The organism is Streptomyces sp. WZ.A104 (assembly GCF_002382885.1).
Taxonomy (GTDB): domain Bacteria; phylum Actinomycetota; class Actinomycetes; order Streptomycetales; family Streptomycetaceae; genus Streptomyces.
The window spans coordinates 1-54,586 of the sequence record NZ_NWVL01000055.1 but is presented as its reverse complement, the minus strand read 5'-3'; the positions used below and the strand labels follow the sequence as shown (position 1 = coordinate 54,586).

Annotated in this window: 49 protein-coding genes and 1 pseudogene; 21 read left to right on the top strand and 29 right to left on the bottom strand. The window is 70.9% G+C overall.

What is annotated here, in order from left to right; genetic code table 11:
• Positions 1–790: pseudogene (locus tag CIB93_RS26085) on the bottom strand (glycosyltransferase); the annotation flags it as partial.
• Positions 791–1,098: 308 nt separating this feature from the next.
• Between CIB93_RS26085 and CIB93_RS38105 the strand changes: the two are divergent.
• The 4 genes from CIB93_RS38105 to CIB93_RS26070 all read left to right on the top strand — a co-directional run bounded on the left by CIB93_RS38105 (position 1,099) and on the right by CIB93_RS26070 (position 3,949).
• Positions 1,099–1,236, top strand: coding sequence for a hypothetical protein (locus CIB93_RS38105; protein WP_179500251.1), 138 nt, complete (start codon positions 1,099–1,101; stop codon positions 1,234–1,236).
• Between the two features lie 94 nt (positions 1,237–1,330).
• Positions 1,331–1,972: a flavoprotein gene (locus CIB93_RS26080; RefSeq protein WP_257002364.1), complete on the top strand. Its 642-nt coding sequence runs from the start codon at positions 1,331–1,333 to the stop codon at positions 1,970–1,972.
• 40 nt (positions 1,973–2,012) lie between these two features.
• Complete coding sequence (locus CIB93_RS26075) at positions 2,013–3,170, top strand: macrolide family glycosyltransferase (protein ID WP_179500250.1); 1,158 nt, start codon at positions 2,013–2,015, stop codon at positions 3,168–3,170.
• The gene (locus CIB93_RS26070) at positions 3,167–3,949 is read left to right on the top strand and encodes an NAD(P)-dependent oxidoreductase (RefSeq protein ID WP_096630302.1); all 783 of its coding nucleotides are present in this window, start codon (positions 3,167–3,169) and stop codon (positions 3,947–3,949) included. Before CIB93_RS26075 ends, CIB93_RS26070 begins: the two co-directional genes overlap by 4 nt.
• Before the next feature lie 560 nt (positions 3,950–4,509).
• On the opposite strand, the gene CIB93_RS26065 is transcribed toward CIB93_RS26070, so the two are convergent.
• From CIB93_RS26065 to CIB93_RS26015, 11 genes are all read right to left on the bottom strand, one after another.
• Positions 4,510–5,928, bottom strand: a complete 1,419-nt coding sequence (locus tag CIB93_RS26065; protein ID WP_096630318.1) for an NADH-quinone oxidoreductase subunit N — start codon at positions 5,926–5,928, stop codon at positions 4,510–4,512.
• A 5-nt stretch (positions 5,929–5,933) separates the two neighbouring features.
• Positions 5,934–7,439, bottom strand: a complete 1,506-nt coding sequence (locus tag CIB93_RS26060; RefSeq protein WP_096630301.1) for a NuoM family protein — start codon at positions 7,437–7,439, stop codon at positions 5,934–5,936.
• A 4-nt stretch (positions 7,440–7,443) separates the two neighbouring features.
• The gene (locus tag CIB93_RS26055; RefSeq protein WP_096630299.1) at positions 7,444–9,303 is read right to left on the bottom strand and encodes an NADH-quinone oxidoreductase subunit L; all 1,860 of its coding nucleotides are present in this window, start codon (positions 9,301–9,303) and stop codon (positions 7,444–7,446) included.
• Entirely contained in the window at positions 9,300–9,605 is a 306-nt protein-coding gene (locus CIB93_RS26050) for an NADH-quinone oxidoreductase subunit K (protein ID WP_096630298.1), read from the bottom strand. Before CIB93_RS26050 ends, CIB93_RS26055 begins: the two co-directional genes overlap by 4 nt.
• On the bottom strand, positions 9,602–10,162 hold the full coding sequence (locus tag CIB93_RS26045; protein WP_096630296.1) for an NADH-quinone oxidoreductase subunit J: 561 nt from the start codon (positions 10,160–10,162) through the stop codon (positions 9,602–9,604). The genes CIB93_RS26050 and CIB93_RS26045 overlap by 4 nt, the downstream gene beginning before the upstream one ends.
• A 7-nt stretch (positions 10,163–10,169) precedes the next feature.
• Positions 10,170–11,057, bottom strand: coding sequence for an NADH-quinone oxidoreductase subunit H (locus tag CIB93_RS26040; protein WP_096630295.1), 888 nt, complete (start codon positions 11,055–11,057; stop codon positions 10,170–10,172).
• Positions 11,050–12,396: a hypothetical protein gene (locus tag CIB93_RS26035; protein WP_096630293.1), complete on the bottom strand. Its 1,347-nt coding sequence runs from the start codon at positions 12,394–12,396 to the stop codon at positions 11,050–11,052. Before CIB93_RS26035 ends, CIB93_RS26040 begins: the two co-directional genes overlap by 8 nt.
• Complete coding sequence (locus tag CIB93_RS26030; RefSeq protein ID WP_096630316.1) at positions 12,387–12,785, bottom strand: NADH-quinone oxidoreductase subunit A; 399 nt, start codon at positions 12,783–12,785, stop codon at positions 12,387–12,389. The genes CIB93_RS26035 and CIB93_RS26030 overlap by 10 nt, the downstream gene beginning before the upstream one ends.
• 606 nt (positions 12,786–13,391) lie before the next feature.
• Complete coding sequence (locus tag CIB93_RS26025; protein WP_096630292.1) at positions 13,392–13,778, bottom strand: hypothetical protein; 387 nt, start codon at positions 13,776–13,778, stop codon at positions 13,392–13,394.
• A 77-nt stretch (positions 13,779–13,855) separates the two neighbouring features.
• Positions 13,856–14,764 carry a M56 family metallopeptidase gene (locus tag CIB93_RS26020; RefSeq protein ID WP_096630290.1) on the bottom strand — a complete coding sequence of 303 codons (909 nt, stop codon included), beginning with the start codon at positions 14,762–14,764 and terminating at the stop codon, positions 13,856–13,858.
• Positions 14,761–15,129 (bottom strand): BlaI/MecI/CopY family transcriptional regulator, encoded by a 369-nt coding sequence (locus CIB93_RS26015; RefSeq protein ID WP_096630288.1) that lies wholly within the window; start codon positions 15,127–15,129, stop codon positions 14,761–14,763. The genes CIB93_RS26020 and CIB93_RS26015 overlap by 4 nt, the downstream gene beginning before the upstream one ends.
• A gap of 250 nt (positions 15,130–15,379) precedes the next feature.
• Here CIB93_RS26015 and CIB93_RS26010 point away from each other — a divergent pair, with 250 nt between their 5' ends.
• Both CIB93_RS26010 and CIB93_RS26005 read left to right on the top strand, forming a co-directional pair.
• Entirely contained in the window at positions 15,380–16,465 is a 1,086-nt protein-coding gene (locus CIB93_RS26010) for an aminotransferase class V-fold PLP-dependent enzyme (RefSeq protein ID WP_373558806.1), read from the top strand.
• Between the two features lie 148 nt (positions 16,466–16,613).
• Positions 16,614–17,582, top strand: a complete 969-nt coding sequence (locus CIB93_RS26005; RefSeq protein WP_096630314.1) for an alpha/beta hydrolase — start codon at positions 16,614–16,616, stop codon at positions 17,580–17,582.
• On the opposite strand, the gene CIB93_RS26000 is transcribed toward CIB93_RS26005, so the two are convergent.
• The 10 genes from CIB93_RS26000 to CIB93_RS25960 all read right to left on the bottom strand — a co-directional run bounded on the left by CIB93_RS26000 (position 17,566) and on the right by CIB93_RS25960 (position 28,886).
• Complete coding sequence (locus CIB93_RS26000) at positions 17,566–17,874, bottom strand: hypothetical protein (protein WP_096630287.1); 309 nt, start codon at positions 17,872–17,874, stop codon at positions 17,566–17,568. The two genes, CIB93_RS26005 and CIB93_RS26000, sit on opposite strands and share 17 nt — an antisense overlap.
• Positions 17,875–17,952: 78 nt before the next feature.
• Complete coding sequence (locus CIB93_RS25995) at positions 17,953–19,248, bottom strand: MFS transporter (protein WP_096630285.1); 1,296 nt, start codon at positions 19,246–19,248, stop codon at positions 17,953–17,955.
• Entirely contained in the window at positions 19,248–20,393 is a 1,146-nt protein-coding gene (locus CIB93_RS25990; protein ID WP_096630283.1) for a PLP-dependent cysteine synthase family protein, read from the bottom strand. Before CIB93_RS25990 ends, CIB93_RS25995 begins: the two co-directional genes overlap by 1 nt.
• 82 nt (positions 20,394–20,475) lie before the next feature.
• Positions 20,476–20,874 carry a hypothetical protein gene (locus CIB93_RS37515; RefSeq protein ID WP_143660085.1) on the bottom strand — a complete coding sequence of 133 codons (399 nt, stop codon included), beginning with the start codon at positions 20,872–20,874 and terminating at the stop codon, positions 20,476–20,478.
• Positions 20,875–21,773: 899 nt separating this feature from the next.
• A complete protein-coding gene (locus tag CIB93_RS25985; RefSeq protein WP_096630282.1) occupies positions 21,774–22,814 on the bottom strand; it encodes an NlpC/P60 family protein in 1,041 nt (346 codons plus the stop codon).
• A 421-nt stretch (positions 22,815–23,235) separates the two neighbouring features.
• Positions 23,236–24,216 carry an ABC transporter ATP-binding protein gene (locus tag CIB93_RS25980; RefSeq protein WP_096630280.1) on the bottom strand — a complete coding sequence of 327 codons (981 nt, stop codon included), beginning with the start codon at positions 24,214–24,216 and terminating at the stop codon, positions 23,236–23,238.
• The gene (locus tag CIB93_RS25975) at positions 24,213–25,217 is read right to left on the bottom strand and encodes an ABC transporter ATP-binding protein (RefSeq protein WP_096630279.1); all 1,005 of its coding nucleotides are present in this window, start codon (positions 25,215–25,217) and stop codon (positions 24,213–24,215) included. Before CIB93_RS25975 ends, CIB93_RS25980 begins: the two co-directional genes overlap by 4 nt.
• Positions 25,217–26,203 carry an ABC transporter permease gene (locus CIB93_RS25970; protein WP_096630278.1) on the bottom strand — a complete coding sequence of 329 codons (987 nt, stop codon included), beginning with the start codon at positions 26,201–26,203 and terminating at the stop codon, positions 25,217–25,219. The genes CIB93_RS25975 and CIB93_RS25970 overlap by 1 nt, the downstream gene beginning before the upstream one ends.
• Positions 26,200–27,126, bottom strand: coding sequence for an ABC transporter permease (locus tag CIB93_RS25965; RefSeq protein WP_096630276.1), 927 nt, complete (start codon positions 27,124–27,126; stop codon positions 26,200–26,202). Before CIB93_RS25965 ends, CIB93_RS25970 begins: the two co-directional genes overlap by 4 nt.
• Before the next feature lie 11 nt (positions 27,127–27,137).
• A complete protein-coding gene (locus CIB93_RS25960; RefSeq protein WP_179500249.1) occupies positions 27,138–28,886 on the bottom strand; it encodes an ABC transporter substrate-binding protein in 1,749 nt (582 codons plus the stop codon).
• Positions 28,887–29,089: 203 nt separating this feature from the next.
• Between CIB93_RS25960 and CIB93_RS25955 the strand changes: the two genes are divergently transcribed.
• The 8 genes from CIB93_RS25955 (at position 29,090) to CIB93_RS25920 (ending at position 37,689) form a co-directional block, all read left to right on the top strand.
• On the top strand, positions 29,090–30,247 hold the full coding sequence (locus CIB93_RS25955) for an FAD-binding oxidoreductase (RefSeq protein WP_096630275.1): 1,158 nt from the start codon (positions 29,090–29,092) through the stop codon (positions 30,245–30,247).
• A gap of 47 nt (positions 30,248–30,294) precedes the next feature.
• Positions 30,295–30,609: a (2Fe-2S)-binding protein gene (locus CIB93_RS25950; protein ID WP_096630273.1), complete on the top strand. Its 315-nt coding sequence runs from the start codon at positions 30,295–30,297 to the stop codon at positions 30,607–30,609.
• A complete protein-coding gene (locus CIB93_RS25945; protein ID WP_096630272.1) occupies positions 30,590–32,059 on the top strand; it encodes an NAD(P)/FAD-dependent oxidoreductase in 1,470 nt (489 codons plus the stop codon). The genes CIB93_RS25950 and CIB93_RS25945 overlap by 20 nt, the downstream gene beginning before the upstream one ends.
• Before the next feature lie 138 nt (positions 32,060–32,197).
• Positions 32,198–33,106 carry a dihydrodipicolinate synthase family protein gene (locus CIB93_RS25940; RefSeq protein WP_096630270.1) on the top strand — a complete coding sequence of 303 codons (909 nt, stop codon included), beginning with the start codon at positions 32,198–32,200 and terminating at the stop codon, positions 33,104–33,106.
• 99 nt (positions 33,107–33,205) lie between these two features.
• On the top strand, positions 33,206–34,210 hold the full coding sequence (locus tag CIB93_RS25935; RefSeq protein WP_096630269.1) for a proline racemase family protein: 1,005 nt from the start codon (positions 33,206–33,208) through the stop codon (positions 34,208–34,210).
• Positions 34,207–35,580, top strand: a complete 1,374-nt coding sequence (locus CIB93_RS25930) for an aldehyde dehydrogenase (protein ID WP_096630267.1) — start codon at positions 34,207–34,209, stop codon at positions 35,578–35,580. Before CIB93_RS25935 ends, CIB93_RS25930 begins: the two co-directional genes overlap by 4 nt.
• Before the next feature lie 55 nt (positions 35,581–35,635).
• Entirely contained in the window at positions 35,636–36,316 is a 681-nt protein-coding gene (locus tag CIB93_RS25925) for a GntR family transcriptional regulator (protein ID WP_096630266.1), read from the top strand.
• Positions 36,317–36,423: 107 nt separating this feature from the next.
• Entirely contained in the window at positions 36,424–37,689 is a 1,266-nt protein-coding gene (locus tag CIB93_RS25920; RefSeq protein ID WP_096630264.1) for an alpha/beta fold hydrolase, read from the top strand.
• A gap of 254 nt (positions 37,690–37,943) precedes the next feature.
• On the opposite strand, the gene CIB93_RS25910 is transcribed toward CIB93_RS25920, so the two are convergent.
• From CIB93_RS25910 to CIB93_RS25895, 4 genes are all read right to left on the bottom strand, one after another.
• Entirely contained in the window at positions 37,944–39,134 is a 1,191-nt protein-coding gene (locus CIB93_RS25910; protein WP_096630262.1) for a cytochrome P450, read from the bottom strand.
• On the bottom strand, positions 39,131–40,327 hold the full coding sequence (locus CIB93_RS25905) for an MAB_1171c family putative transporter (protein WP_096630261.1): 1,197 nt from the start codon (positions 40,325–40,327) through the stop codon (positions 39,131–39,133). The genes CIB93_RS25910 and CIB93_RS25905 overlap by 4 nt, the downstream gene beginning before the upstream one ends.
• On the bottom strand, positions 40,324–40,851 hold the full coding sequence (locus tag CIB93_RS25900) for a regulator component (RefSeq protein ID WP_096630259.1): 528 nt from the start codon (positions 40,849–40,851) through the stop codon (positions 40,324–40,326). The genes CIB93_RS25905 and CIB93_RS25900 overlap by 4 nt, the downstream gene beginning before the upstream one ends.
• Positions 40,852–41,103: 252 nt before the next feature.
• Complete coding sequence (locus CIB93_RS25895) at positions 41,104–41,559, bottom strand: helix-turn-helix domain-containing protein (RefSeq protein WP_096630257.1); 456 nt, start codon at positions 41,557–41,559, stop codon at positions 41,104–41,106.
• A gap of 901 nt (positions 41,560–42,460) precedes the next feature.
• On the opposite strand from CIB93_RS25895, the gene CIB93_RS25890 reads away from it, so the two are divergent.
• Positions 42,461–43,807 carry a lipase family protein gene (locus CIB93_RS25890; RefSeq protein ID WP_096630255.1) on the top strand — a complete coding sequence of 449 codons (1,347 nt, stop codon included), beginning with the start codon at positions 42,461–42,463 and terminating at the stop codon, positions 43,805–43,807.
• 155 nt (positions 43,808–43,962) lie between these two features.
• Here the strand turns inward: CIB93_RS25890 and rocD are convergent, their stop codons facing one another.
• The 3 genes from rocD to CIB93_RS25875 form a co-directional block, all read right to left on the bottom strand.
• On the bottom strand, positions 43,963–45,222 hold the full coding sequence (rocD, locus tag CIB93_RS25885; protein ID WP_096630254.1) for an ornithine--oxo-acid transaminase: 1,260 nt from the start codon (positions 45,220–45,222) through the stop codon (positions 43,963–43,965).
• Positions 45,222–46,058: a dimethylargininase gene (gene ddaH / locus CIB93_RS25880; protein WP_096630310.1), complete on the bottom strand. Its 837-nt coding sequence runs from the start codon at positions 46,056–46,058 to the stop codon at positions 45,222–45,224. The genes rocD and ddaH overlap by 1 nt, the downstream gene beginning before the upstream one ends.
• A gap of 193 nt (positions 46,059–46,251) precedes the next feature.
• Positions 46,252–46,782 carry an Lrp/AsnC family transcriptional regulator gene (locus tag CIB93_RS25875; RefSeq protein WP_096630308.1) on the bottom strand — a complete coding sequence of 177 codons (531 nt, stop codon included), beginning with the start codon at positions 46,780–46,782 and terminating at the stop codon, positions 46,252–46,254.
• Between the two features lie 202 nt (positions 46,783–46,984).
• Here CIB93_RS25875 and CIB93_RS25870 point away from each other — a divergent pair, with 202 nt between their 5' ends.
• The 6 genes from CIB93_RS25870 to CIB93_RS39100 form a co-directional block, all read left to right on the top strand.
• Entirely contained in the window at positions 46,985–47,641 is a 657-nt protein-coding gene (locus CIB93_RS25870) for a Crp/Fnr family transcriptional regulator (protein ID WP_096630245.1), read from the top strand.
• Between the two features lie 157 nt (positions 47,642–47,798).
• Positions 47,799–48,752, top strand: coding sequence for a hypothetical protein (locus CIB93_RS25865; RefSeq protein ID WP_096630244.1), 954 nt, complete (start codon positions 47,799–47,801; stop codon positions 48,750–48,752).
• Positions 48,749–50,905, top strand: a complete 2,157-nt coding sequence (locus CIB93_RS25860; RefSeq protein WP_257002358.1) for a hypothetical protein — start codon at positions 48,749–48,751, stop codon at positions 50,903–50,905. Before CIB93_RS25865 ends, CIB93_RS25860 begins: the two co-directional genes overlap by 4 nt.
• Positions 50,902–51,786, top strand: a complete 885-nt coding sequence (locus CIB93_RS25855) for a hypothetical protein (protein WP_096630242.1) — start codon at positions 50,902–50,904, stop codon at positions 51,784–51,786. Before CIB93_RS25860 ends, CIB93_RS25855 begins: the two co-directional genes overlap by 4 nt.
• Positions 51,787–52,028: 242 nt before the next feature.
• On the top strand, positions 52,029–52,322 hold the full coding sequence (locus tag CIB93_RS25850; RefSeq protein ID WP_096630241.1) for a hypothetical protein: 294 nt from the start codon (positions 52,029–52,031) through the stop codon (positions 52,320–52,322).
• Positions 52,312–54,586: hypothetical protein (locus CIB93_RS39100; protein ID WP_257002357.1), on the top strand; the 2,275-nt coding region annotated here is incomplete at its 3' end. The genes CIB93_RS25850 and CIB93_RS39100, both read left to right, overlap by 11 nt.

Genomic DNA, 54,586 nt, shown 5'->3' with positions numbered 1-54,586 from the left:
CGAAGGCGTCGATGCAGGTCTGGAAGAAGGCGGCGTTGTCGTTGTGGATGGTGCCGAGTGAGACGAGGACCAGGGGGCGGTCGCTCGCGCCGTCGCCCCCGCGGGCCCACTCGCCGTCGAACCGGCGCTCCGACCAGCACGGCCCGACGAAGTGGAAGTCCTCTCCGAACGTCTCGCCCTTGAACTGGAACTCGCGCGGTATGTAGACGATGGCCGGCCCCGACTCGCTGCTCCCGAAGAACTCCTGGGCAGAGCACTCCACTCCGATGTCCGCCAGCATCGCGCCGATCTCCTCGTATACGGCGTTGAGCCCCGGGTGGTCGGGCTCGAACTCCGCGTACTCGCCGTCCGAGCCGAGTGACCAGTGCTCGTTCGCCGCCAGTGTCGGGATGCTGCGTACGGCGGGTATGCCCCAGTTCTCCGCGAGGAGTCGGCCCGTCCAGCCGGAGAGCCCGTCGTAGATCAGGACGTCGGGACGGTCGTCGGCGAAGGCCCGTTGCAGCTGGGGGTAAAGCGCCACGGTCTCCTGGACCAGTCCGCGGAGGACCTGGACGAAGTCGCCCGTCGTGAAACGGTCGTTGTTCTCCAAGTCCGTCATGGTGGACCGGAACCTCCCCATCACGGACTCGTAGGGAACCAGCGTGGCACCGGCCTTCTCGACCTCGGCGCCCTGGCTCGCGGTCACCGCGTAGCTGACGCGGTGACCGCGAGCCACGAGTTCCGCGACGATCCCCGCCGTCGGATTGACGTGGCCGGTGCCAGGAATATTGAAGAAGGCGATATGGGACATCGAACCACCGCTTTTCCGGACGGGCAGAAATGTGATCGGAAGCGCACCGTAGCAAATGACCCGGCCTGTTCGGTACGTGAAAGTGGGCGCAAGTGCAGGGAGGGGGCGATGGTTGAGGCCCCGTCTCGAACCCGGGTGTGAGGTGAGGTGGTCGACTCATACCGGCAGGGTGGCTGGGAAACCAGTTAGGGGGCTGAAGAATTCGAGGGCGTGCCTCGGACACGATGGCGTCGGCTGTCCGGTTCCACGGCAGTCCTGCTGGTTCTTCGGATCCGGCAGAATTAATTCACTATTCAAGGAGGCACCCCATGCCCGTCGCCGAGCTGCTCGCCGATGACCTTCTCGAGCTGGACGCGCTGACCGAGGACGACCTCCTCGTCGAGGCCGACGACAAGGAAGCCCAGGCTGTCCTGTGTGCTTGCTGCTGCTCCTGGTGCGGTTGCTGAGCATCGGTCTGATGGACGTCTCCCGGGAGGCTTCGGCCTCCCGGGAGGTGCAACGAGGTCGGAGTGCGACATGCCAAATGAAGAAAATTGGGGAATGCCTTCGATGAAGGTTCCCCCTGTCGGGATGAAGCGACTTCTCCTGATCGGAACCGGATCATCCAATGTCGCGTTCCTTCCTCTCTGGGTCAACTGGTTCCAGGTAAGTTACCCGGATGTGGAAATGCGCATTGTTCTCACCCGGTCCGCGCAGCGGTTCGTGACGCGTGAAGGGCTTTCCGTCCTCACGAATCGCCTCGTGTTCGAGGATTCCTGGTCCGAGGAGCCGCAATCACGCAAACTCCACGTGGAGCTGGCCGGCTGGCCGGACGCGATCGCCGTTTATCCGGCCGGAATGCATTTCATCGCGCGACTGGCACAAGGCCTCGCGGACACCCCCGCGACCATGGCTCTCCAGTGCACGCAGGCCCCCATCGCGCTCGCCGCGGCGCTGCCGCCCGGGGGCTGGGAGAGCGCCGCGATGCGGGATCACCGGGCCCGCCTGGCGGACCGCGAGAACGTCGTGCTTCAGCCGCCGGTCATAGGGCTCAGCATGACGACGGGCCGCAACGACGGGAACCAGCCCGAAACGCTACCCAACCTCCTGCGGAGCCTCGAAGAACTGCGCGCACGGCGTGCCGCCGGGCACGAGCGGCCGCGAGAGGACTCCGGGGCGATGCGTGGTGGCGATGTCGCCTGACGAACGCGCGGCAGGACACCGGCAGGGTGATGGCCGCCACGTGGCGATCGTCACCGCCGCTGCCCACAGCCACATCAGCCCGCTGCTGGGCACGGTCTCCGAGCTGGTGAGCCGGGGCGTTCGGGTCAGCTACGCCACCACGGAGCGGTTCGCACCGCTCGTGGAGGCGGCGGGGGCCACGGCCGTGGTCTTCCGGTCGTCCCTGCCCGCGGACCCGGCCCATTGGCCGACCGACGTCCGGCGGTTGCCGCTCCTCTACCTCGCCGACGCCCGAGCGGTACTGCCCCTTCTGGAGGCGCACTTCGGCGGCGACCGCCCAGATCTCGTCCTCACCGAGGATCCGGCGGGCGCCGGGAGCGTGCTTGCCGCGAAGTGGGGCATCCCGTCGATGCAGGTGTGGACGTACCTCGCCGCCCGCCGGCACTGGTCCCTCGCCGCACCGGATGCGCCCGGCGCCAACCCCGTTGCCGGGGAGTTCCTGTCCGGGCTCGCCTCGTTCCTGGCCGAAGAGGGCATCCGGACCGAGGTGAGCGCACACCTGGACGCGGCCCTCTCGGGAGGGCTCGTCCTGGTCCCGCGCTCCTTCCAGCCGGACGGTGACGGCTTTGGCGAGTCGTACACCTTCGCTGGGCCGGCCCTCCCGCCCGCACCGGACTCCTCGCGGTGGGCACCGCCAGCAGGCGGTGCCCCGGTCGCACTGGTCACCCTGGGCTCCCTCGACCACGGCCACCCGGAGTTCTTCGCCACCGCGGCGGAGGCGTTCGCCGGTCTCGACTGGCACCTGGTGATGGCGATCGGCGACCGCACCGACCCCGCCGCGCTCTCCACGCTGCCCCCGAACGTGGAAGCGCACCGCTGGGTTCCGCTGCGGGCCGTCATGGCGCACGCCTCGCTGGTCATCCACCACGGGGGAATGGCCACGACGATGGAGAGCCTGCACCACGGCGTGCCGTCCTTGGTCGTTCCGCGGCTCCGGGAGCAGGCCGACACCGCCAGGCGGGTGCGGGAGCTCGGGCTCGGCACGGCGATCCCCCTCCGATCGGTCACGGCCGACCTCCTGCGCAGGTCGGCGCTCGCCGTGCACGCCCACGACGGCGTACGCCGCCGGGTGCACGCGATGCGCGACGAGATCCGGAGCCTTGGCGGAGCGGGGGCAGCGGCCGGCGCCGTAGTGCGACGGCTCCCGGCGGCGGCATGACGAGGGAAGTCATCGGCCGGGGCTTCCTCGCGGAGTACCTCCGTCAGCACCTCCCCCCAGACGCGTCGGCGACCATCCTGGCCGCCGGTGTCTCGGACACATCGGAGACATCACCAGAGCGGTTCCGCCGCGAGGCCGCGATGGTGTCCGAGACCGCACTGCGGTGCAGAGAGGGTGGTCGGCTGCTGGTGTTCCTCTCCTCTGCGGCCACTGGGCTCTACGGAAGGGAGGGTGAGGGCCGTGAAGACTCCCGGGTGGCCCCTGTCTCCCCGTACGGGCGGCACAAGTTGGCCATGGAGCGGCTCGTGGCCAACTCCGGGGCGCACTGGCTGACGCTCAGGCTCAGCCACGTTGTCGGCCCGCGCCAGAACCCGGCGCAGTTGTTCCCCTCCCTTCTCCGCCAGATCCACTCGGGCACGGTCATGGTGCACCGCGGGGCCCGCCGAGACTTGATGGGCGTGCATCATTTCGCCACGGTGCTCGACCGGTTGCTCGCTCTGGGTGTGCGCGACCGTACCGTCAATGTGGCTTCCGGGACGGCCTTTCCTGTCGACCAGATCGTCACGGCCCTTGAGTCGGAGATGGGCAGATCCGCGAACCGGACTTTTTTGGATGTGCCGTCCGAGACCCTGCGCATCTCCAACCAGCTCATGCGGGCTCTAGTCCCCGAAGTAGCTGATTTCGGGTTCGGCCCCCGATACCTGGACAGCTTGGTCGGCCGCTACGTAGGACGCCAGGCGGGTGGGTACGTTGAGAAGTCCCCCACACGGACATGGTGACTGGCGGGACAGTAGCGGCCAGAGCGAGGCGTGTAGGCGGAGTTGGGCCAGGGCGCCCGCTGGGGCGGATAGGCCGGTCCGGCGGTGTCTGCAGGCTGCCTTGTCCGGCGAGGCGGGGAGGGCCGCTGCGAGCCAGCGTCGCGCTTTCCGTACACAGCGCCCATGGAGCACACCACTCACGCCAGGGAGCCCGGTTCACAAGTCCCTGATCTGTGACTCTCCTTCACCTGTTTTGGCTCGATCTGTTCCTTGGGACCCACCGTGTCGAGTGCGTCGCGATCCTTGAGCCTGCCGACAAGAGCAGCTGACCTGGGGCTTTGCCGAGCGTGCGTCACATGCGCCCCGGGCGGCATGGACTCGACTCGCGTGCGTACGGCGCTCACGTGCTCCGCTGGTCGGGTGGCTGTAGTCATGTCGCTGCCTGCGTTTCGAAGTATCCGAAGCGGTACGCCTCGGCGTACTGGATACGGGCTTCTTCCACCGCGGCTTCCCGCAGGACGCACTTCTGGCGCGCCGCCTCGATCTTGTCGAGGCGTCTGCGGTCGGCGGTTTCGCCGCGATCAGGTGGCGAGGGAACTGCCCAGGGCGGGGAGTACGGGGCCTGCGGCGAGTCCGAGGCCCACGGAGATCAGGGTGGCCGTGTAGGCAACGCCCCGAGCCGAGCGGTCGCTATCGGTGAGAGCCGTACCGTCACCCGGCGAGACGGCAGGGGCGATCCAGCGCAGGTAGTAGAAGAGGGAGGCGACGGTGTTGACGGCGGCCAGGATCGTGAGCCAGGTGTAGCCGCCGTCGATGGCGGCGCTGAACGCCTCCAGTTTGCCGACGAACACGGCGGTCGGCGGTGTGCCGACGAGGCCGAGGAGGCAGATGACGAGGCTGGCGGAGAGGAGCGGTCGTCGCCGCGCGAGGCCGCGGTAGTCGGCGAGCCGGGTGGCCCGGGGGAGGGCGCAGACCACGGCGAAGGCGCCCAGGTTCGTGACGGCGTACGCGGCCAGGTAGTACAGCAGGGCGGGCTGGGCGAGGTCCGACCGCCCGGTGACGGCAACGGGCAGCAGCAGGTATCCGACCTGGCTGATGGTCGAGTACGCGAGGAGCCGTTTGACGTCGTCCTGGAAGAAGGCGGCGAGATTGCCCAGTGTCATCGACGCGGCGGCGATCACCGCGATGACCTCGGGCCACGGCATGCCGCTGTCGGCGAGAACCGCCTGGCCGAGCCGCAGCAGGGCAGCCAGGGCGCCGATCTTCGGGATCGTGGTCAGGAAGGCCGCCACCGGCGCCGTACTGCCCTGCACCGTGTCCGGCACCCAGAAGTGGGCGGGCACGGCACCGGCCTTGAACAGCACGCCGGCCAGGAGCCCGACGGCCCCCGCCGCGACGAGCCCCTCGGGCGCCTCGGAGAGCGTGGGCCCGAGCGATGGGTAGCCGGTCGCCCGCCCTGCGGCGTAGAGGACGGTGATGCCGCCAAGCATCAGTACGCCGAGCAGCGCGCCGATCACGTAGTACTTGAGCGCGGCCTCGGTACCCGGGCCGTCCTTCCGGAAGCCGGCGAGCGTGTACGCGGGGATGCTCGTCAGCAGGTACCCGGCGGCGAGTAGCAGCAGGTCCTGGGTGCCGGCCATGACGAGCGCGCCGAGGGCTGAGAGCTGGACGAGGACGTATGTCTCGCTCTCACGTGGGTGCGCGTGGAACTGCCTCGCGAAGAGGGCGAGGACGAGCAGGACGGCGCCGAGGACGACGATTCGGGACGTGCTGGTCACCGGATCGACGGTGAAAGCCTCGCCGAACGCGGTCACGTCGGGGTGTGCCGCCGCGACGGCCGCCGCCACGATCCCCGCGCCTGCGGCCGCCGCCGCGAGAAGCCCCACCAGCCACTGCCTGCGACGCGGCAGCCAGGCAGCGAGGAGCAGCCCGAACACGGCCGAGGCGGCGAGCAGCACCTCGGGAAGGATGTCGAGCGGGTTCTCGTTCATCTCGCTCATGACGTTCATCGGGCGAGCTGCTCCAGGACCTCGCGGGAGGCCGGTTCGACGACGTCGAGGAGGAAGCGCGGGGCCACACCGAGGACCACGGTCAGGACGAGAAGTGGGACGATGCCCGCGTACTCGTGGGCTCGCAGGTCCGGGAACACGCGTGGCGTACCAGGTGCGTCCGGCAGTCGCAGCGGCCCCATGAGAATTTGCCGCAGCGCGCGCAGGAACAGCCCGGCAGTGAGCAGGATGCCGAGAACGGACAAGGCGGTGGCGAGCGGCCTCGGCCCGAGCGAGCCGGTGAAGATCTGGAACTCCGCGATGAAGCCGGAGAAGCCGGGCAGCCCGAGCGAAGCGAAAGCCGCCGCGCCGGTGAGGGCCGCGAAGACAGGGGCGGTGGCGGCGAGACCGCCGTACGCGCTCATGTCGTACGTCCGCCCCCGCTCGTACATCACACCCGCGAGGAGGAACAGCGCACCGGTGATCAGGCCGTGGCTGACCATTTGGGTGACCGAGCCGGTGATCGCGAGGGAGCGGGCCTGAGCGGAGGTGTCGGCGGTCGCGGCGGCCGCGCCGACAGCCAGGATGATGTAGCCCATGTGGTTGACGGAGGTGTACGCCACCATCCGCTTGAAGTCGGTCTGGGCGAGTGCCACCAGGGCGCCGTGGAGGACGGACACGACACCGATGACGACGATCACGATCGCGTACCGGCGCCAGGCGTCCGGCAGCAGGGGCATGGCGATGCGCAGGAACCCGTACGTCCCCATCTTCAGGAGCACCCCGGCGAGGATCGCGGATCCGGCCGCTGGCGCTTCGGTGTGGGCCGGCGGAAGCCAGGTGTGGAAGGGGACCGTCGGCGTCTTCACGGCGAGTCCGATCACCACGGCGAGCAGGACGAGTGCGGCGTAGGCGGACCGGCCGGCGAGAGGGTTCTGCCGGGTCAGATCGACGATGTCGAAGGTGTGCGGGGTGGAGGCCAGGTAGAGGCCGATGAAACCGAGGAGCAGTGCCAGCGAACCGATGAACGTGTAGAGGAAGAACTTCAGCGCTGCCCGCTTCGCGTCGCGGTGGCCCCACCCCGCGATGATGAAGAACATCGCCACGATCGACAGGTCGAAGAAGACGAAGAACAGGATCAGGTCGAGGGACACGAACAGCCCGAGACACGTGGTCTGGAGGAAGAGGAAGAGCGCGGCGAACTCCCGGAAGCGTCGGTTCTCGCGGAGCGAATACAGCGCGCAGGCGAGGAACAGCACGCAGGTGAGCGCGAGTAGCGGCAGTGACAGGCCGTCGACGCCGACGTGGTAACCGACGCCCGCGCTGGGGATCCAGCGGGCCCGCAGCTCGTACTGGATGCCGCCCCCGGTCCGGTAACCGGCCCAGATGGCGACGACCAGAGCGAGTTCGGCGCTGGCCGTCGTGACCCAGACGGTGCGCAGTGCCTGGACGGGCATACGGGAGGGGAGCGCGAGGAGCAGTAGGGCGACCGCGGTCGGGGCGAAGACGAGGGCGGTGAGCAACGGGCTACCTCACGAGGACGAGCACGACGGCGACGACGGAGAAGGCGGCTACGGCCTGGGCGAGGTAATGGTGCAGCTGGCCTGTCTGCGGTCGGCGGGCCCAGGAGCCGAGCCGACGGGATGCGGTCGCGACGCCCTCGACCGCGCCGTCGACGGCGCCTTCGACGAACCGGTTCGTCCACCGGGCCAGCACCAGCGTGCCCCGGGCGGAAGCCAGTAGGGCGCGGTCCAGGACGTGGTCGTCGAGCGCGGCGGCGGCACGGGCGATCCGAAGGGTGGGGGAGACGAGGAGAAGGTGGGCGGCCCGTTCCAGCCCAAACCAGTTCGCGGTCTCCGCCTTCAGCGGGCCGGGCAGTGGGACGAGGCGGGCGCCCCGCCTCCAGGCGACGGCGGAGGCGGCGAGCGCGAGTGCGCCGGAGAGTGCGAACTCCCAGATCACCGGGGACGGTTGGCCTTGTGTGCCGAGGTATCTGCCGAGCGCGTCACGTACGGGCGGAAACGCCGCGGGCGTCAGAGCGATACAGGCGAGGGCCAGAAGCGTGAGCGGCGCGACCGTCCCCCGGGGGACGGGCCGCCCGTCAGTGATCCGCTGCCCGGTTCGGTCCCGCCCGAAGTCCCACACGAAGCGGAGGACCTTCACGCTGTATACGGCGGAGAGAACCGCTGCCGCGAGCCCGGTGGCGTAGAGCCGCGGACTGTCTTCAAGGGGCACGGCAAGCAAGACGTCCTTCGCGGCCCAGAGAGAGAGCGGGGGCAGCCCGGCGAGAGAGAGGGCGCCCACGGTGCAGAGCACGCCGACGGTTCGGTGCGCCCGGGCGGCCCCGCGCAGCTCAGGGAGCTGCTGCGTCCCCCACGCCGTCAGCCAGGCGCCGGCGACCAGGAAGAGCAGGCTCTTCGCGGCGGCGTGAGCCATCAGCTGCAGCACACCTCCCGTGGTCGCCCCCACACCGGCCGCCAGTACCATGAACCCGATCTGCGCGCAGGTAGAGGCGGCGAGCAGCTGCTTGAGGTCGGTCTGCGCGACGGCGACGACCCCGAGGACGACGGCGGTCGCCGCACCCACCCACGCGGCCGCGTCTGCGCCCCAGCCGGAGGCGTCGAGGAGTGGTCCGGTCCGCAGCAGCAGGTAGGCGCCGGCGACCACCATCGCCGCGGAGTGCAGAAGAGCCGACACAGGGCTTGGGCCCTGCATGGCCCGTGACAGCCAGAAGCTGAAGGGGAGTTGCGCGGACTTTCCGAACGCCGCGATCAGGAGCCCCGCCGTCACGAAGGACAGCCACGGCTCGTCGCTGTAGGCGAGGCCGTCGAGGGTGAGCGGGCCGGGTCCCGCCGCGAGGGCGGCGCCGGCCGCTAGATACAGGCCCAGGTCGGCGGCACGGGTCGTCAGGAAGGCGGTGCCGGCCGCGGCGGTACGTTCCGGCTCGCGCCACCAGTACCCGATCAGCGCCCAGGAGGTCGCGCCCATGACCTCCCAGCTCATGAGCAGCACCGGCAGGGTGGTGGCGGTGACGGTGACGAGCATGCTCCCCGAGAAGAGGAGCATCAGCCCGAAGAAGCGGGCCCGCGCGTCGTGGGCGCCGAACTCCGCCATGCTGAAAAGGAGTACGGCGAGGGTGACGGCGGTGACGGTGACGACGAGGACTCCGGAGAGGCCGTCCACCGCGATCCGGAAGGGAAGCCCCTCCATCAGGGGCGCCTCGACGGCCGGGTGCTGGAGAGAAGCCGTGATCGCGAGCCCCAGGGTCGCGACCGAGACGCCGACCGCGAGCAGCGGGGCCGCCCGGTCCGCGGGCCGCCCGGCCACAGCCAGCAGCGCACCGGCGCCCAGCGGCAGGCCGATCAGCGTCCACAGCGGAGCGCTCATTCCCTCAACTCCGCCGCCATGTCGGTCATGTCGATCTCACGGGAGCGGAACAGGGCCGTGACGACGGCGAACCCGATCGCCATCTCCACCGCCATGGCGGTGATGGCGACCACGATCAGGACCTGACCGTCGGCCGTGGCGGGCGCGATGTAGTGCCAGGCCGCGCCGGCGGCGAGGATCACCCCGCCCAGCATCAGCTCCAGGCCCATCATCAGCATCACGATCGACTGCTGCGTCAGCGCCCCGAAAAGCCCGACGCAGAACAGCGCGGCGGCCACGATCAGGAACAGCTCCAGGCTCATCGGCCCACCCCGCCCCGTACCGGGTCGTCGGGGCGGGGGGCCTGGAGCCTGTCACCGTACCGGTCGTACCGGCCGCGCTGGGTGGAGAGCACGACGGTCGCGACGATGGTCGCGAACAGCGCCATCCCCAGCGTCATCATGGTGAGCATCTGGGGTCCCATCAGGGACAGGCCCAGGTCCATGGTCGGATCGACGGGAGGCCGTCCGCTCCGGCGGGGCCAGGGGGCGAGCAGGATGCCGACGAGGAGCAGCACGAAGGACAGCGCGCAGATCGCCACCGCTCCCCGCTTGTTGTGAACCATCGTCATCGGCGTCAGCCCGGCCGGGTTCATCATGAACATGATCATGAAGACGGCCATGATGGCCATCTCGATCGTCATCATCAGCACGGTCACGATGCCCAGATAGTCCAGGCCCAGCACGATCAGCTCCCCGCCCACACACAGCAGCGCGGTGAGCAGCGAAAACGTGGCGCGCGCCATCGAGTCGAAACGGAAGACCATGACGCCGCTCGCCACGGCGAGCACCGCGAGGACCCAGAACGCCGAAGTCGTCATCGCTCCCTCACCGTCCGAGCACCACCACGGCCACCACGAGGGCCTGCGCCACCGCAAGAGGGGTCAGGACGACCCAAGCCAGCTCGACGTACCGCTCCATCCGTACGGTCGGCATCCTGCGGCGCACCCACAGCAGGAAGGCCAGCACGGCCACCGTCTTGACCACGGTCCAGGCCCAGCCCGGAAGCAGGGGGCCGTGTCCGCCGCCCAGGAACAGCGGTACGGCGAAGGCGGCGGCCACGACGATCAGCAGCCACCGTCCGCCGAGGAACAGCAAGCGGTCCACCCCGGACAGCTCGGCCGCCGCGCCGCCCGCCGCGTCCGCGCCCACCGGCTGGTCGAACGGTCCCCAGAAGGCCATGGCGAGCGCGCTGAGAAGGTAGATCCCGAACGCCGCCGGCATCCACACCGCGAACCAGAGCCCGGCCTGGGCGTCCACCACCGAGCCCACCCGCAGGGACTCCGCGCCGAGCGCCGCCGTCGTGATCGCCAGCATGTGCGGCAACTCGTAAGCGAGCCCCTGCGCCAGGAAACGGTAGCCGCCGACCAGCGACAGAGTCGAGTTCGGCCCCCAGCCCGTCAGCCACACGGCCGCCCAGGCCAGCGCCTCCATGGCGTTGAACCACACAATTCCGTCCGGCAGATCGGACAACGACCGGAAGCCGAAGGGAAGTACGACGGCGGCGAGGACGGCGGCCACCGGGAGCAGCGTCGTCCCCAGCCGTACGAGAGGGACGTCGGCGGCCCGCGTGATCCGCGGCTGCTTCACCAGCAGCCGCAGGACCTCGCGGCCTGCGCCCGTCGACCCCGCGTCGACGGTCGCAGTGACCCAGGCCGCCAATGCCAGCGCGAGAGGGACGACGAGGGCGGCCCAGAGGGGAGCGGACTCAACCATGACCATGGGCTCCCGGCACGTGCTGAGGGGCCAGTTCGTCGAGGTCGGGATCCAGGCTCGCCACGATGAGCCGGGCGCAGGCGTACTCGGTGCCTTCGAGCAGTTCGGGCAGCGCGTCCAGCAGGGCCTGGGACGGGGGAACCTGGGTGTCGAGGCGACCCCGAGGGCCGACCGGGTGATGGGCGGAGAGCGGGTCGCGGTCGTCGACGTGGCCGAGGGCCTGATCGAGCCCGTCCAGCCACGCGATCAGCCTCCCGTGCACGTCACCCCCCGGCTGCCTCCCGAATCGTTCGCCAACTCCCGCCGTGAGCCAGCGCAGTGTCCACGACCTGCGTACGCGCCGGGCCAAAGGGCAGACGAGCAACTGGAGTTCCGCTCCGGGGGCACCGTCGAGCGTGCGATCGCGGGCGACGCGTGCTCTAGTCGCCGACTCCCTCCAGCCGGCGACACCGAGGAGTCTGCCGAGGCTGTCGAGGTGTGCCGCACATCGCCGCCGAGCGGCCTCGCCGACCGTCACCGGATCACCGGTCATGGCCCTGAGCCACGGCTCGTTCCAGAACGCAGGCCCGGATGGGGAAGGCGCGGGCACGGTTTCAACCTCCGCGCGCTGTACGACGTCGCCCTGGAGTTCGAGGTGCAGCACCAGTCCCGCCGGCCAGTCCGGGAGCGCGGGCCCGAGCGGCACGTGGAGCCGGTCAAGCCTCAATCCGTCCCGGTCGTCGGCCCTCTCGGCCAGGGGAAGGCCGGCGATGGTGCCCATGTGGTGGCCGTGGTCGCCATGTCCCATCTGGTCATGCCCCGTGGCGTCATGAGACATGTGGGGGTGGTCCGTGCCGCCGCCGTCGGCCATGTGCCCAGGTGCCTGACGTGGGTCATGCCCCGTGTGATTACCGCCCCCGTGATGGCCACCAGGGCCGTCGTGTCCACCATGCTGCTCGTGGTTGTCGTGCCCGGCGCGGTGCTGCGGCGCCGGGGCGTGACCCTGCCGGTGATCGGTGTGCTCCATGTGCCGGGCAGGCTGGGCGACTGCCTCCAGGAGTGCGGCGTGCACGTGGTCAAGCGCATGCGCCGCCTGCTCGGCACCGGTGATGGTGACCAGCGCCTTCGGGCCCGGTACGCCCTGCCACAGCCGCTCCGCCCAGTCACCCTCGCGAACAGGAAGCGGGGCGCCCGCGAAGACCACCAGGTCCGCGGATGCGGGACCGGCGGCCTGGGGCCACGCCCTGCGGGCGAGCTCCGCCTCGACGGCCAGCCTTTCGCGCGTAGCGCCCCGACTGGGCGCGATCAGCACGGCCGGCCGGGCCAAGGCCATCTTGCCGATGCCCGCCCTCAGGTCCATCGGAAGGCCCCTTCACGCCAGGCGTAGCCGACGCCGGCGAGCAGGATGCCGAGGAACAGGAACATCTCGACGACTGCCGCAGTGCCGATCTCCGGAACGACCTTCGTCCACGGGTACATGAAGAGCATTTCCATATCGAACGCGAGGAAGATCATCGTCACGGGGTACCAGCGCACGTGGAAGCGCGATACCGGATGCTCCCGGGGTTCGAGGCCGCCGCTGAACGGGCCGGTGTGCAGCGGCTCTCGGATGGTGCGGACGACGGCCCCGAAACAATGCAGGAGGAACACGCCGGTCAGGACGACCGCGAGGAGAGAAGCGACGGGCCCCCATCGCGCGGTTTCCACGTGCTCCCCCTTCCCGACGGGTGGACCGCTTCGACCCACCATCGGCAGGCAGCATCTCAGCGACCGATCCGCGAAAGTCGGAGCAACACGTACGAAGGTGAAATTTCGGTCTTGATTGTGTGAGGAGGCGGCGACGGACACGAGCTGACCGCGAGGAGGTCTCCGCGTCCTGAGTGCGAAGGCGGTGAACGAGACGACTCTCCCCAGCGGGACGAGGATCGCCGCGTGTGCAGGTAAGTCCTCGAAGTGCTGGAGCCCGCCGCTGAGCATGCCGATGCCGAACGACAACAGGAGAGAGGCGCCGATCACCACGAGCCCGCGGGCGAGCGGCGGCCGTCCCTGGCCGGCAGGAACTCGTCGACGAGCGTGGCGACGAGGAAGACGAGGACGCCGACGACTGCCACGACGGTGTCGTGAGGTGCGGGTCCGCCGGTGAGCAGAGACGCGGTTACGTTCCATGGTGCGGTGGGCGCGTGGCAGCCGGCCCCTCCGCCGAGTGGGCGGAAGCGGCGCAGGAACGCGCGAGGGGGCAGGCCCGAAGCGTGGCCGGTCGGCGAGACGGCGCTCCGGACGTGAAGAAGTGACCTGGCGGTGAGCCAAGTGGGAGGGGACTGGGCCCGAGGGGCCGACTGCCGCCCCCTTGGCCTACTACATGCGCAGAACGGCCGATGTGGGGCAGGATCCCACTGCGGGAAGAACCGTCACCGCAGCCTTGCTGGTGCCGACGAGAACGGCCTCCGCGTCAAGCGGGGGCACCGGCGGCGGAAGGATGCCGAACCCTGCGGGCGGCTGCCCGGTCGCACAGTCCTGGACGACGTGCGCCGAGTCCTCATCGGTGCCGTGGTCGTGGAAGGACGCCTGGATCCGATCGTGCACATGACCGATGGGGACGGCGGCGACACTCCCCGGTGCCGTATGCCCGGCGTTGCTGTCGGCATGGAGGCCGTGGGCGTACGGGAGCCCGAAGATCAGCGCTCCGAGCCACAGCAGTCGCGACCACGGCGGAACCAGAGAGCGCGTGCGGCGCTTGCTCACGCCTCAGGTTCCGTGACCACGGCGCGATCATGGCCAGCCCGGGTGACGCGGCTGGACCGGGGCGCCGGCCCGTTCCGTCAGACGCCGGGCGGGCAGGCCACCAGCAGCGGCAGGAGCGGGATGGCCAGGGTCACGGAGGCCACCGAGCCGCAGAGAGCCGGGTGAGGGGCCCGACGCGGGCCGAGGATGCGCTCGATGCGGAGGAGGACCGTCGAGCCGCCCGCGCCGTACGCGGCCTTCGGAGCCCGGCCGGCGGCCATTTCGTACATCGCGGTCGCCAGAACCACGTGGGAATGGCTTCGCAGGGCGCGGTCGTCCGCGATCATCTCAAGCAGCACAGCCATCTCATCGCGTCCCCGGCGGGCGAGCGGCACCCAGGGAAAGACGGTGGCGAAGGCCTGAGCAGCGGCGATCAGCAGGTGATGGCGGCCGGCGATGTGCGCCCGCTCGTGCTCCAGGACGGCGTCGAGCTGATCCTCCGTGAGTAGCCGCACGGCAGCCTCGCTCACGACGATGCGGGAACGGAGACCCGGGAGGCAGTACGCGGCGGGGGTGCCGTGTGGCAGGACCGTGGCGTGCAGGCGGTCGGAGCGTACCCCCACCTTGTCGAGCCGGTCGCGGTGCCGGGCGCGCACGATTCCGGCCCGGGCGACGTGGAAGAGGAAAGCGCCGCCGAAGGCGGTGACAACCGCGAGGGGCGTCGCCAAGGCCAGCCGGTCGGCTGTCGTCGGGTTCGGGTCCGGAGTTCCCGCATCCAGTCCGCAGGCATGCAGTAGCCCTACGAGTCCCGCGTGCAGGTGCTCGGTGGGCATGGCCAACTGGGCCGCGGCGAGCGCGGTCGCGAGGGTGAACGACAGCATGAGGGCGAACCACACGGCTGCCGCGAGCGCCGGTGCCCGGTGTGGCCATGCGCTGCGCACCAACAGACGTGGGGCAGCGACGCCCACGACGGCCGCGTACCCCAGGAGAGCAGGGGCCGCGTTCACTCCTTCGCCCGTCGTCCGACGTCTCGAAGGGCCTTGCGGAGCGCTGTGATCTCGTCGGCGTCGAGGTTCTCCACGAACTGGACGAGGGCCGCGGGCCGGTCCTCACTGGCTTCCAGGCCGTCCTCCATGAGCGCGGCCGAGTACGCCTCACGGGTCGCGACGGCCTTGTACCGCCAGACCCGGCCGTCTCTGGCGCGTGTCAGATGGCCCTTGTTGAAGAGGATGCTGGTTACCGTCGTCACGGTCGTGTAGGCGACATCGCGATGGAGGTTGATGTCGTTGACGACCTCACGCACGGTGGCGGGGCGGTTCCATCTCCAGAAGCGGTCCATGATCTCCGCTTCGAGCTCCCCCAGCCGGCGCATGGCCCGTGTCCTCTCCGCTGATCCCGCGTTCGAATTCATAGTAGACGGGCAGCTCAGGGGACGGTCCCGCACGGATGGAGCGGCTGTTGTCACGGGGCCGAGGCCCAGTTCAGGCCGTCTGAGTGATGGAGCTGTGGGCACTCGCGGGCACTTTGCGTAACCTCGCTACCAGAAGGGCACCGACAGCTACTCCGCCACCGCTTCGCCGGTCGCGGTGCGAAGGGGTGCTGGATGTCGATGACGAGTCGCCGTGATCTGCTGGCGAGTACTGCGGGAGCGGCCGGTCACTACGCCCGATGGGCGGGTTGACTGGGACGCCTTGCGGGCGCAGTTCCGTCTGGAGCCGGGATGGGCGAACCTCGCGCTGTTCTACCTGGCCTCGCATCCGAGGGCGGTGCGGGAAGCAGTGGATCATCTGAGTGCTCAGGTCGACGCCAATCCTCTGGTGGTGCCCGCGGGGCTGGCGCTGCCCGACGGTCCGACTGGATGGCCCCGGGTACGCCAGGCGCTCGCCGCCTGTCTGGGAGGCCGGGCCGAGGAGATCGCGATGACGGCGAGCACGAGTATCGGGCTGGGTGTCGTCTACAACGGCGTCGTGACCCGTCCGGGGCAAGAGTTTCTGCTGACGGAGCTCGACCACAACTCCCATCGCACCGCCGCCCGACTGGCCGCCGAAAAGCACGGCAACACGGTGCGGCTGGCCTCCTGGTTCGCCGATTCGGCCACCGCGACGGCGCAAGGCATCGCAGCGTCGGTCGGCGAGGCGATCCGGCCGAACACCAGAGTCGTCGGGATCACCTGGGTGCAGTCCAGCACGGGGCTTCGGATGCCGGTGCGGGCGGTGGCCGACGTGGTGCGCCGGGCCAATGAAGGGCGCAGTCCTGCCGACCGGTGCCTGCTGGTCGTCGACGGCGTGCACGGGCTGGCGGCAGTGGACGAGGACGCCGCCGGCCTGGGCGCGGACGTGGTGATCGCCGGAACGCACAAATGGCTGTTCGGCCCCAGGGGGACGGGGCTGATCTGGGTGGCGCCGGACACCCTCGACCAGCTGCGGCCCACGTTCGTGAGCTTCATCGGGAGCGGCGGAACAGCGGCCCTGTCACCCGGAGGGTTCCTGGCGTTCGAGCACGCCTTCGCCCTGCCCGTGGCGGTGGCGTTGCACGAGCAGCTGGGCCGAGCACGCGTCGCCGCCCGCGTCACACAGCTGTCGACCCGGGTGAAACAAGGACTGTGGCTTTGTTCGCGAGATCCGGCAGCGGATGTTCACCAGTTTCGACAGCGCGCTTCGGACTCGCAGATTCGAACAGCCAGGTGCTGCTTCCCGCAGCGCGAGTGACCGGCTTGGCTGGGATTGAGGACAGTGACCGTCCTCAATCCGTCCTACGGTCGGTCTGGGTCGCTGACCGGGCGGCTCGCAGCAAGAATCACAGCTGGTAGCCACTCATGACCCTGGGCTACCTGCCGCGCGTGCAAGGAGTATGACCGTGGGCATTTCCGAGGCGGCCGACCGCGCCGACACCTTCGTCCCGCACCGTTTCACCGAGCAGCTGGTGGACCTGGGTGAGATCCGCATGAACTACGTCGCCGAGGGCGACCCCAGCGCCCCCGCGCTGCTGCTGATCCCCGCCCAGGGCGAGTCCTGGTGGGGCTATGAGGAAGCGATCGGGCTGCTCAGCTCGCAGTTCCAGGTGTTCGCGATCGACCTGCGCGGCCAGGGACGCACCACCTGGACCCCGGGCCGCTACAACCTGGGCACCTGGGGTGCCGACGTCGAGAGGTTCATCGACCTGGTCATCCAGCGTCCCGCGATCGTGGGCGGGAACTCCTCCGGCGGGATCATCACCGCCTATGTGGCCGCCTACGGCAAGCCCGGCCTGGTCCGCGGCGCGATCCTGGAGGACCCGCCGCTGTTCGCCTCCCAGGGCGCCCCGCCGTACGGGCCCGGGATGATGCAGACGCTCGGGCCGATCTTCGCGCTGTGGGCCAAGTGGCTGGGCCCGCAGTGGTCGATCGGGGACTGGACCGGCATGGTCAGGGCCGCCCCCGAGGAGCTGCCCGCCTTCCTGCACCCGGGCATCGGCTTCATGATGGGCGACGGCGACCCCGAGGCCGGCGCGTCCCCGACCCCGGTGCAGCACCTGAAGGAGTACGACCCCGAATGGGGCCAGGCGTGGGCCACCGACACCGCCAACGCCGGAGTCGATCACGCCACGATGCTCGCCCAGGTGAAGACCCCGGTGCTACTCACCCACCACTTCCACATGACCGACCCCGACACCGGGCAGCTCATGGGCGCGATGACCGACATCCAGGCCGCCCAGGCCCGCCGCCTGCTCGAATCCACCGGCCAGCCGGTCACCTTCACCCCGCTCGACGCGCCGCACACCATGCACGAGCCGATGGCACAGCAGTACGTCGACGTCATCACCGACTGGATCAAGACCCTGGCCTGACCCGAGAACCGCAGCACCAGACCTCGGCCACTGCCGCGCAGCGGCCGAGGCTCACCAGGACGCCCCACCACACAATCGAACAGCGCACCAGTCGGGTGCTGTCGAAACTGATGGACATCCGCTGCCGGATCTCGCGAACAAAGCCAGCACGGGCGTGGGCGGGGCTCATGTCGTCGTACGGGGCGCTGAAGGCGGCGGACAGCTGGCCGGCCCGCGCCGGGTCGTAGCGGACGGCGCGGAACGGATGGAGCCGTACGGTGGTACGCGCCTTCCGCGACGGGACGGCCGTCAAGGTTCACTCCCGGATGTGGGCATGGCGGCACGGGGGAGGGCACGTCGTGGGCGCCCGCCCCCTGTCTCCGGCGTCAGGTCAGGCGGTCACGGGCTGCGGCCGGGTCTCGGCCGGTGTTTCGGTGAGGCGGCCGGTGCGGTGCAGGCCGTACAGGGCGGCGGCGCACGCCAGGCCGAGCGCGGTCAGCGCCAGCCAGGGCAGGGCGGAGAGGCCGGCCTTGCGGGCGGCGTCGAGCGCGGCTCCGGTCAGGAGGTTGCCCAGGGTGATGCCGACTCCGCAGATGGTGTTGTAGAGCCCGTAGTGCGTGGCGACGAGGCGGTTCCCGGAGAGCCGGACGATGGTGTCCATCTCGAAGGGGTACGCGATCATCGTGCCCACGGCCAGGAGCAGCGCCGCGAGAGTCGGTGGTACGGCGGCCAGCAACCACAGCCCGATGCCTCCGCTGGGTACGGGAACCGCAGTGGCGGCGAGGAGAGGTACGAACGCCGCGCCCATGGTGAGCAGTCCCCAGGTGAGGGCGCGGCCCGGCTCCACGCGGGCTTTGCACCAGGCGGTCACCTTCGTCTGGAAGAGGATGGTGCTGAGCCCGGAGACCGCGAACAGGACGGCGACGGCCGCCGTGCTGAACTGGCCTTCTCCGCCGAGGCGTCGGACCTCCAGCGGAAGGGCCAGGTAGACCTGGAAGGACATGACGTACGAGCCGATCATGGCCACGGAGAAGAGCAGGAACGGGCGGTTGGTGAGGATGCCACGCCACTCGGCGAGCACGCTCTGCCCCTCCTTCTCCTTGGTTTCCTTGGCCCGGCGGGCCGGGAGAGCGCGGATCTGGACGACGCTCAGGACGGCGAAGACTCCGGCCGCGACGAGGCAGGTGACGCGGAAGTCCACGCCGGTCAGCACCATGCCCACCAGCGGGCCGAGCAGGATGCCCGCCTGGTAGAAGACGTTGAACAGGGCGAACGCCTCGACCCGGCGCTCACCGGCGTCGGCGGCGAGATAGGCGCGGGTGGCGGGATTGAACAGGGCGCCGGCCAGGCCCGTCGCCGCGGAGGCGGCGATCAGCGCGGGTACGGAGTCCACCAGGCCGAGGGTCGCGAAGCCGACGGTCCGCAGGACGAGGCCGGCGATGATCATCGGCTTGTAGCCGAGCCGGTCCGCGAGAGTGCCGCCGACCAGGAACATGCCCTGCTGACTGAAGTTCCGCATGCCGAGGATCAGCCCGACAAGCCAGCCGGCGAGGCCCAGAGGCCCGGCGAGATGCGCTGCCAGATAGGGCATCAGCATGTAGAAGCCGAGGTTGATGGTGAACTGGTTCACCATCAGCAGCTGCACGCTGCGGTCGTACGAACGGACTTGGGTGATCGTGCCCTTCATCAGACCTGCTCCTGCGTGGAGTCTGCGAGGTCCTCGTCGTTCAGGCCTGCGTCTGCGTCTGCGTCCGTGTCGGTGAGCGTGAGGGGGTCGACCACGGTGGCGCAGCGGGTCCAGCGGGTGACCTCCTTCTCGTCGAGGCGGCCGACGACGTCGGGCTCGATCGCGGGGGGCCCGTCGAGCAGACCGTGGGCGGCGCAGTAATCGTCGTCGTACACGGTGCCGAGGTAGCGCTGCGGGCCGTCGGGGAAGATCGCGGCGATCCGTGCCTCCTTGGGCAGCGAGCGGGCGAGCCAGCCTGCGACCAGGGCGACCGCGCCGACGCTCCAGCCGCCGGTGGCGTAGTGGGAGGTGGCGAGCTGACGGCAGGACCACACCGCCTCGCTCGGCGCCACCCAGTGCACCTCGCTGAACTGCTCGTACGCCACGTTTCGGGGGTAGATGCTCGATCCGAGCCCGCGCATGAGCCGTGTGCGCGCCGGCTGGCCGAAGATCGTCGAGCCGATGGTGTCCACTCCGACCAGGGTCAGGTTCGGATAGAGCTGGCGCAGGACACGGGAGACGCCGGCGGAGTGCCCGCCGGTGCCGACGCTGCACACCAGGACATCGATGTGGCCGAGTTCGGTGGCGAGTTCGAGGGCGAGCGGTGTGTACGCGGTGGTGTTGTCCGGGTTGTTGTACTGGTCCGGGCACCAGGACCCGGGGTGCTGTGCGAGGAGCTGGGTCACGCGGTCGCGGCGGGCCTGCTGCCAGCCGCCGGTCGGGTGCGGTTCGGCGACCACGTTGACCTGGGCGCCGTACGCGGTCAGCAGTCGGCTCATGGACAACTCCAGGCCCGGGTCGGTGACCAGGGTGACGGGGTGGCCGTACACCATGCCGGCGAGGGCGAGGCCGAGCCCGAGGGTCCCGCTGGTGGACTCGATGATCCGGGCGCCTGGGCGCAGATCGCCACGGGCGCGGGCTCGTTCGGCCATGTGCAGGCCGGGGCGGTCCTTGATGCCGCCGGGGTTGAAGCCCTCCAGCTTGGCCCAGAAGCCGCGGCCCGTGGGGGCGAGCGGCTCCGAGATGTGGAGGAGCGGGGTGTTGCCCACCAGCCCGGAAAGGGCGGAGCGGGTGGGGGGCGTGACGTCTGCGGTCGAGGAGTTCATGTTCCGCTCTCATTTCGGTGGTGCGCGTCGAGTACTCGTTCGGGAGGGCGGCCGCGTCGCACGCGGCCGGGGGCCGAACGGTCTAGATGCGCCACCGGCAGACGCGGATCTGCGTCGAGCGACCTGATCCCGCTACGGACGCTGGGGCACAGGGCGGAGCACGTAGCTCGGTGGCCGACGCGGTCGGGGTGTCGCCGAGGGATGAGGCAAGCGCGATGGCGTCGGGCACGTGCCGCGTCGCGGCGAGGGTCTCCGGGACGACACCCGCCGAAGAACAGTTGGCGCCGTGGCCGTGGTGGCCGTGCCGTGGTGACCGGGCTTCGGCGCGGTCGGCATGGAGACCGAGCGCGGTCGTCGTGACGGTCGCTCTTTCCACCGTGGTGTGCCCGGCTTCGCCCCCAGGTGTGAGGCAGAGGAAGACCGACAGCATCAGGGCGCCGATCACAGCGGCGATCAAATGGTTGTTGGGATGGCGAGACACAGTTCCTCCGGGCGGGGCCGCACCGTCTCGGCTCCTGGCGACAGGAGGGAGCGGTACCCGTGAGAGATATGGGTCATGGGGGGGCAGAACGCGCCGCTCGTCTCGCCGCCGGGCACACAAGCACGCGGGTGTGTGGGGCGGAAGTGAACGACGGCAGGGCGTTCTACACCTGAAGAACCGTCGAGCCTCTCGGGGCGGCGGACGGTGTTGCGTTGGCCTCGACCACGCGGACACGGGCCTGGACGCAGGGCTCGGAAGAGCAAGGCGCATCGGGCTGTCGCGCGGCACACGGCGTAGTGGGCGCCGGTGTTCCCTCCGACGGTCCCGGCGAGCATTCGTGTGCCGGGTGCGCCGGGTCGAGATCGCCGGAGCTTTCCTTGATGCTGTGGGAGACGCTGGTCAGGGAGAGCGACGCGGTAACCGCGGCCCCGTCCATGCCCATGTGCACTCCATGCCCGGCCAGGAGCCCGAACAGGAGCGCGGCCAGGCCGAGCAGCCGTCGCAGCCTCGCCGAAGGGCGGGATTGCGACGCACGTGAGCGCGACCGGGCTGTAATCACGCCGTTATCTTAACCATCTCTTCGGGGCGGTTCGGAATTCCACCAGAAACATGGCGTGAATAAGTCGTGTGGCCGCTCGCTCGATTGTCCGATTTGGAGGAATCGGACAGTTTCTTACTAAGCAACTAAGGAATAAATTTACGACTCAACAAAGCTCGCTCACCGTCTGGGTAGCGGAAATGCGACCGTCGCGGCAGGGGTGTTGTCCGCCCTCGACGTCGGACTGGTGTACGTCTTCCTGCTCGCGGTCAGCGAGATGCCGAAGGACCTCCCGGCCGGGGTCGTCCGGCGGTTCCATATCTCTCGCGCCCGCGCCCTGGCGCCCCCTCCGCTGTGCGCGTCAGCCGATGTGTACGCCCCACATGAAGGGCATGCCGCTGCGGGCGATGGACTCGTAGCGCACCTGTGCGCCGGGCTTGGGCGAGTGGAGGATCTGCCCGTTGCCGGCGTAGAAGCCGACGTGGCTGAGGTCGCTGCGCATGATGACCAGGTCACCGGGCTTCAGGGCGCTCAGGGAGTTGATGCGCGTCCCGGCGCCGGCCTGTGCCTGGGCAGTCCGGGGTATCGTCACGCCGACCTGGCGGTATGCCCAGGACGTGAGCCCCGAGCAGTCGAACGACGCCGGGCCGCTCGCGCCCCAGACGTACGGCATGCCGACCCTGCTCTTGGCGGCGGCGAAGGCCGCGGCGGCGCGCTCGGAGGCGCTGGCCGCGTTGCCGAGCTCGACCCGGGCGCTCGCCGGGTCCGCCCGGTCCTCCTTCTGCGCGATCCGGGCCCGCTCCCTCGTCGAGAGGGTGTTGAGGAGGCGCTGGGCCTCGCGCAGTTTGCCCTGGATCTCCGTCTTCCGCTTGCCGAGTTCCTTCTCTGTGGAGTCGAGGTCGCGCAGCTTCTCGGACGCCTCCGCACGCTGCTGTCGGAGGGTCCGCTGCTGGGCGAGGAACTGCTGCAGCGCGGCAGTCTGCCGGTCGCCGGCCCGGTCCAGGGCGGATGCCTTCTCCAGGTAGGTGCCGGGATCCTCGGAGAGGAGCAGCTGGAGGGTCGGGTCGAGACCGCCGGAACGGTACTGGCCTGCGGCCACTGCGCCGATCCTGTCGCGGAGCTCGTTCAGCTCGCCCTGTTTGCGCGCCGTTGAGTCCTGGAGGGACTGCACTTCCTTCTTGAGCGCGTCGGACTTCTCCTTGGCCCCGTTGTACTTCTCGGTCGCCTGCGTCGCCTGCTCGTACAGACGGTCCACCTGCGCCTTGACGCCCTTCTTGTTCGGGTCGGGCAGGGGGTCGGCCGAAGCGGCCTGGGTGGACAGGGCCACGGCCGCCGCGGCGGTGGCGGTGATGACGCCGGTGCAGCGCGGACTGGACTGCTTCGGGCGGCGGTGGGAGGCCACTGTGGAGCTCCTTCTTCCTCGACCGCCGACGGCCTCGGCGTGCGGCGGGCACGGCGGCGTCTCCGTCGCCGCCCCGGGCGGGCGGCCGACTGTGCGAAGACCCCGCGAATACTAATCTGCTTAGAGACTTAGTCTCAATGAGGGTTCGTGCAACGCGGTGTGAGAGGCGCCATGAACGGCCCGCGGGTCGGTGCGAAAGCCCCTGTCGTGAGCGACTCACGATGATCCGGTTCCTGTGCACGACGTAGGGACCGCTCGTGACTGGTCGGCTCACGCGGTCGTGTGACCTTGCCGCTGCGGAGCGCGATGTGCGATTCGGCGAGGTGCCGCTGGACGAACGGGCGCTACGGCAGGCCGGGGAGGTGGCTGCTGCCCTGCCGCGAGCCTCACTGCGCCAACTCGGCGCCGTTGCCCTCCGCCGTCAGAGGCTCTCCGGGAAGTGGCAGGCGACCCGGCGGGTCCCGCCCGGGGCGTCGATCCGCAGCAGCGGGGCCTCGGTACGGCAGACCGCCTGCGCCTTCGGGCAGCGCGGGTGGAAGGTGCAGCCGGGCGGTGGAGCGGCCGGGCTCGGCGGGTCGCCGAGCAGGGTGATGCGCTCCCGGGTCCGCTCGGCGACCGGGTCGGGCAGGGGCACGGCGGAGAGCAGGGCCCGTGTGTAGGGGTGCGCGGGGGCCGCGTACACCCGTTCCTTGTCCCCGATCTCGACGATCCGGCCCAGGTACATCACGGCGACCCGGTCGCAGACCCGCTTCACGACGGAGAGGTCGTGGGCGATGAAGAGGTAGGCGAGGCCGAGTTCGCGCTGGAGGCGCTCCATCAGGTTGACGATCTGGGCCTGGACGGAGACGTCGAGGGCGGAGACCGGTTCGTCGGCGACGACGAGCCGGGGGCCGGTGGCCAGGGCGCGGGCGATACCGATGCGCTGGGCCTGGCCGCCGGAGAACTCGTGCGGGTAGCGGTCGATGTGTTCGGGGATGAGGCCGACCAGTTCCATCAGCCCGGCCGCTCGCCTGCGCGCGTCGGCCGCCGAACTGCCCTGCACCAGCAGCGGATCGGAGATGATCCTGGCTACCGTCTGCCGCGGGTTGAGGGAGGAGTGCGGGTCCTGGAAGACCATCTGGAGGTCCTTCCGGAGCGGCTTCAGCTCGCGCTGCGACAGATGCCCGATGTCACGGCCGTCGTAGCGGACGGAACCTGCGGACGGCTCCAGGAGGCGGACGATCGTGCGCCCGGTGGTGGACTTGCCGCAGCCCGACTCGCCCACCAGGCCCAGCGTCTCGCCGGCCGCGATGTCGAAGCTGACGCCGTCGACGGCCCGGATCGGGGCGGCGCGTCGCCGTCCGGGATAGGTGGTCGTCAGCTCCCGTACGGAGAGGAGGGGTTCGGCATTCGTGGGCTTCATGGGGCGACGCCTTCGTATGCGGGGAAGTGGCAGGCGACCGGGTGCCCGGCAGGTCCGCCGAGCGCGGGGCGCTCGGTACGGCAGCGGGAGCGCTCGTCGTCGGGGGCCTCCGCGGCCCGTGGACAGCGAGGGGCGAACGCGCACCCGGGCGCGGGGGCGAGCAGGGACGGCGGGCTGCCGGGGATCGCCCGCAGCGGGACGTCGTCGCGGTCGTCGAGGCGCGGCAGGGAGTCGAGCAGTCCTCGGGTGTACGGGTGGGCCGGTGTGGCGAACAGGGCGTCCGCCGGGGCGTGTTCGGCGGCCCTGCCGCCGTACATCACCAGGACGTCGTGGGCCACTCGGGCGATGACCCCGAGATCGTGCGTGATCATCACGACGGCGAGAGCGCGCTCCTCCTGGATCTGGGCGATCAGTTCCAGGATCTGGGCCTGGACGGTGACGTCGAGGGCCGTGGTCGGCTCGTCGGCGATGAGGAGTTCCGGTTCGCAGGCGAGCGCCATCGCGATCATCACGCGCTGGCGCATGCCGCCGGAGAACTGGTGCGGGTACTCGCGGGACCGGAGCCGCGGCTCGGGGATGCCGACCTCGGCGAGTGCCTCGACGGCCCTTTCCCGGGAGGCCTTGCGGCCGCTGCCGAAGTGCACCCGGTGGTGCTCGGCGATCTGCTCCCCGACGGTGTAGTACGGGTGCAGGCTGGAGAGCGGGTCCTGGAAGATCATCGCCATCCTCCGGCCCCGTAGCCGGTTCAGCTCGCGCTCGGGCAGGCCGACGAGTTCCTGGCCCGCCAGGGTGATGGAGCCGGTGACCTCGGCGCCGGTGTGCAGACCGAGCACGGCGAGCGAGGTGACGGACTTGCCGGAGCCGGACTCGCCGACGATGCCGAGGGTCCGGCCGTGCCGGACGTCGAAGGAGAGGGTGTCCACGGCCCGGACGGGGCCGCGCGGAGTCGGGAAGGTGACGGAGAGGTCCCGCACCGAGAGCAGCGGTGGGGTGTCGGTCATCAGTACCTCACTCGCGGGTCGACGACGGCGTACAGGAGGTCGACGGCCAGGTTGGCGACGACGATGAAGGTGGCGGCGAGCAGGGTGACGCCGAGGATGACCGGCTGGTCGCCGGTGGACAGCGCGCCGTAGAAGAGCCGCCCGATGCCGGGCAGTCCGAAGATGGACTCGGTGATGACGGCGCCCGCGAGCAGGCCGCCGAGGTCCATGCCGAAGATGGTGAGGATCGGCGTCATCCCGGCCCGCAGACCGTGCTTGACGACCACGGTGCGGCGTGGCAGGCCCTTGGCGCGGGCGGTGCGGATGTACGGCTCCGCCATCGTCTCGATCATCGAACTGCGGCTCTGCCGCGCGTACATGGCCGCGTACAGGATCGCCAGCGCCAGCCAGGGCAGCAGCAGGTTCGACGCCCAGCCGAGAGGGTCGGAGCCGAAGGGCGTGTACTGCGGATAGGGCAGCAGCCCGGCCACCCGGATCAGGCCGTAGATCAGCACGACCGAGGTGAAGTAGACGGGCAGGGAGGCGGCGGCGACCGCCCCGACCATGAGGGCGCGGTCGGTCAGGGTGTCCTTGCGCAGCGCCGCCGCGACGCCCGCGGAGAGTCCGAGGAGCAGCCAGATCGCGGCGGCGCCGAGGGCGAGCGAGGCGGAGACCGGGAGCCGGTCGACGAGGAGGTCCCACACGCCCTGGCTGTTCTCGTACGAGTAGCCGAGGCAGGGGAAGTCGCAGTGCAGGGCGTACTGGCCGCTGCCCATGGTGCGGCCGGTGAAGATGCCGGTGGCGAAGTCGGCGAACTGCCGCCACAGCGGCCGGTCCAGGCCCATGTGGGTCCGGATCGCCTCCAGGCGCTCCGCGCTGCACGACTTGCCGCAGGCCGCGGCGGCCGGGTCGGAGGGCAGGACGTAGAAGATGGTGAAGGTGACCGCGGCGATGGCGGCGAGGACGCCGACGACGCCGAGCAGCCGACGGCCGAGATAGAGGATCACTTGCGGCTTCCCCTCGGGTCGAGGATGTCGCGCAGCGCGTCTCCGAGCAGGGTGAAGGCGAGCACGGTGAGGAAGAGGCAGAGGCTCGGGACGATGAAGTACATGGGGTCCGTGTCGTAGTAGGCGACGCTCTCGGCGATCATCTGTCCCCACGACGGCGTGGGGGGACGGACGCCGACGCCGAGGTAGCTGAGGGCGGCCTCGGTGCTGATCATCCCCGGGATGATCAGGGTCGTGTAGGCGATGACCGGCCCGGCGACGCCCGGGAGGATGTCCCGGGTGAGGATGCGCCAGGCGCCCGATCCGCCGACGCGGGCCGCGTCGACGTACTCGCGGTGCTTGAGCGACAGGGTCTGGCCACGGACGACGCGGGCGATGCCGGGCCAGCCGAACAGGCCGATGACCAGGGTCATGAGCACGATCCGGTTGACGTCCCGGGCCACCGACATCATGGCGATCATGAAGATGAGGGACGGGAAGGACATCGTCAGGTCCATCAGGCGGGAGAGCACGGTGTCGGTGCGGCCGCCGAAGTAGCCGGACGCGATCCCGGCCGCCACGCCGGCGACCACGACGATCGCGGTGGCGGCGAAGGCGATGAGCAGGGACACCTGGGCGCCGTGCACGACCCGGGCGAACAGGTCGCGGCCGGTGACGGGTTCGACGCCGAGCCAGTGCTCGGAGCTGACCCCGCCGAGCGGGCCGATCGGGAGGCCGCCGAGGTAGGGGTCGACGGCCGTCTTGTCGAACTCGTGGGGGCCCCAGCCGCCCAGCGCACTGAGCAGCGGGGCGGCCACGGCCATGACCACGAAGAGGGTGATCACGGCGAGGGAGATCTGCACGGCGGGGCGGCGGCGCAGTTCCGCGCGGGCGAGCTGCCAGGGGCCGCTGCCCGCGCGCTGGGGCGGGGAGATGGTGGGCATGGCGGGGGCCCTCAGCTCCCGCTCGCGGAAGGGTTCTTGAGGCCGACCGTCGCGTAGTCGATCTGCCCGCCGAAGGAGGTGTGGCCGAAGGCGCCGGCGATGTTGGTGCCGAGCAGCAGTGGCATGCGCTCGACCACGGCGGGCGCGGTCGGGGCCTTGCCGAGGATCTGCCCGTCCAGCTCCTGCCAGGCCTTGTTGGCCCGCTTGGCGTCCGCCATGGCGGCGATCTCGTCCATGCGCTTCATGGTGGGCTGGTCACGGAAGAGGGAGTGGTTGCCGGAGTTGCCCTTCTCCTTGATGTAGCGGCCGTCGAAGACGAACGGCAGGAAGGTGGAGCCGGACGGGTAGTCGGGGCACCAGCCGGTGTAGACGAGGTCGGTGCGGTTCTTGGTGTCGCCGATCGTGTCGTAGAAGGCGGAGGGGTCGACCGTCTCGATGGTCACCTTGATCCCGGCGCGGCCCAGCGACTGCTGGACCGCCTCGGCGACGCCCTTGTCGCCGTTGGACACGGTGATGCTGGTGGAGAAGCCGTCGGGCTTGCCCGCCTCCTTCAGGAGCTGCTTGGCCTTGGCGACGTCCCCGGCCGGCGGGATGTCGAGGGTGTCGGGCTGCTTGCCGCCGTCGAAGAGGGAGCCGGGCATGAGGGCGCTGGCCGGGTCGTTGAGCGCCGGGCCGCCGGAGGCGGTCAGGACGGCCTCACGGTCGAGGGCGTACTGCACGGCCTGGCGGACCTTGACGTGGTCGAAGGGGGCCCGGCCGGTGTGCATCTGCACCATCTCGGTGCAGTTGGTCGACTCGGCGAGCAGCCGCGCCTTCACCTCGGGCCGGGTGAGCACCTTCGGGGTGGACTCGGGACGCAGCTTCCCCCAGGACACGGCCGAGGCGTCCGCGCCGGAACTCGCGATGAGCCGGTCGTCGATCTGGTTGCCCTTCAGACCCATGGTCACGACGATCCGGTCCGGGTACGCCTTGCGGACCTGGTCCGTCGCCGGGGCCCAGTGGGTGTTGCGCACGAGGACGAGCTGCTTGTCCCGGGCGTACGACTCGATCTTGTACGGGCCCGAGGAGAACGGGCGGTTGTCGTACTGCGGCCCTTTGTCCCGGGCCTTGGGCACCGGGGCGAAGGTGGGCAGGACCGTGGCGTAGGGGAACTCGGCGAAGGGCTTGCGCAGTTCGAAGACGATCGTGCGGTCGTCGGGGGTCCTGACGGAGTCCAGGTGCCTGCCCTGGGCCGGGCCCTGGTAGCCCTCGGCCCCGGCGAGGTAGCGGGCCGCGTAGTCGGGGCCGCCGGGCAGGTCGGGGGAGAAGGAGCGCTCGACGTTGTATTTGACGTCCTGGGCGGTGACGGGGGTGCCGTCCTCGTACTTCAGGCCCTTCTTCAGGCGGAAGGTCCAGGTCTTCGCCCCGTTGGAGGAGGTACCGAGGTCCTCGGCCAGGTCGGGTATCAGCTCGCCGCCCTTGGGCCCCGGTTCGGCCTTGTACGTGACAAGGGTGCGGTAGAGCAGTCGGGTGCCGAAGTCCATGTCGCCCATGACCCAGTTGCGGGCCGGGTCGAGATGGGTGAAGTCCTGGTTGGACAGGACGGTCAGGGTGCCGCCCCGCTGCGGGGTCCCGCCGACCGTCGTGCCGTTGTTGACGGTCACCGGGTTCCCGCCTGCGCGGCCGCCTGCCTCTTCGCCGCCAGCGCAGGCGGTCGTGCCGAGAGCGAGGGCCGTCACCAGGGTGGTGGCGAGGGCGGTGTTGCGTGCGTTTCTGTCCATCAGGAGGTCACTCCGCATGCCGTCGGAAGCCACAGTGCGGCTGGAATATGACCTGTAACATAGTAATGTGAAATTGCACTGACAAGGTGTCGGGGATGCCGTTACCCATCCGTGTCCGAGGCTCCTCCGGGGCTCGGGTGCCTCCCGGTTCGACAGCCGCCAAGGGTCTTGGCAGACGCGGTGCAATGTGAAATGTTACTGCCGTGCTCACGAGAAACAGCTCGGATGTCATCGTCATCGGCGCCGGCGTGGTCGGCGCGGCCTGCGCCTTCTACGCCGCCCGAGTCGGCCTCGCCGTCACCGTCGTCGACCGCGGCTCCGTCGCGGGCGGTACGACCGGTGCGGGCGAGGGCAATCTCCTGGTCTCCGACAAGGGGCCGGGCCCCGAGCTCGAACTCGCCCTCCTGTCCGCCGGACTGTGGCGCGAACTGGCAGATCTCCTGCCCGAGGGGATCGAGTACGAGCTCAAGGGCGGCCTCGTCGTCGCCTCCGGCGAGGCCGGGATGCGCGCCCTGCGCGACTTCGCGGCAGGGCAGGCGAAGGCGGGCGTCACCGCCCAGGAGGTGTCGGCGGACCGGGTCCGTGAACTGGAGCCCTGCCTGGCCCGCGGCCTGCCCGGCGGTTTCCTCTATCCCCAGGACGCCCAGGTCATGCCCGCGCTCGCCGCCGCCCACCTGCTGCGCGCGGCCGGAGAGCGGGTACGCGTCCGGCTTGGCGAAGCAGTCGTCGGCCTGCTCACCGGCTCTGCCGGGGAGGTGCGCGGGGTGCGTACGACGGCCGGGGAGATCCACGCGCCGCACGTCGTGAACGCCGCCGGGACCTGGGGCGGTCGGATCGCGCGGATCGCGGGGGTGGAGCTGCCCGTGCTGCCCCGGCGGGGCTTCGTCCTGGTCACCGAGCCGCTGCCGCGTGTGGTGCGCCACAAGGTGTACGCGGCCGACTATGTCGCGGACGTGGCAAGCGGATCGGCGGCGCTGCAGACCTCCCCGGTGGTCGAGGGCACCCCGGCGGGTCCGGTCCTGATCGGAGCGAGCCGGGAGCGGGTCGGCTTCGACCGGACGCTCTCGACCGAGGTCGTGCGTCGCCTCGCCGCCGGGGCCACCGCGCTCTTCCCGGTCCTGGCCACCGTACGGGCGATGAGGGCCTACGCAGGCTTCCGGCCGTACCTGCCGGATCATCTGCCGGCGATCGGGCCCGACCCGCGGGTTCCCGGACTCCTGCACGCCTGCGGGCACGAAGGGGCGGGGATCGGACTGGCGCCGGCGACCGGCCTGATCATCGCGGCCTGCCTGGCAGGCGGGGAACAGCCCTTCGACATAAGGCCGTTCAGACCGGAGCGATTCGATCCGCCGGTGCCGTGAGTCCGTGCCGCATCACCAGTCGCACGTACGACCCGAGAGGAGGCCCCGTGGCCCGTACCCCCGCCGACCTGGTCGGGGCACAGCCCGATCCGCCGTTCGAGATCACCTTCGACGGACGTCCTGTCGTCGTCCTGCCCGGTCAGACCGTCGCCGCCGCCCTGTGGGGCGCCGGCATCCTGGCCTGGCGCACCACCCGCGGCGGCGGCCGGCCGCGCGGCGCGTTCTGCGGCATCGGACAGTGCTACGACTGCCTCGCCACGGTCAATGGCGTGCCGGGCCGCCGGGCCTGCCTGGTCCCCGCACAGCCCGGCGATGTGATCACGACACAGGAAGGGCACGGCCATGACCGACTTGGTGCCTGAACCGACCGGCTCTTACGACCTCGCGGTCATCGGAGCGGGTTCCGCCGGACTCGCCGGGGCCGTCAGCGCCTGTGAGCTCGGCCTCTCCGTCGCCTTGCTGGACTCCTCTCCCCAGCCCGGCGGTCAGTTCTACCGGCATCCCGCACCCGCCCTGGGCGCGGTGCGGCCCGAGGCGCTGCACCACGACTGGTCCGCCTTCTCCGACCTGCGACGCCGCCTGTCGGCCAGCGACATCGCCCATCTCACAGGCCATCACGTGTGGTCCGTCGTGCGGGAGGCCGACGATTCCTGGTCCGTGCACGCCGTCACCGGTGCCGACGGCACCGCGGAACGACCCGTCCGGGTACGAGCCCGGGCGCTGTTGCTCGCCACCGGCGCGTACGAGCGTCAGCTGCCCTTCCCCGGCTGGACGCTGCCCGGCGTCGTGGGCGCCGGAGGCGCCCAGGCCATGCTCAAGTCGGGCCTCGTGCTCCCCGGCCGACGCGTCGTGGTGGCGGGCAGCGGCCCCCTCCTGCTCGCCGTCGCCTCGTCGCTGGCAGCGGCCGGCGCGCGGGTGCCGGCCGTGGTGGAGGCGTCCGGATACGCGCGGTACGCCCGCCGCCCCCGGGCACTCCTGACCAACCCGCGGAAGGCCGCCGAGGCCCTGGTCCACAGCGCCGCCCTGCTCCGCCACCGGGTACGCCTGCGGCTGCGCAGCGCCGTCACCGAGGTGCACGGCACCGACCGAGTCGAAGCCGTCACCGTCACGCGCCTCGACCGGGACTGGCGGCCCGCGCGGGGGGCGGGCCGCCGGATCGACTGTGACGCGCTCGCCGTCGGGCACGGGCTCGTTCCCCAGATCGAGTTGGCCACCTCGCTCGGCTGCGCCACCCGCGTTCTGCCGGACCGCACGCTGGGCCTCGCTCTGGACGACCTCCAGGAGACCTCCGTCCGCGGCCTGTGGGCGGCGGGGGAGACCGGAGGCGTGGGCGGAGCCGAACTCGCCCGTACCGAAGGGGAGCTGGCCGGGCGAGCGGTGGCCGCGCGACTGCGCGGCGGGCGGGGTGCCGGTGCGGGGCGGACCGCCGGGCTCCGGCGCCGCCGGGACCGTATGCGCGCCTTCGCCGACGTCATGGCCGCCGCTCACGCTCCCGGCCCCGGCTGGACCGCATGGCTCGACGACACCACGGACGTCTGCCGTTGCGAGGAGGTCACCGCGGGGCGGGTCCGTGAGGCGGTCGCGGACCTCGGGGCGCGGGACGCACGGACGGTCAAGCTGCTCACCCGGGCGGGCATGGGCTGGTGCCAGGGGCGGATGTGCGGGACGGCCGTCGCCTGCCTGGCAGCCCGCGACGGCCGGGGCGAACCACCGGCCGAGCGCCGCCCGTTCGCCGTGCCGGTTCCGCTGGCGACGCTCGCCGCGCTCGACGAGACCACGGCACCGGGGACCGCGCAGAGCAAAGCCCCGTAAACCGGATGCCCGCAGACCGAATGCCCGCAGACCGAAAGCCCTTAGACCCGAAGCTCTTTGGGCTGACAGTCCCGCGAGGGCCGCATCGGTCCCTCGTGCGACTGAGCAAAATGTCACACGCTATCGAAAGGTCCTGACATGACCACCACCGGCTGGAACAGCGCCCGCCCCTGGCGCGGCATCATGGTCGCCACCACCCTCCCCTTCCGCGAGGACTTGTCCGTCGACTACGACGCCTATGCCGAGCATGTGGCCTGGCTGATCGCCAACGGCTGCGACGGTGTCGTCCCCAACGGCTCGCTCGGCGAGTACCAGACCCTCACCGACGCGGAGCGGGCCCAGGTCGCCCGTACCGCCGTCGAGGCGGCGGGCGACGGCGCGCGGGTCATGCCGGGCGTCGCCGCCTACGGCAGCGCCGAGTCCCGGCGCTGGGCCGAACAGGCCGCCGAGGCCGGCTGCGGCTCGGTCCTGCTCCTGCCGCCGAACGCCTACCGCGCCGACGAGCAGGCGGTGAGCGCGCACTACGCGGAGGTGGCCGGGGCCGGCATCCCGGTCGTCGCGTACAACAACCCCATCGACACCAAGGTCGACCTCACCCCCGGTCTGCTGGCCCGGCTGCACACCGAGGGCAGCATCGTGGCCGTGAAGGAGTTCAGCGGCGACGTCCGCAGGGCCTACGAGATCGCCGAGCTCGCCCCGGAACTCGACCTCCTGATCGGTGCCGACGACGTCCTGCTGGAGCTGGCGCTGGGAGGCGCGGTCGGCTGGATCGCCGGCTACTCCAACGCCTTTCCCGCGAGCTGCGCCGAGCTCTACCACGCCGCGGTCGCCGGTGATCTCGCCACCGCGCTGCCGCTCTACAAGTCCCTGCACACGCTGCTGCGCCGGGACTCGAAGACCGAGTTCGTGCAGTCGATCAAGCTCTCCATGGACATCGCGGGCCGCCGAGGGGGCCCCACGCGCCCGCCCCGGTTCCCGCTCACCGGCGCCACGCGGGCCGGAGTGCGGACCGCCTCCGAGAAGGCCGTCGCCGACGGCCACCGCTGACGGCCGCTGACGCGCCCGACCGACGGACCCGCGCCGGCCTCCACGGTCGGCCTGGGCCCGGTCCTCCGACCCGTTCGCCCAACGCCCGAAAGGAAGTCCATGCGTACCCGTCATGTCTTCCACGCCGTCGACTCGCACACGGAGGGCATGCCCACCCGTGTGATCACCGGGGGTGTCGGGGTGATCCCCGGTGCCACCATGGCCGAGCGCCGCCTGCACTTCATGGAGCACCTGGACCACCTCCGTACGCTCCTGATGTACGAGCCGCGCGGGCACGCTGCGATGAGCGGCGCGATCCTCCAGCCGCCCACCCGGCCCGACGCCGACTACGGCGTGCTCTACATCGAGGTCTCCGGCCTGCTCCCGATGTGCGGCCACGGCACGATCGGCGTGGCCACCGTTCTCGTGGAGACCGGCATGGTGCCGGTGACCGAACCGGTCACCACCGTGCGGCTCGACACCCCGGCCGGGCTGGTCGCCGTCGACGTACAGGTGGAGGACGGGGCGGCGAAGTCCGTCACGCTCACCAACGTCCCGTCCTTCTCCGTCGCCCTGGACCGCAAGGTGACCGTCCCCGGAACCGGCACGGTCACCTACGACCTCGCCTTCGGCGGCAACTTCTACGCCTTCGTCCACCTCGACGATCTCGGCCTGCCGTTCGACCGCGGCCGCAAGGACGACCTCCTCGCGGCCGGACTGGCGATCATGGAGGCGATCAACGCCTCACCCGGGCGGCCTGTCCACCCGGAGAAGCCGGAGATCGCCGGGGTCAAGCACGTCTACCTCGCCGCCCCCGGCTCCGACGCACGCCACTCCCGGCACGCCATGGCCATCCATCCCGGCTGGTTCGACCGCTCCCCGTGCGGCACCGGCACCTCGGCCCGGATGGCCCAGCTCCATGCCCGAGGCGAGCTGCCGCTCGGCACCGACTTCGTCAACGAGTCCTTCATCGGTACCCGCTTCACCGGACGGCTCACCGCCGAGACCGAAGTAGGCGGCCTGCCCGCCGTCGTCCCGACCGTCACCGGCCGCGCCTGGATCACCGGCACCGCCCAGTACTTCCTCGACCCGGACGACCCCTTCCCCGGAGGCTTCCTCCTGTGACCACCGCCTCTTCCACCCTCACCTCCAGCAACCCCGCCGACCCGTCCGACGTGCTCCTGCGGATGCTGACACCCGGCGCCTTCGCGGCGGCCGACGCCGTAGAGGGGGCCCGTGCCGCCCAGCCGGGCTGGCTGCACGCGGGGGCCGCCGCCCGCTCGGCCGCCCTGGGCGCGGTCGCCGCCGCTCTCGACGAGGCGGCCGGCGAACTGGCCGCGCTCGCCGTCCGCGAAGTCGGCAAGCCGCTCACCGAGGCCCGAGCCGAGATCGCGCGCGCCGCCGCGATCTGGCGCTACTACGCCCAGGCCCCCTACGAGGCCGTGGGCGCCGTGCACGAGCCCGGGGCCGGCAGCGGGCTCCTCCTGACGCGCCGCCGCCCGCACGGCGTGGCCGGGCTCATCACGCCCTGGAACTTCCCCTTCGCCATCCCGAGCTGGAAGGCGGCCCCCGCGCTCGCGGCCGGGAACGCCGTCGTCCTCAAGCCCGCCCCCGAGGCCACCGCCTGCGCCCAGCGCCTCGCTGAGATCGTCCACCGGTCCGTTCCCGCAGGCGTGTTCACCGTCCTGCCCGGCGGGGCTACCGAGGGCAACGCGCTGGTCTCCGCCGCGGACGTGGTCTCCTTCACCGGCTCCACCCCCGTCGGGCAGGGCGTCGCGCGAACCGCGACGGCCCGGGGCATCCCGGTCCAGGCCGAGATGGGCGGCCTGAACGCGGCGATCGTCCTGCCGGACGCCGACATCGAGCAGGCGGCAGGCCACATCGCCGCTGCCATCGCCGGTTACGCGGGGCAGAAATGCACCGCCACCGGCCGGGTGATCGCCGTCGGCGCCGCCCTCAGGCCCCTGCGGGAGGCGCTCGCCGAGGCGCTGCGGACCCTGCCCGTCGGTGACCCGTCCGACCCGGCGACCGTCTGTGGTCCGCTGATCGGCGAGCGGGCCCGCGACCATGCCGCCGAGGCGTGGCGGGGACTGTCCGTACTCGCCGGAGGCACCGTGCCGCCCGGCCCCGGCTGGTACGCGGCACCCACCCTGGTCGAGAAGGTCTCCCCGGGGCACCGGCTGCTGCGCGAGGAGGTCTTCGGCCCCCTGGCGGCCCTGCTGCCGGCCGACGACCTCGCCCACGCGGTGGGAATCGCCAACTCCGCACCGTACGGCCTGGTCACCTCGGTACACACCGCCGACCTGAGCACGGCCCTGGGCGCTCTCGACGCGCTCGACACCGGGATGATCCGGATCAACGCCCCCACCACGGGCGTCGACTTCCATCTGCCGTTCGGAGGCACCAAGGCGTCCAGTCACGGCCCGCGCGAACAAGGTCGGGCCGCCCTGGAGTTCTACACCTCCAGCCGGACCTACACCCTGTCACCTGCCTGAGCAACGTGACATTGTACGGTGGCGGTCCGGACCGGACGGAAGGATCACCACCGCCATGGGGCACCTGACCTGCCGCGACCTCAACGCCTCCCGGGAGCGGCTGCGCGACCAGGTCGCCCACGCCCTGCGCGCCGCCCTGATCTCGGGCGAGCTCAGGCCCGGAGCGGTGTACTCGGCGCCGACCCTGGCCGAGGACTTCGGCATCTCCGCCACCCCCGTCCGCGAGGCGATGCTCGACCTGGCTCGTGAGGGCCTGGTCGAGCCCGTCCGCAACAAGGGGTTCCGCGTCACCGAGGTCGACGATCGTGACCTCGACCAGTACACCGAGATCCGCGCCCTCATCGAGATCCCGGTCACCGGCCGCGTCACGCGCACCGCGACCCGCGACGAGTTGGAGGCGTTGCGGCCGCTCGCCGAGGAGATCGTGCGCGCCGCCCGCGGCCGCGACCTCATCGGCTACCTGGAGGCCGACCGGCGCTTCCACCTGGCGCTCCTCGGCCTCGCGGGCAACGAACGGCTCGTCGAGACCGTGGGCGACCTGCGCAAGCGGACGCGCCTGTACGGCCTCACGGCACTCGATGAGCGAGGTGAGCTCATCCCGTCGGCCGAGGAGCACCTGGAACTCCTCGACGTCATGCTCACCGGCGACGCCGAGGGCGCGGAGGCGTGCATGGCCCGGCACCTGGGCCATGTCCGCTCCCTGTGGGCCAAGGGCGAGCGACCGGCTGAGGCGTAGCGCGCGGCTAATGGGCGGCTGAGGTCTCCCCATGCCCAGGGCGGCGCACACTGCAATGCAATGTCACACGTCACTGACTCGGCCTCCATCGGCCGCGGAAGGGATACATGAACCCCGCCTACGCCACCGTCGACCACACCTTCACCGTTCCCGTGGACCACCGGGCCCCCGGCGGACCCACCATCGAAGTCTTCGCCCGCGAGGTCGTCGACCCCGCCCGCGCGGACGAGGAACTGCCCTGGCTGCTGTTTCTCCAGGGCGGCCCGGGCAGCAAGTCGCCCCGCCCGTCCGCCGGTTCGCCCGGCTGGCTGGACCGGGCACTGAAGACCCACCGCGTGCTGCTTCTCGACCAGCGCGGCACCGGTCGCTCCACCCCCGTCACCGCCCGCTCCGCCGCCCGATTCCCCTCCCCGGACCAGTTGGCCGCGTACCTGTCCCACTTCCGCGCCGACGCGATCGTCGCCGACGCGGAACTGATCCGCCGACGACTCTGCGGAGACACTCCCTGGGAAACCCTCGGCCAGAGCTACGGGGGCTTCATCACCCTCACCTACCTCTCGCAGGCCCCCGAGGGCCTGCGGGCCTGCTACGTCACCGGTGGCCTGCCCGGCCTCACGGCCACCGCCGCCGACGTCTACGCCCGCACCTACCCCCGCGTCCGCGACCGGGTCCTCGACTTCTACGCCCGCTACCCCGAGGGCGCCCCCCGCCTGGGGAAGATCGCAGGCCTCCTCGCGACCGGTGACGCCTGCCTCCCGAACGGGGACCGGCTCACCCCGCACCGCCTCCGTACGCTCGGCCTCATGCTCGGCATGGGCGACGGATTCGAGCGCCTGCACTGGCTGCTCGACGAAGCCCTCGGCCCGGACGACGCACCGACCGACACCTTCCTCCACCAGGTCATGACTCTGACGGGCTTCACCGACAACCCGCTCTTCGCCGTCCTGCAGGAGACCCTGTACGGGCAGGGCGCAGGCCCGACCGACTGGGCGGCCTCCCGGGCCCTCGACGACTTCCCCGAGTTCGCCGCGGACGCCGACCCCCTGCTGCTCACCGGCGAGATGATCTACCCCTGGATGTTCCGCGAGATCACGGGCCTCCGCCCCTTCGCCGACGCCGCCGACCTCCTGGCCGCCCGCACCGACTGGCCGCCCCTCTACGACCCTCACCGCCTCGCCGCCAACGAGATCCCCCTCGCCGCGATCGTCTACCACGACGACATGTACGTCGACGCCGGCCTCTCGCTGCGCACGGCACGCGAGGTCGGAGCCACCCGCGTCTGGGTCACCAACGAGTGGGAGCACGACGGCGTCTCCGCTTCCGGCGGCCGCGTCCTCGCACGCCTGATGGACCTGGCCGCGGGCCGTGCGTGAGCCCCCGCCCGCCGGCTGCACGCAGCTCGACCTCGCGGCGTTCGAGCCGGGCCGGACTTTCACCGATCCGGACACGGGGGTCCGGATCAGGGTCCGGGCAGGCGGACCGGCGGGGGACGTGGTCACGCTCACCCATACCTGAGGAGGACCTGACCCGCGCTGTTCCCGGGACCGACCGCCCAGGACCGGCGCGGCTGACGAAGCACGCCGTGGCGTCCCGCTCGTCGCCCTGTGCCGCAAGCCGCCGCTGAGGTTCAGGCGAGGATGAGGGGGAGGGCGGTCAGGCCCCGGGTGAGGCGGGTCCGGCGCCAGGTCAGGGCTTCCGCGGGGATGGCCGGGCGTGTGTTCGGGAATCGGGTCACCAGGGTGCGGAGGGCGATCTCCGCCTCGGCCCGGGCCAGGGGGGCGCCCGGGCAGCGGTGGATGCCATGGCCGAAGGAGAGGTGGCCCCCGGCGTCGCGGTCGAGGTCCAGGCGGTGCGGGTCGGGGAACTCCGCCGGGTCGCGGTTCGCGGCCCCGGGGGCGATGAGCACCGGGAAACCCGCCGGGATGTCGACCCCGCCGACGCGCAGGTCCTCCGTGCTGTGACGGAAGGTGGCCACGCTCACCGGGGAGTCGAAGCGGAGCAGTTCGTCCAGGGCGCCGGGGATCAGGTCCGGGTCCCGGCGCAGGCGGTCGAACGCCTCCGGGTGCCGGAGCAGGGCCAGGACGGCGTTGCCGATGAAATGGGTGGTGGTCTCGTGCCCGGCGACCATGAGGAGGGCGGCCAGGGAGACGGTCTCGTCCCGGTCGAGGCCGCCCGCGTCGCAGTCGCGCAGGAGGGAGTGGAGCGGGCCCTCGCCGGGGGTGGCGCGGGCCGTGTCGACGAGGTGGGTGAGGTAGTCGCCGATCCGGTGCGACGCGGCGTCGACACGGTCGGTGTCGGTCGCGTCGAAGAGGTCGTGGGACCAGCCGGCGAGCGTGGCGCGGTCGGATTCCGGCACTCCCAGCAGCTCGCACACGACGGTGACGGGCAGGGGTACCGCCAGGTCCGCCACCAAATCGACCTCCGCGCCCGGCCGCCACGCGGTCATGAGGTCGTCGACGACCCGGGTGATGTACGGGCGCAGTTCCCGGACGCGTCCGGTGGTGAACAGGGGTGTCGCCACCCGCCGGTGGCGGGTGTGCGCGGGTGGGTCGCTCGCCAGCATGTTGCGGGAGATCGCCGGGTGCAGGTCGCGGTTCGAGGGCCGGTCGGCGAAGAAGCGCGCCGTGTCCTTGGACAGGCGGGGGTCGGTGAACGCCTCGCGGGCCTCGGGGTGGCCGGTGATCAGGTACGCGTGGTGTCCGCCGGAGCCGGTGGGGACGCGTTGCACCGGGCAGCCTTCGCGCAGCCGGTCGTAGGTGGGGTAGGGATCGGCGAAGAAGCGCGGGTCACGCAGGGGGTCCCGCCGAGGCGCGGTCACGAGGCCGCTCCCGCGCCCGCGTTCGCGGGTACCGGGCGCCGCGCGTAGGCGTCCGCCACGAGCAGCAGCCACGCGGTCTCCGCCGGGAGGTCGCCCTTGCGCGAGCGGGTGCCGGCAGCGGGCGGGGCCTCGTCGCCGTCGGGGGCGAGTCCGGCGCGCTTCGCGTCGACTGCCGCGGCGATGACCGCCGCCTCCACCTCGGCCTCGCCCTCGGGGGTGTCGGCCGCGCCCCGGCGGGCGACCTCGGCGGCCGCGGCGTCCCGTACCGATGCTTGACGGTACCGGCGCAGGGCCAGCACGCAGTCGTTGATCTCGATGACGCGGCGGTGCAGGTGGAAGTCGAGGTCGGGGGCGTCGGCCCCGGTGTTCCCCGGGTCGAGCACGACCTCGGGGACCGCTGCGGTGACCTCCTGCCACAGCGCTTCCAGCGCGGTGAACGAGTTCCGCTCCCAGCGACGCCGTCGAAGTTGGCTGAGCGGCCACAGCAGGGCGGGGAGGGCGAGTCCGACGGTCATGAGGAGCACGGCGACGGCGGGTGCGGTCACGCTGAAGGCGCAGCGGAAGGGGGTCAGCGGCGTCGAGCACCGGGCGCCGTCGGGAACGAGCCCCAGGCCGAGGCCGATGGAGATCAGGGCGAAGAGCTTGTACGCGGCGTAGACGAGGGCGAAACCACAGCCCACCGAGGTCGTGCGCAGGCCCCAGCGCTGACTGCGTCGGGTCGAGCGTTTGGACTGGGCCCAGGTCTGCAGCAGGAAGTCCTTGGCCGTGTACCCCAGATAGGAGATGTAGATGAGCACGTAGCACGCGTACAACGCCGGGTTTCGCCCGGTGAGCTGTTCGGCGACGAAGAAGGCGGTCATGCCGGCGACGGAGATCGCGAGGGCGATGACGCGCAGTCGGATCTGGCGGTGGGCGCTTTCACGGTCCAGATTGAGCTGGAAGAGGAAGGCGAGGACCGAGGTGGCCGCCGTCAGGGTGAAGGTGTTACTGAGGAGTCGGGCGACGTGAGGGACCACGGATTCCACCGCGCGTTCCACGGCGGGGGCGTAGGAGGCGAAGGCGAGGGCGAACGAGGTCAGAAGCGCCGCCATCGCCCAGGTGCCCGTGGGGCGGTGTCCACCGCGTCCTCGCACCCAGTAGGCGGCGAAGCACAGCAGCACGACGGCCGTGCCCGTGAACAGGATGTTAATCATTTCGGGTGGCGCTTCTTCCTGTGCGGCTTGGCGAACAGTGCGTCCCAGCTCTCGGCGCCGCTGGCGGGCCGGCTCGACGGGCCTTCGCGTCCCCGGTACATGAGGTGTCGGATCACGCTGGCCATCACCTCGGCCTCGCGTTCGTCCTCGCTGGAGTAGCTGGTCCGGCCGGACATGCGCTGAACGAGGGTGGGGTCGAACCCGATCGCGCTCAGGGTGTCCTGGTCCAGTTCCAGGCTGCCGGGGTGGTCGCAGACGATGTGGCTGATCTCGTGGGCGAGGATGTGGTTCTGGTGGAGGGGGGAGGTGGCCTCCTCGTAGAACAACAGGTCGGCGTCCGGGGTCTCCAGACGGATGCCGCACGGGGCGTCCAGGGCGCCCAGGGTGCTCAGGGGGCGCAGGATTATGGGGCGGCCACGCTGTTCGGCCACGGCGTCGCGGAGGTCGCGGGTGCTGAAGCGGTGCGGGAGCCGAAGCGCCTCGACGCGTGCCTCGCACGCGGCGCGAAGCTGCTCAAAGTCCATGTCCTCACTCTGCTGACGCCAGTCGGGGGTGGTCGGCCGGGGTGGATCTCCCCCTGGAAGCCCGGTGCGAGCGCCCCAATGCTGACATGTTCGCGACTCTGCTTCGAGTGCGGGGTGCAGCCCGCGAGGTGCCGTGCGGACCAGGATGCCGGGCTTGTCCCGGGAAACGCCTGATACCCCCCTGGCGATGAGCGCCGCAGGGGGGTGTCGTTCCGGGGCGGTGATCGTGCGACCGCCGCCCCGGTGCGCGGTTCAGTCGTCCAGGTTCAGGTCCTGCGAGCTGTCGTCGGTGGTGAGCCCTTCGAGTTTCCGGGCCTGTTCGATCACGGTGGACAGCATCTTCAGGCTGTCGACGCTCAGGCCGTTGGCGCGCAGGGCCACCTTGCGGACGTCCTGGTCGCGCATGGCGGCGAGGAGGCCGATCTCCGCCTTGGTGCGTTCGGCGGCCGCGCTGTCGACGAAGTAGCCCGCCGGTACGCCGAAGAAGTCGGCCAGGGCTTTGATGGTGTGCCGCGTCGGGTTCCGCTTGGCGCCCGTGCGTAGTTGCTGGATGGCGCTCGCCGTCACCCCGCGGCCCTCTCCGGTCGCGGCCTCGCGGATTCCCTCAGCGACCTCCGCGTAGGTGTACGGCCCCCGGGAGGGAGGGTGCACCTCACGGAAGAGGTGGTCCAGGAGCTGGGCGAAGGTGGGCGACTGGTCATCCTCCACGTAAACGACCTCCTTGGCATGATGCCGAGTCCTTGCCCACCACAGTGTTCCTCGAAGCCCCCAAGGTCGGCCCCGGCGACACTTTGGTTGACGCCTGACAGATACTCTGGTGTACGTTATCAACGCCTCGCCGCCACTGAAGTGTCGAGGGGGCGGTGGTGGTGCAGGCCGGGCCGGGGTTGAGCTTCACGGGGGTGAGCTCGGCCGGTGGTACGGAGCGCCGTGGCCGTCTCGGGCGGACTCGCCCCGGCCTGCGCGTGACGAGGTGGGGGAGGCGGGGCCCGGCGCCTTCCGGTTCGCCGACCGGCGCGATCGGACGGAGCCCGGGCCCGCGGCGCCGGGCCCGGGTGCGTCGCCGGGTTCGGTCGTTGTGGCGCACGCTTGGCCTCTTCGGCCTCAGGCCTCTCCGGCGTCTTCGCTGTCCTCGGCGTCTTGCGGGTGGCGCGCCATGTGTGGTCCGGCCGGGCGCAACGGTTGTCGGCCGACTGTGCGAGAGCCTGGCTGGCCCGGCTCGACCCGCAACCGGGGCGGAGCCCATTTCAGGGCGGCGGCGTTGATCCCGGGGCGGCCCGCCTCGACGAGGGGCGCGGTTGAGACGGTCGCCGGAAGCTCGGCTTCGCCTGTCAATAGTCGCCCGTCGCCCGTCGCCCGTCGCCCGTCGCCCGCGCCTGTCGTCCGACAGCCGTCGGGTCGGGAGTGTCGGCAGCGCCGGGCGGGGGCTGGGAGAGAAGCGTCGGCGGGCGGCCGCGCGGCCCGTGTCCGTCGATGCGAACGAGAAGAGCGCGCACGCATCTGTACGCCGGGAAGTTACCTCCAGTAAGTTACCGCTTGGTAAAGGCTGTGTTGCCTCACCGACCAGGCTTGCCGCCTCACTCACTCAGATTCAGATACCGGGGGAGTCATGAACCGGAGTACCGCCGGCCTGCTGGCCGTCGCCGTCGTCACCGCCCTCACCGTCGGCGCGGCGCCGACGGCCGCGGCCGCGCCTGCCGCAGCCGCGCAACAGACCGACAGCAGGGCGTCCGACCCCTTCTACCGTTACGACGGCAGTGAGCCGCTGTCCTCGTACGAGCCGGGCGACGTGTTGAAGAAGCGCACGCTGGACTACCACGTCCTCGGCATCCCGACGCCGGTCAAGGCCATCCAGCTGCTCTACCGCTCGACCGACGCCCAGGGCCGGCCCTCGGCCAACGTGACCACGGTGGTCCGCAGTCACCGCGGCGACGGCAGCAAGGCCGTTTCGTACCAGTCGTTCTACGATTCCCTCGACCCCGAGGACGGCCCCTCCCGGGCCATCGCGGGCGAAGTCACCCTCGGCGGCATCATCGCCAACGTCGAATCCCTGGTCATGGCACCGCTGTTGCTCAAGGGCTACGACCTCGTCATCCCCGACACCGAGGGCCAGACCGCCGAGTTCGCGGCCGGTCCCGCGTACGGGACGAACACGCTCGACTCGATCCGGGCGAGCACCCGGGCCGCGGGGACGGGTCTGCACACCGGGACCAGGTTCGGACTGCTCGGCTACTCCGGTGGGGCCATCGCCACCAACTGGGCGGCGGCCCTGGCCCCCGCGTACGCGCCCGAGGTCAACAAGCAGCTGGTCGGCTTCGCCGAAGCGGGCGTGCTCGTCGCGCCGGCGCACAATCTGAAGTACGTCGACGGCACCCTCGTGTGGAACGGCGTGCTGCCGATGGCGGTCATCGGCGTATCCCGCGCCTACGACATCGACATCAAGCGCTATCTGAGCCCGAAGGGCATCGCGGTCTTCGACGAGCTCGAACACGGCTCGATCATCGATGCGCTGGGGCGCTACCCGGGGATGACCTGGAAGGACCTGGCGAAGCCGGAGTACAAGGACCCGAACTCCATTCCCGCCTTCGTCGACGCGGTCAACAAGGTCAACCTCGGCGAGGCCGCCACCCCGACCGTCCCCGGCTTCATCGGGCAGGGGAACGCGGGTTGGCTGGAGGGAACGTTCAACAAGCCCGCGGGCATCGGCAGCGGCGACGGTGTGATGGTGGCCGGTGACGTGCGGGCGCTGGCCAACCAGTACTGCGCCACCGGCAACACATCCATCAAGTACGAGCAGTACAACCTGCTCAGCCACTTCGGCGCCATGCCGTACTGGACACCGCGCGCGATGGCCTGGCTCGACGACCGGTTCGCGGGCAAGGCCGCCCCCACCAGTTGCGGTCGCATCCCCGCGGGCAACTCGCTGGAGCCGGAGAAGCCGGTCGGCACGAACTGACCGGCCCGTAGGGCAGTGGTGCGGCCCGTTTCGGCACGGGGGTCGGACCGTACGGCGGTGGTGCGGCCCCGGCCTACGAGGGACCGCACCACCGCCGACCGCCGGGCCGCGTGGCTGGGACAACAGCACCCACTGCCGACCACCGCGGCTCGCGGCTACGACAGCACCTTCGTCAGGGCCGCGAGCGCGGACCCGAGTTCCTCCTCGGTGATGGTCAGCGGCGGCGCCAGCCGTATGGTCGAGCCATGGGTGTCCTTGACCAGCACGCCTTCGGCGAGGAGCCGCTCGCTGATCTCCCGGCCCGTGCCGATCGCGGGGTCGATGTCCACGCCTGCCCACAGCCCGCGGGCCCGGTAGCCCGTGACACCCGAGCCGACGAGGGCGGCCAGGCCGCGGTCCAGTACCTCGCCCAGCTCGGCGGCGCGCCGCTGGAACTCGCCGGTGGCCAGCAGGTCGAGGACCGCCGAACCGATCGCCGCCGACAACGGGTTGCCACCGAACGTCGAGCCGTGCTCACCGGGCCCGAGCACGGAGAGCACATCGCGGCGGGCGACCACGGCGGAGACCGGGACGATACCGCCGCCCAGGGCCTTGCCCAGGAGCAGCATGTCCGGCACCACCCCTTCGTGGTCGACGGCCAGCGTGCGGCCCGTGCGCCCCAGACCCGACTGGATCTCGTCGGCGATGAAGAGGCACCCCGCGCGCCGGGTCAGTTCACGGACCCCGGTGAGATAGCCGTCGTCGGGGATGACGACCCCGGCCTCACCCTGGACGGGCTCGATCAGCACGGCCGCCGTCGTCTCGTCCACGGCGGATTCCAGCGCGGCGAGGTCGTTGTACGGGACGACACGGAAGCCCGGGGTGAAGGGCCCGAAGCCGGCGCGGGCCGTTTCGTCCGTCGAGAAGCTCACGATCGTCGTGGTGCGGCCGTGGAAGTTGCCGTCGGCGACGACGATCGTCGCCCGGTCCGGTGAGACGCCCTTGACCTCGTACGCCCACTTGCGGGCGACTTTGACCGCGCTCTCCACGGCCTCGGCGCCGGTGTTCATCGGCAGCACCATCTCAAGGCCGGTCAACGCCGCCAGGCGCTCGGCGAAACCCGCCAGCCGGTCGTGGTGGAAGGCGCGTGAGGTGAGGGTGAGTTCGTCGAGCTGGCGGTGCGCGGCCTCGATGAGTGCGGGATGGCGGTGGCCGAAGTTGAGAGCGGAGTAGCCCGCCAGCATGTCGAGGTAGCGGCGGCCCTCGACGTCCTCGACCCAGGTGCCTTCCGCGCGGGCGACGACCACGGGCAGCGGGTGGTAGTTGTGCGCGAGCACCGGAGCCTCGGCCCGGATCAGCTGCTCCGAGGAGCGCGTCTCGGACGCGGAGACAGTGGCGGAGGTAGTGGCGGCGGTGTCGGTACCGGTGTCGGTCATCAGCGGATCTCCAGAGTGCAGCACTTGATGCCCCCGCCGGCCTTGCGGAATTCCGAGAGGTCGACGGGAACGGGGACATGGCCTCGGCGGCTGAGCTCATCGATCAGGCCGTGGGCCTGCGGCGCGACGAAGACGTGACGGCCGTCGGAGACGGAGTTGAGGCCGAACGCCAACGCGTCCTCCTCGGTGGCGATCACCGCGTCCGGGTAGAGCCGCCGCAGGGCCTCGCGGCTGCCCGGCGAGAACGCCGCCGGGTAGTAGGCGACGTTTCCCTCGTCGCTTCCCTCGCCTGTCCTCCGGCCAGCGCTTTCGCCCGTTCCTTCGTCCGCGCCCGGCTCCCCGCCGAGGAAGAACAGTGCGGTGTCCAGGTGGTAGAAGCGCGGATCCACCAGGTCGAGGCCGATCACGGGCCTGCCGAAGAACTCCTGCACCTCGCGGTGCGCGGCGCTGTGCGTACGGAAGCCCGTTCCCGCCAGCACGTACCGCCCGGCCGGGACGAGGTCGCCCTCGCCCTCGCAGACCGACCGGGAGGGGTGCACGTCGTACCCGGCCTCCTTGAACCATCTCGCGTACGCCGCCGACTCCGGCCGCCGCTCGGCCGCGTGGAAGGACGAGCCGAAGACCTTTCCGTCCATGGTGAGAGCCGCGTTCGCCGCGAACACCATGTCGGGCAGACCGGCGACCGGAGCGATCGTCTCGACCGTGTGGCCACGGCTCCGGTACGCCTCGACCAGAGTCCGCCACTGGTCACGGGCGAGAGGGAGATCGACCGGTGTGCCGGTGTCCATCCACGGGTTGATGGCGTAGCGCACCTCGAAATAGCGGGGCTCGCACATCAGATAGCGCCTGAGGCTCGGGCGATCACCCAGCGGGCCACGTTCCACGGGCACAGAGTTTTCTCCTACGGGCACAGAGCTCCTCCGCTTCTCCGGTGACGATGGGGATGCCTTCACCGTAGAAAGCGGCTGATACGCCCGACAAGAAAGAAGAGCTGCGTACATACGCAGGAATGCTGCGCAGATACACGACTCAGGGCAGGTTCGCTGCGTCACTGCCGCCGCTCGCGCCCGCCCCGGTGTCCGGTGCGGGCTCGCTGGCTCCGGCCTCCGGACTGTCCGGCAGCAGGTGGGACAGCACCATGTAGCTGATCGTCTTGCGGATGAAGGGCTCGCTGCGGATCCGCTCCAGCACCTCCTCGAAGTGCTCCACATCGGTGGCCCGGATGTGGAGCAGGGCGTCGGCGGCCCCGGTCACCGTCATGGCCGCCGCGATCTCCGGGTACTTGCGCGCCACCTCCGCCAGGCGCCTGGGCGGCGCCGCGCCGTCGCAGTACACCTCGATGTACGCCTCGGTGCGCCAGCCGAGTGCGGCCGGGCGGACGGTGGCCCGGAACCCCGTGATCACACCTGTGGCGCGCAGCCGGTCGACCCGGCGTTTGACGGCGGTGGCCGACAGTCCGATGGCCGTGCCGATCTCGGCGAAGCTCGCCCGGGCGTTCGCGATCAGGGTCGCGACGATCTTCCGGTCGAGCTCGTCGAACGGCGTGGGCTTGGTGGTCATACGGGCGATCATCCCCTCGTGCCGCCCCGGGATGGGGGCTGTCTGCCTCCCCATCCTGCCGGTTCGTGCCCGGTGTGTGCGGTGTGCCCGACGGCGGTGGGCCCCTGCCGTGATGGAAAGGTTCCGGCCTCATCGGGCGACTCCCGGTGCGGAGTGCGCAATTCCCGACGTGGCCGGAGCTCCGCTGCTCTAGCGTGATCGCATGAGCGAAGATTCTTCCTTCTTAGTGTCGTCTCTCCGGGATCTGGTGTCGGACGAGGCGTGGGCGGGGCTGGTCGATTACCCGGTGCGGCATCGTCCGGCAGGCGAGACCCTGCTGTGGCAGGGTACCGAGGGAACACAAGTTCTGGCCCTGGTGAGCGGGTTGGTCAAGGTGGTGCGCACCGACCGTGACGGGCGCAAGCGGCTGCTCGCCTTTCGCGGTCCGGGCGAGATCCTGGGGGAGATGGCGCTTCAGCGTGGGGATGTCAGGCTGGCCGACGTGCAGACGATGAGCATATGCAAAGTCACCGTGATTCCCGCTGACGATTTCCGGCGCCTCGTGCGCGAACACCGGCTCGCGGAACCCCTCGCGGAGCTGGCGACACGACGGCTGAAGGAGCAGACCGAGGTCCACGACGGGGACGTACGCGAACGCCTGGTGATGGCGCTGCTCCGCCTGGTCGAGGTCTCCGGCGGGGCGCGCTCCTTCTCCCTGACCAGGGACGAGCTGGCCCAGCACATCGGAGTGGGGCGCAAGTTGGTGAGCAAGGCGCTGGTGCAGCTCGGGCCCGCGCTGGTGCAGGCCGGCAAGAGCCGGGTCGGCGTGGTCGACGTGGAAGGTCTGCGGAAGGCACTCGACGGTCCCGCCGCCGCATGACCGGGGAGTGACGCGCGTCATGTCCCGTCGGTGCCCGCGGAGCGGAACGACCGCGTGGCCACTGTGAAGCTCGAAAGGCCGGACCACTTCGTGGACGGCGTCGCAGCCCGGCTCGAAACCGCCGGGCTGCCCTTCACAGAGAGCACGGAGGAGCCACATGAGCGAGCACATGAGCCAACTCCCGCAGGCGATCACGGGTTCGTACACCCGCAGCCGGCCGCTACCGCCCTACCGGGGCATCCTGGCCGTCGATGCCAAGGACTTCACCGGGCGCCCGGCCATCGAGCACGAGGCCATCAGCCGTGTCGTCCCCGAACTCCTCAGGACCGCGCTGGTCAGGGCGGAACTCCTGGAGCTCTGGGAGAGCCGTGTCTTCCCCGCCACGACCGGCGACGGGTATGTCTTCGGGTTCGATCCCGCGCTCATGCCCTTCGTGGTCCACCCCCTGCTGCTCACGCTCCAGGAAGTGCTGACCGACTACAACGTCCTGTCCCACGGGGCGGCGCCGATCAGGCTCCGGGCCAGCCTGCACATCGGCCCCCTGCCCGACACCGGCGACGAGTTCGGAGGCAACGGGACGGCCCGCAACGACACGCACCGCCTGCTCGACTCCCGGCCGGTCAAGGCGGTGCTGGCCTCCCACAAGGCCAACATCACGCATGTCGCGGCCATCCTCTCCGCCCGCTGCTACGACGACGCGGTGGCCGGCGGGTACACCGGGCGCCACCTCGACCACTTCGTCGAGGTCGCCGCGACGGTCGAGGGCAAACCGTTCTCCCAGAAGGCCTGGATCTACGTTCCCCAGCCCTCGGGGCCGCTCTACGAAGAGCCCGCGCCCGAGGGGACCGCCCAGGAGCCGGTGGCGGAAGCGCCCAGTCCGCTCGGGGGCGGCGACAGGCGGAGCCCCGGCGTGAGGAACAGTGCGCCGCGGGGCAACATCAACACCGGCACCGTTCACGGCGGACAGAGCGTGGACAACTCCCGTACCGCCGGGGACCGCATCGCCGGGGATCACATTGCCGGGGACTACGTGGGCGGCAACAAGGCCAAGCGCGTCCGCGGCTTCCAGGGGGACAAGGTGCGCGGGGACAAGCGGCAGGGGCGGAAGTGACTCCGGACGCGGGCGCACCACCGGAGTGGGATTTCGCCGCCTTGATCGACGCCATCGGCGGGGCCGCAGGTGTCGCGGGAGCGTCGGGGCCGTTCGTGTACGCGCCGAACGGAAACATCAACGCAGGTTCCGTCCACGGCGATCAACAGGTGCGCAACGCCTCTGCCCGCGAAGGCCGGGGGAGGCGGGCGGCCACGGTGCGCGAGGGACCCATCCCGAAGGCCGAAGTGCGGGCCGCCGCCTTCGGGTTCGCGGAGCCGGACTGGTTCGGTCCCGCCCTCGGCAAGCTCCGCCCGGGGCCGCTCTTCCTCGTCGGTCGGCCCGGCTCCGGACGGCGTACGGCGGCGCTCAACCTGCTGCGGCAGGCCTGCGGCGAGGACGCTCCGCTGCGGGCCTTGGACGGGGTCACCGAGCTGGACCGCTGGGAGCCCACCGACAGCTCGGCGCGCGGATATCTGATGGACGGGCTGTTCCCGAACCGGCCTCTGGGGTCGGGCGTCCTCGGCCATGTGCGCTCGCTGCTGGAGCAGGCCGAGGCGCGCATGGTGATCGTGCTGCCCGATGACGCGGCCCTGCTGCACCGCCTCGAACACGACCTCCATATCAGCCCCACCTTGTGCGAACCGCCGCCTCCCGCCCGGGTGTTCGGCAGCCACTTCGAGGCGGCGGTACCGGGACAGCACGAACGCGAACGACTGCTCGCGGCTCTGGGTCACCGCCATGAGCTGGGGGACCTGCTGGTACCCGAGCTGGTGCCGGCGGAGGTGGTGGAGCTGGTGTCGGCCATCGTGGCCGCCGACGGCGATCCGGACGCCCTCGGCGACGTACGGGCCCGGCTGAGCTACCGGGCGGAGCGGGAAGTCCCGCAGCTCATAGCGGAGTTGTGCGGTGATCCGGACGCCCTCGCCTTTCTGCTGGCCGCCTGTGTCTTCGAGGGCCTGGACCACCGGATCGTCAGGGAGGAGGCCGACCGGTTGCTGGAGCTGTCGCAGGGGCGTCTGACGGCCATGCTTCCGGCGACGGATGCCCAGGGGGCCGAGAAGGCCGAGCGCCCGAACCCGGACTTCGTCTTCCGGCGCTCCCTGACGGAACTGCTGCACGCCGTCCGTGCCGCCCGGCAGACGCGCGAGATCCGGACGGAGGGCGCCTACGCGCACAGCGTGGAAGCGGTGACGTTCGTCCGGCACCGGCAGGCCGAAGCGGTGCTCCGGCACGTATGGCGTGAGTACGGGCAGCTCTCCGATCTGCTGGTCGCATGGCTGGGGGAGGTGCACCGCTCCGGTGAACTGACCCGCCCGGTGGGCGAAGTGATGGGCCGGGCCGCGAGTTGGGGAGGCGGCCGACGGGCGCTGCGGCACATCGGAGCTCTGGCCGGGGCCGAGCGCACGACCGGCCGACTCATCGCGGCCCACGCGCTGGGTATCGCGGCCGAGGATCCCGTACTGGCCGCGGAGGTGCGCTATCGCCTCCAGCGGTGGAGCGTGGCGGCCGACTTCCGGCTGCGGACCACGGTGGCGTACACGTGCGGCGCGGAGTTCGGCCTGTCCCGCCCGGCCGTAGCCCTGAAACTCCTGCGCACCCTGGTCCTCGGTGGCCCGGTTCGCGACGGGGCGGGCCATGAGGCGGACGACCGGGTCCTGATGGCGGTGCGGGCGGCGACCCTGCAACTGTTCCGCGCCGGAAACGAGGAGAGGGTATTTGGTCATCTTCTCGACTGGCTGGGTGCGGAGCAGTCCGACACGGAACAACTGGTGGTGACCTTCGGCCAGTTGTTGCAGTATCCCCGGTGGTTCCAGTGGCATCTCGCCGAGGGGGGCCATGGAGGGCGGGCGATCACCGACACGATTCATCTCGCACTGAACACGGAAGCCTCGTTCGGCACCGTCTGTGCGGCGTTGCTGAACTGGTCCCAATGGGGTCAGTGGGACGGAAAGCTGGGCCGGGCGGTGGAGAACCTGTTCGCCTCCCTGGCCCGTTCCCTGCGACCCGGTGAGTTCCGCCTGTTCGTGGAAATGGAGGAGAAAGGAGTCGACGGCTGGGCAGGGCTGGAAATCGCACGGGACGCGCTCGGCAGATGGCGTTACGGAGAACGCGGAGAGCGCTGGGGTCGCAGGGAACACGGGGGACACGGAGAACCTGGGGAGGCGGCATGAACGACCAGTCCAACGAGCGTCTCTACTATCGAGCGTCCAGGCCGCCCTGGCGGGAAATCCTCAGCCACCGGTGGTCCGCCGCACGGGACTCGTCCCTGGTGCTCCGGAATGCCGACGGAGACTACTTCCTGCTCGGCGCCCCCGGAGAAACCGAGGACACCGGAGCCTATGTTCCGCTGCCCGACGAATCCGCCGCGCCTGGGATCGGCGGCAGTTACACCGATGTCTTCCGGGTCGACGTCACCGAGCACGTCGACATCCAGGCCGTCGGCCTTCCCACGGTGTACGGCAGGGAGTCCGTGGAGCTGTGGGTGGCGTGGTGGGTCCGCGATCCCGTACGGGTCGTGCGGGCGCAGACCCTGCACGGCTGGCACATGGTACGCGCTCACCTCACCAGCGTCCTGCGCCACTTGACCGAGGCCCAGGAGTCGGCGGGCAGCGGACTCGGAGCCCCTGAGATCATGCAGCACCTCGGCGTGCCGCAACACCTGGAAGAGACTGGTCTGAGCTACCGGGTCCTGGACGTACGGCTCCGGGAGACCGGCGAGGAACTGCGTCTCGGCCAGGACGAGGGCGACGGCGTGCGCTACTCGTGGACGACCAGCCGACGCGGCGAGTACGAGTTCTGCCTCCAGGCCCTTCGTGCCGGACCGGCCTCGCTGGCAGCCCTCTGGTTGCTCAGGCACCCCGACCAGGTGCGCCAGGTGCTGGACTGGGCCGTCGACCACGAGCGGCTGCTCGTCCCGCCGCGCACCGACTGGCAGGAGGAACTGGCCGCGCTGCTCGGCACGCTGACCGACCAGGAGCGCAAGGAGATCTCCTACCTTCTGCGCGACCGCCTGTCCGCACTGGGGCGACCGGTTCCCGGAGTTCCTCTCTGAGGCGGGAAGACATATATTCGATATTCGGATGCATGGGCGGGCGCGCTGTCTTCGGGCAGCGCGCCCGCCCGCTTATGTCCCTCGGCTTATGCCCCTCGTCCCTCAGAATCTCAGGGTGTGACCACGGTCACCGTTTTTTCGGGTTCCGGGAGCGGACCCGCAAGCAGATGTACGGGAATCTCAAGGCGTCCAGAAGGAGACGCCTGAATCGGTTACCGGGGCGTCCGTATCGAAAGGGTGACATGCGATCCGAAGAGACCTGTCGTAAGGGTGAGATCGAGAACGCAGACGAGGGAAAGGGAAAGGGGAACGGGAAGGGCAACGTCATCGAATTCCCCGGGGCGAGGGAAACCGCCGAGCCAGCGAACCCGGCCCGCGAGACGCCGGATACGGCCCAGGAGCCGGACATCCCCCCGGCCACGGTCCTGAAAGCCGAGCGCGGGATCATCAACACCGGTACCGTGCACGGCGGTCAGCACATCACCGCCGTCGAGCTCCGCAGCCACGTCGACCCCGGAGCCGACGGTGACTTCTGAGCTCTTCCGGGCCGACGGCCTCGACGGCCTCGGCGCCGTCGTCGCGGCCCTTCCCGCCCGGCCGGACACGCTGGTCTATGCGCCCCAGGGCGCGTTCAACACCGGCACGGTGCACGGTGACCAGCGCATGAGCATGTCCGCCCCGGCGGACAGCGGCCCTGCTGCGGGACCGATGAGGCAGGGCCCCGTGCGGGCGAAGCGCCTGGCGGCGGTGAGGCGTCGCTTCGCGGCGCCGCCCGGGTTCGACGAAGCGCGCGCCGCACTCGACTCCGGCATCGTCGTGCTCATCGGTGAACCGGGCACCGGGCGGGAGACCCACGCCCTCAACCTGCTGGCCCACGGCAGGGAGGAGCCCGTGGTCGTCCAGGTGGACGGGGCCGTCAACCTCTCCCGGTGGACACCGCGGCCCCGGGGCGTGCACGGCTATCTGGTGATGGAACCTCCGGACCCGTTCGAGCTCCGGGCCTGGGACCTGTCCCGGCTGGAGGCCCTGTTGGCGGAGGCGGAGGCGGGAGCGCGATTGGTCATCGTCGTCGCCGACGCCCCCGGACTCGGCGGAACCCTGGAGGACCGCATGGGCGTGCCGGTCCTGCGCCACCTCCCGCCGGACCCGGGGAAGGTCTTCGCCGCCCATCTCGCGGACGGCTGCCCCGAGCAGGAGGCGTCCGCCGTGTGGCTGCGTACGCTGGAGCCCGGCCAGTTCGCCCAGCTGTTGCCCGACGGGCTGCCGCCCCGCAGTGCCGCGCAGACGGCGGAAGCCGTGATCCGGCTCGGCGTCGTCGGCGGGTCCTCCGGCACCGAGGTGGTGCGGGCTCTGGCCCGGGCCGAGGGCCGGGAGATCGTCGCCCGCGCCCAGGCCGAACCGCCTCTCCTCGCCCACCTGGTCTCCGTAAGCGTCTACGGCGGTCTCCACTGGGGTGTCGTGGCGGAACGGGCGGCGGAGCTGCTGAGCGTCACAGGGACCGCCGGGCGGCAGGATCCCGCCCAGTGGGGCTCCGGCCAGAAGCCTGCCGACCCCCCTCCTCGGCGCCCCTGGCCCGACATCCTCCGCGCCCTCGGAGCACACCGGGCCCCGGGCACCGGCCAGGCCGACACGGGCACGGACACCGTGTCCTTCTTCCGGCCCGCGGTGACCGAGACGGTGTGGGAGGTCCTGTGTCGTGAACACGCCTACCTCCTGCCGAAGTTGCACACCTGGCTCGCGGCGACCGGACACGAGGCCGACCAGATCGAACGCGCCGGCCGGGCGGCCGCCTCGATGGCGGCGGCCACCCTCGGCCGCTCCCTGGAGTACCTGCGCGACCTGGCGCTGGCACCGTACCCGGCGGCTCCGGAGGTGGCCGCCCGGTGCCTGGGTGCGGCGGTCAGGGACCCTGCCGCGGCGCGCACGGCGAGCGATCTGCTTGAACAGTGGAGTACGGAGACCGAAGCGGCCCTGCGCAAGGCTGTAGCGCACGCCTGCCACGCGGACCGGGGAGGGCTCGCCACCGGGCACGCGCTGGACCTGATCCACCGGCTCATGGACACGCCGACCGGCGGACCGGACGACGACACGGCCGTCTTCACCACCGTCGAAACGGCTCTGGTGCAGCTCTTCGCGACGGGCGACTCGCGGGCCAGAGCCACTGTCCTCGGCCGGATGCGGGAGTGGAAGGAGCGCGGCGGCGTCCCCGGTCTGCTGGCAGCCCTGGCCTTCCCCGGCATGGCGAGCGCGGACATCACCTGGTGGAGCGAGCGGATCCCCGGCGACGCCGAGGTGGCGTCGGGCGCCGTCGAGCTGACCGGGCACGCTCTCAACGAATCGATCACCTACGGAGCGATGCGTGACGCCCTGCTCGTCTGGTGCTGCGGCGCGGACGGGCCGGAGCACCGGGGCCGCCGGGCTCCGGAGGAGCTGTTCGACGGTCTGGTGGCCGCCCGGCAGCCCGGATTCCTGCGCTGGCTCCTCTCCGTCGAGAGAGGGCCGGACACGCTGCCCGGCAAGGGTCTGGCGTCCCTGGCGCTCACCGAGTGGCGCAGCAAGTCCCCTGCCCTGAAAGCGGATCAACCACGCGGATCAACCACGCAGATTCACCAAGCAGTTCGACCACGCAGTTCCACCACGCGGATCGACCACGCGGACTCTCCCGGAGGAACCATGCCCCTTCCCCCTCACCCCGGACTCTTCTCCACCGTCGAGCGCCACTGCGCCGACAGCGACCCGACACCCCGGCTCCGGCTCTTCGACGGATCGGAACCAGCGGGCATCCCCCTCACCCTGGGGC

Bases quoted from the DNA above. Each gene is read 5' to 3' on its own strand.
- CIB93_RS25900 (WP_096630259.1), bottom strand. From the start codon at position 40,851: ATGGACTTTGAGCAGCTTCGCGCCGCGTGCGAGGCACGCGTCGAGGCG.
- CIB93_RS25980 (WP_096630280.1), bottom strand. From the start codon at position 24,216: ATGAAGCCCACGAATGCCGAACCCCTCCTCTCCGTACGGGAGCTGACG.
- CIB93_RS26015 (WP_096630288.1), bottom strand. From the start codon at position 15,129: ATGCGCCGGCTGGGGGAGCTCGAAGCGGAGATCATGGACCGCTTCTGG.
- CIB93_RS26040 (WP_096630295.1), bottom strand. From the start codon at position 11,057: ATGGTTGAGTCCGCTCCCCTCTGGGCCGCCCTCGTCGTCCCTCTCGCG.
- CIB93_RS25870 (WP_096630245.1), top strand. From the start codon at position 46,985: ATGAGCGAAGATTCTTCCTTCTTAGTGTCGTCTCTCCGGGATCTGGTG.
- CIB93_RS25865 (WP_096630244.1), top strand. From the start codon at position 47,799: ATGAGCGAGCACATGAGCCAACTCCCGCAGGCGATCACGGGTTCGTAC.
- CIB93_RS25920 (WP_096630264.1), top strand. From the start codon at position 36,424: ATGAACCCCGCCTACGCCACCGTCGACCACACCTTCACCGTTCCCGTG.
- CIB93_RS25850 (WP_096630241.1), top strand. From the start codon at position 52,029: ATGCGATCCGAAGAGACCTGTCGTAAGGGTGAGATCGAGAACGCAGAC.
- CIB93_RS26065 (WP_096630318.1), bottom strand. From the start codon at position 5,928: ATGAGCGAGATGAACGAGAACCCGCTCGACATCCTTCCCGAGGTGCTG.
- CIB93_RS26055 (WP_096630299.1), bottom strand. From the start codon at position 9,303: ATGAGCGCTCCGCTGTGGACGCTGATCGGCCTGCCGCTGGGCGCCGGT.
- CIB93_RS26070 (WP_096630302.1), top strand. From the start codon at position 3,167: ATGACGAGGGAAGTCATCGGCCGGGGCTTCCTCGCGGAGTACCTCCGT.
- CIB93_RS26030 (WP_096630316.1), bottom strand. From the start codon at position 12,785: ATGGTGGGTCGAAGCGGTCCACCCGTCGGGAAGGGGGAGCACGTGGAA.
- CIB93_RS25935 (WP_096630269.1), top strand. From the start codon at position 33,206: ATGCGTACCCGTCATGTCTTCCACGCCGTCGACTCGCACACGGAGGGC.
- CIB93_RS26080 (WP_257002364.1), top strand. From the start codon at position 1,331: ATGCCTTCGATGAAGGTTCCCCCTGTCGGGATGAAGCGACTTCTCCTG.
- CIB93_RS25945 (WP_096630272.1), top strand. From the start codon at position 30,590: ATGACCGACTTGGTGCCTGAACCGACCGGCTCTTACGACCTCGCGGTC.
- rocD (WP_096630254.1), bottom strand. From the start codon at position 45,222: ATGACCGACACCGGTACCGACACCGCCGCCACTACCTCCGCCACTGTC.
- CIB93_RS25975 (WP_096630279.1), bottom strand. From the start codon at position 25,217: ATGACCGACACCCCACCGCTGCTCTCGGTGCGGGACCTCTCCGTCACC.
- CIB93_RS25875 (WP_096630308.1), bottom strand. From the start codon at position 46,782: ATGACCACCAAGCCCACGCCGTTCGACGAGCTCGACCGGAAGATCGTC.
- CIB93_RS25990 (WP_096630283.1), bottom strand. From the start codon at position 20,393: ATGAACTCCTCGACCGCAGACGTCACGCCCCCCACCCGCTCCGCCCTT.
- ddaH (WP_096630310.1), bottom strand. From the start codon at position 46,058: ATGTGCGAGCCCCGCTATTTCGAGGTGCGCTACGCCATCAACCCGTGG.
- CIB93_RS25890 (WP_096630255.1), top strand. From the start codon at position 42,461: ATGAACCGGAGTACCGCCGGCCTGCTGGCCGTCGCCGTCGTCACCGCC.
- CIB93_RS25960 (WP_179500249.1), bottom strand. From the start codon at position 28,886: ATGGACAGAAACGCACGCAACACCGCCCTCGCCACCACCCTGGTGACG.
- CIB93_RS26050 (WP_096630298.1), bottom strand. From the start codon at position 9,605: ATGAGCCTGGAGCTGTTCCTGATCGTGGCCGCCGCGCTGTTCTGCGTC.
- CIB93_RS25995 (WP_096630285.1), bottom strand. From the start codon at position 19,248: ATGAAGGGCACGATCACCCAAGTCCGTTCGTACGACCGCAGCGTGCAG.
- CIB93_RS25940 (WP_096630270.1), top strand. From the start codon at position 32,198: ATGACCACCACCGGCTGGAACAGCGCCCGCCCCTGGCGCGGCATCATG.
- CIB93_RS25925 (WP_096630266.1), top strand. From the start codon at position 35,636: ATGGGGCACCTGACCTGCCGCGACCTCAACGCCTCCCGGGAGCGGCTG.
- CIB93_RS25905 (WP_096630261.1), bottom strand. From the start codon at position 40,327: ATGATTAACATCCTGTTCACGGGCACGGCCGTCGTGCTGCTGTGCTTC.
- CIB93_RS26035 (WP_096630293.1), bottom strand. From the start codon at position 12,396: ATGGACCTGAGGGCGGGCATCGGCAAGATGGCCTTGGCCCGGCCGGCC.
- CIB93_RS26045 (WP_096630296.1), bottom strand. From the start codon at position 10,162: ATGACGACTTCGGCGTTCTGGGTCCTCGCGGTGCTCGCCGTGGCGAGC.
- CIB93_RS25965 (WP_096630276.1), bottom strand. From the start codon at position 27,126: ATGCCCACCATCTCCCCGCCCCAGCGCGCGGGCAGCGGCCCCTGGCAG.
- CIB93_RS38105 (WP_179500251.1), top strand. From the start codon at position 1,099: ATGCCCGTCGCCGAGCTGCTCGCCGATGACCTTCTCGAGCTGGACGCG.
- CIB93_RS25855 (WP_096630242.1), top strand. From the start codon at position 50,902: ATGAACGACCAGTCCAACGAGCGTCTCTACTATCGAGCGTCCAGGCCG.